This is a genomic window from Thiomicrospira microaerophila, assembly GCF_000934765.1.
Taxonomy (GTDB): domain Bacteria; phylum Pseudomonadota; class Gammaproteobacteria; order Thiomicrospirales; family Thiomicrospiraceae; genus Thiomicrospira; species Thiomicrospira microaerophila.
This window is the reverse complement of sequence record NZ_KN882197.1, coordinates 33640-81887: the sequence shown is the minus strand read 5'-3', so window position 1 is coordinate 81887 and position 48248 is coordinate 33640. Positions and strand designations below refer to the sequence as shown.

Annotated in this window: 43 protein-coding genes and 2 pseudogenes; 30 read left to right on the top strand and 15 right to left on the bottom strand. The window is 47.2% G+C overall.

Annotated elements, in window-relative coordinates:
• The coding region (locus NA59_RS15865; RefSeq protein WP_198401092.1) for an invasion associated locus B family protein at window positions 1-174 on the top strand (174 nt) is incomplete at its 5' end.
• 300 nt (window positions 175-474) lie between these two features.
• Here NA59_RS15865 and NA59_RS13730 read toward each other — a convergent pair.
• Together NA59_RS13730 and NA59_RS13720 are read right to left on the bottom strand one after the other, a co-directional pair.
• Window positions 475-1449, bottom strand: coding sequence for an Rpn family recombination-promoting nuclease/putative transposase (locus tag NA59_RS13730; protein WP_052501714.1), 975 nt, complete (start codon window positions 1447-1449; stop codon window positions 475-477).
• 525 nt (window positions 1450-1974) lie between these two features.
• Window positions 1975-2553, bottom strand: a complete 579-nt coding sequence (locus NA59_RS13720; RefSeq protein ID WP_044414104.1) for a DUF2062 domain-containing protein — start codon at window positions 2551-2553, stop codon at window positions 1975-1977.
• Here NA59_RS13720 and NA59_RS13715 point away from each other — a divergent pair.
• A complete protein-coding gene (locus NA59_RS13715; protein WP_044414102.1) occupies window positions 2552-4918 on the top strand; it encodes a DNA internalization-related competence protein ComEC/Rec2 in 2367 nt (788 codons plus the stop codon). The genes NA59_RS13720 and NA59_RS13715 overlap by 2 nt on opposite strands.
• Before the next feature lie 53 nt (window positions 4919-4971).
• Here NA59_RS13715 and NA59_RS13710 read toward each other — a convergent pair whose 3' ends face one another.
• From NA59_RS13710 to ettA, 3 genes are read right to left on the bottom strand one after another with little or no spacing between them, the layout of a single operon-like run.
• On the bottom strand, window positions 4972-5454 hold the full coding sequence (locus NA59_RS13710) for a DsrE family protein (protein ID WP_096777619.1): 483 nt from the start codon (window positions 5452-5454) through the stop codon (window positions 4972-4974).
• A gap of 20 nt (window positions 5455-5474) precedes the next feature.
• Window positions 5475-6392: a sensor domain-containing diguanylate cyclase gene (locus NA59_RS13705; RefSeq protein ID WP_044414099.1), complete on the bottom strand. Its 918-nt coding sequence runs from the start codon at window positions 6390-6392 to the stop codon at window positions 5475-5477.
• 22 nt (window positions 6393-6414) lie between these two features.
• A complete protein-coding gene (ettA, locus tag NA59_RS13700; RefSeq protein ID WP_044414096.1) occupies window positions 6415-8085 on the bottom strand; it encodes an energy-dependent translational throttle protein EttA in 1671 nt (556 codons plus the stop codon).
• A gap of 201 nt (window positions 8086-8286) precedes the next feature.
• On the opposite strand from ettA, the gene glyA reads away from it, so the two are divergent.
• From glyA to NA59_RS13655, 9 genes are all read left to right on the top strand, one after another.
• Window positions 8287-9558: a serine hydroxymethyltransferase gene (gene glyA, locus NA59_RS13695; protein ID WP_044414093.1), complete on the top strand. Its 1272-nt coding sequence runs from the start codon at window positions 8287-8289 to the stop codon at window positions 9556-9558.
• Between the two features lie 75 nt (window positions 9559-9633).
• A complete protein-coding gene (gene nrdR, locus NA59_RS13690) occupies window positions 9634-10110 on the top strand; it encodes a transcriptional regulator NrdR (protein ID WP_044414091.1) in 477 nt (158 codons plus the stop codon).
• Window positions 10110-11285: a bifunctional diaminohydroxyphosphoribosylaminopyrimidine deaminase/5-amino-6-(5-phosphoribosylamino)uracil reductase RibD gene (gene ribD / locus NA59_RS13685; protein WP_044414088.1), complete on the top strand. Its 1176-nt coding sequence runs from the start codon at window positions 10110-10112 to the stop codon at window positions 11283-11285. The genes nrdR and ribD overlap by 1 nt, the downstream gene beginning before the upstream one ends.
• A gap of 3 nt (window positions 11286-11288) precedes the next feature.
• A complete protein-coding gene (locus NA59_RS13680; protein WP_044414084.1) occupies window positions 11289-11954 on the top strand; it encodes a riboflavin synthase in 666 nt (221 codons plus the stop codon).
• A gap of 36 nt (window positions 11955-11990) precedes the next feature.
• Window positions 11991-13106: a bifunctional 3,4-dihydroxy-2-butanone-4-phosphate synthase/GTP cyclohydrolase II gene (ribBA, locus tag NA59_RS13675; protein ID WP_044414081.1), complete on the top strand. Its 1116-nt coding sequence runs from the start codon at window positions 11991-11993 to the stop codon at window positions 13104-13106.
• A gap of 15 nt (window positions 13107-13121) precedes the next feature.
• Window positions 13122-13583, top strand: a complete 462-nt coding sequence (gene ribH / locus NA59_RS13670; protein ID WP_044414078.1) for a 6,7-dimethyl-8-ribityllumazine synthase — start codon at window positions 13122-13124, stop codon at window positions 13581-13583.
• Window positions 13583-14131 carry a transcription antitermination factor NusB gene (gene nusB / locus NA59_RS13665; protein ID WP_083945112.1) on the top strand — a complete coding sequence of 183 codons (549 nt, stop codon included), beginning with the start codon at window positions 13583-13585 and terminating at the stop codon, window positions 14129-14131. The genes ribH and nusB overlap by 1 nt, the downstream gene beginning before the upstream one ends.
• A gap of 9 nt (window positions 14132-14140) precedes the next feature.
• The gene (thiL, locus tag NA59_RS13660) at window positions 14141-15088 is read left to right on the top strand and encodes a thiamine-phosphate kinase (RefSeq protein WP_044414075.1); all 948 of its coding nucleotides are present in this window, start codon (window positions 14141-14143) and stop codon (window positions 15086-15088) included.
• A gap of 22 nt (window positions 15089-15110) precedes the next feature.
• Window positions 15111-15482 carry a VOC family protein gene (locus NA59_RS13655; RefSeq protein WP_044414072.1) on the top strand — a complete coding sequence of 124 codons (372 nt, stop codon included), beginning with the start codon at window positions 15111-15113 and terminating at the stop codon, window positions 15480-15482.
• 12 nt (window positions 15483-15494) lie between these two features.
• Here the strand turns inward: NA59_RS13655 and NA59_RS13650 are convergent, their stop codons facing one another.
• The 4 genes from NA59_RS13650 to NA59_RS13635 form a co-directional block, all read right to left on the bottom strand.
• Window positions 15495-17315 (bottom strand): M61 family metallopeptidase, encoded by a 1821-nt coding sequence (locus NA59_RS13650; RefSeq protein ID WP_044414069.1) that lies wholly within the window; start codon window positions 17313-17315, stop codon window positions 15495-15497.
• 57 nt (window positions 17316-17372) lie between these two features.
• Window positions 17373-18332, bottom strand: a complete 960-nt coding sequence (locus NA59_RS13645) for an SLAC1 anion channel family protein (protein ID WP_044414066.1) — start codon at window positions 18330-18332, stop codon at window positions 17373-17375.
• A gap of 159 nt (window positions 18333-18491) precedes the next feature.
• Window positions 18492-19067, bottom strand: coding sequence for a DUF302 domain-containing protein (locus NA59_RS13640; RefSeq protein ID WP_044414063.1), 576 nt, complete (start codon window positions 19065-19067; stop codon window positions 18492-18494).
• Between the two features lie 171 nt (window positions 19068-19238).
• The gene (locus NA59_RS13635; protein ID WP_044414060.1) at window positions 19239-20366 is read right to left on the bottom strand and encodes a 4-phosphoerythronate dehydrogenase; all 1128 of its coding nucleotides are present in this window, start codon (window positions 20364-20366) and stop codon (window positions 19239-19241) included.
• Between the two features lie 34 nt (window positions 20367-20400).
• Here NA59_RS13635 and NA59_RS13630 point away from each other — a divergent pair, with 34 nt between their 5' ends.
• A complete protein-coding gene (locus NA59_RS13630; protein WP_044414058.1) occupies window positions 20401-21027 on the top strand; it encodes an alpha/beta hydrolase in 627 nt (208 codons plus the stop codon).
• Between the two features lie 13 nt (window positions 21028-21040).
• Here NA59_RS13630 and NA59_RS13625 read toward each other — a convergent pair whose 3' ends face one another.
• Complete coding sequence (locus NA59_RS13625; RefSeq protein ID WP_232504108.1) at window positions 21041-21763, bottom strand: outer membrane protein assembly factor BamD; 723 nt, start codon at window positions 21761-21763, stop codon at window positions 21041-21043.
• 78 nt (window positions 21764-21841) lie between these two features.
• Between NA59_RS13625 and rluD the strand changes: the two genes are divergently transcribed.
• From rluD to NA59_RS14620, 8 genes are all read left to right on the top strand, one after another.
• On the top strand, window positions 21842-22891 hold the full coding sequence (gene rluD / locus NA59_RS13620; protein WP_083945110.1) for a 23S rRNA pseudouridine(1911/1915/1917) synthase RluD: 1050 nt from the start codon (window positions 21842-21844) through the stop codon (window positions 22889-22891).
• Complete coding sequence (gene pgeF, locus NA59_RS13615) at window positions 22872-23618, top strand: peptidoglycan editing factor PgeF (protein WP_044414053.1); 747 nt, start codon at window positions 22872-22874, stop codon at window positions 23616-23618. The genes rluD and pgeF overlap by 20 nt, the downstream gene beginning before the upstream one ends.
• Window positions 23619-23679: 61 nt before the next feature.
• Entirely contained in the window at window positions 23680-23919 is a 240-nt protein-coding gene (locus NA59_RS13610; protein ID WP_044414050.1) for a CCDC90 family protein, read from the top strand.
• A 363-nt stretch (window positions 23920-24282) separates the two neighbouring features.
• On the top strand, window positions 24283-24936 hold the full coding sequence (gene nadD, locus NA59_RS13605) for a nicotinate-nucleotide adenylyltransferase (protein ID WP_044414045.1): 654 nt from the start codon (window positions 24283-24285) through the stop codon (window positions 24934-24936).
• 39 nt (window positions 24937-24975) lie between these two features.
• Window positions 24976-25341, top strand: coding sequence for a ribosome silencing factor (gene rsfS / locus NA59_RS13600; RefSeq protein ID WP_044414042.1), 366 nt, complete (start codon window positions 24976-24978; stop codon window positions 25339-25341).
• A 71-nt stretch (window positions 25342-25412) separates the two neighbouring features.
• Complete coding sequence (rlmH, locus tag NA59_RS13595) at window positions 25413-25883, top strand: 23S rRNA (pseudouridine(1915)-N(3))-methyltransferase RlmH (RefSeq protein WP_044414040.1); 471 nt, start codon at window positions 25413-25415, stop codon at window positions 25881-25883.
• 158 nt (window positions 25884-26041) lie between these two features.
• A complete protein-coding gene (rpsT, locus tag NA59_RS13590) occupies window positions 26042-26305 on the top strand; it encodes a 30S ribosomal protein S20 (RefSeq protein WP_044414037.1) in 264 nt (87 codons plus the stop codon).
• A gap of 108 nt (window positions 26306-26413) precedes the next feature.
• Window positions 26414-26938, top strand: coding sequence for an ATP-dependent zinc protease family protein (locus NA59_RS14620; RefSeq protein WP_052501713.1), 525 nt, complete (start codon window positions 26414-26416; stop codon window positions 26936-26938).
• A 222-nt stretch (window positions 26939-27160) separates the two neighbouring features.
• On the opposite strand, the gene NA59_RS13580 is transcribed toward NA59_RS14620, so the two are convergent.
• The 4 genes and pseudogenes from NA59_RS13580 to NA59_RS13570 all read right to left on the bottom strand — a co-directional run bounded on the left by NA59_RS13580 (window position 27161) and on the right by NA59_RS13570 (window position 30426).
• Window positions 27161-27583 (bottom strand): type II toxin-antitoxin system VapC family toxin, encoded by a 423-nt coding sequence (locus NA59_RS13580; RefSeq protein ID WP_198401127.1) that lies wholly within the window; start codon window positions 27581-27583, stop codon window positions 27161-27163.
• A complete protein-coding gene (vapB, locus tag NA59_RS13575) occupies window positions 27576-27809 on the bottom strand; it encodes a type II toxin-antitoxin system VapB family antitoxin (protein WP_044414032.1) in 234 nt (77 codons plus the stop codon). Before vapB ends, NA59_RS13580 begins: the two co-directional genes overlap by 8 nt.
• A gap of 96 nt (window positions 27810-27905) precedes the next feature.
• Window positions 27906-28364: pseudogene (locus tag NA59_RS15635) on the bottom strand (DUF1016 N-terminal domain-containing protein).
• Between the two features lie 430 nt (window positions 28365-28794).
• Window positions 28795-30426, bottom strand: a complete 1632-nt coding sequence (locus tag NA59_RS13570; RefSeq protein ID WP_044414029.1) for an acetolactate synthase large subunit — start codon at window positions 30424-30426, stop codon at window positions 28795-28797.
• A gap of 310 nt (window positions 30427-30736) precedes the next feature.
• On the opposite strand from NA59_RS13570, the pseudogene NA59_RS13565 reads away from it, so the two are divergent.
• The 4 genes and pseudogenes from NA59_RS13565 to murJ all read left to right on the top strand — a co-directional run.
• A pseudogene (locus NA59_RS13565) lies at window positions 30737-32206 on the top strand (BCCT family transporter); the annotation flags it as partial.
• Window positions 32207-32435: 229 nt separating this feature from the next.
• Window positions 32436-33668 carry an IS4 family transposase gene (locus tag NA59_RS13560; RefSeq protein WP_232504107.1) on the top strand — a complete coding sequence of 411 codons (1233 nt, stop codon included), beginning with the start codon at window positions 32436-32438 and terminating at the stop codon, window positions 33666-33668.
• Window positions 33669-33700: 32 nt separating this feature from the next.
• Entirely contained in the window at window positions 33701-34288 is a 588-nt protein-coding gene (locus tag NA59_RS13555; protein ID WP_232504106.1) for a BCCT family transporter, read from the top strand.
• Between the two features lie 345 nt (window positions 34289-34633).
• Window positions 34634-36172 (top strand): murein biosynthesis integral membrane protein MurJ, encoded by a 1539-nt coding sequence (gene murJ / locus NA59_RS13550; RefSeq protein WP_083945105.1) that lies wholly within the window; start codon window positions 34634-34636, stop codon window positions 36170-36172.
• A 177-nt stretch (window positions 36173-36349) separates the two neighbouring features.
• Here the strand turns inward: murJ and NA59_RS13545 are convergent, their stop codons facing one another.
• Window positions 36350-37414, bottom strand: a complete 1065-nt coding sequence (locus tag NA59_RS13545) for a 3-deoxy-7-phosphoheptulonate synthase (RefSeq protein WP_044414020.1) — start codon at window positions 37412-37414, stop codon at window positions 36350-36352.
• A gap of 225 nt (window positions 37415-37639) precedes the next feature.
• On the opposite strand from NA59_RS13545, the gene NA59_RS13540 reads away from it, so the two are divergent.
• The 6 genes from NA59_RS13540 to NA59_RS14610 all read left to right on the top strand — a co-directional run bounded on the left by NA59_RS13540 (window position 37640) and on the right by NA59_RS14610 (window position 48119).
• A complete protein-coding gene (locus NA59_RS13540; RefSeq protein WP_096777617.1) occupies window positions 37640-37939 on the top strand; it encodes a DUF3579 domain-containing protein in 300 nt (99 codons plus the stop codon).
• Between the two features lie 453 nt (window positions 37940-38392).
• Window positions 38393-40726 carry a methyl-accepting chemotaxis protein gene (locus tag NA59_RS13535; RefSeq protein ID WP_044414014.1) on the top strand — a complete coding sequence of 778 codons (2334 nt, stop codon included), beginning with the start codon at window positions 38393-38395 and terminating at the stop codon, window positions 40724-40726.
• 90 nt (window positions 40727-40816) lie between these two features.
• Window positions 40817-41728, top strand: a complete 912-nt coding sequence (locus NA59_RS13530; RefSeq protein ID WP_044414011.1) for a chemotaxis protein CheV — start codon at window positions 40817-40819, stop codon at window positions 41726-41728.
• 236 nt (window positions 41729-41964) lie between these two features.
• Window positions 41965-43026 (top strand): response regulator, encoded by a 1062-nt coding sequence (locus NA59_RS13520; RefSeq protein WP_044414005.1) that lies wholly within the window; start codon window positions 41965-41967, stop codon window positions 43024-43026.
• Between the two features lie 6 nt (window positions 43027-43032).
• A complete protein-coding gene (locus tag NA59_RS14615) occupies window positions 43033-45660 on the top strand; it encodes an ATP-binding protein (protein WP_052501711.1) in 2628 nt (875 codons plus the stop codon).
• On the top strand, window positions 45657-48119 hold the full coding sequence (locus NA59_RS14610; protein WP_157792651.1) for a response regulator: 2463 nt from the start codon (window positions 45657-45659) through the stop codon (window positions 48117-48119). The genes NA59_RS14615 and NA59_RS14610 overlap by 4 nt, the downstream gene beginning before the upstream one ends.
• Window positions 48120-48248 lie beyond the last annotated feature (129 nt).

Below are 48248 nucleotides of genomic sequence, written 5' to 3'. Positions count from 1 at the left end.
AACGCCAACGGCTGTGCCGCTGTGATCGCGTTAGATAATAAAGTATGGCGTCAACTCAGAGCAGGGCAGAAGGCTAAGATCGGGATTCGTGGATTAGGGCAGCCTGAAAACACCCTCTTGCAGCTATCGCTAAAAGGTTTTACCGCCGCCAGTAATGCGTTGATCCAAAATTAAGGCGTCTCGTCATCCCGGCGAAGGCAGGAATCTTAAGCCTTGCGGTGTACATCCTCAAGAGATCCCGGCCTTCGCCGGGATGACGGGTTTTTTTATCACGGCCTTCGCCGGGATGCCCGGGTTTATGTTGTCATTGCGAACGGAGTGAAGCAATCCTTTGAACCGGTGCACAGTTAGCTGGATATTGCCGCGTCGCTGCGCTCCTCGCAATGAAGACTGATTTTTTAACTTAATGGCGTTGACGCGGGAGCGTGTAAGCGAGGTTAATTGGTTTTGGAAGGGAGCTCGCTTGGTGGCGTTTTAAACTTCGGGTTTGTCATTTTGACTTAACCGTTCTTTGAGCTCTTTGAGCGATAAATGGCAACGCTCTGCCACTAACTCTACAGATAGATTAAACTCTCTAATCATTTTTATTGCTTGCTCTAGTTGGCCTCGTTGCTCGCCTTCTAGTTTGCCTTCCGCATAAATCTGTCTTGTTAAATTTTCAAAATTCTCAGCTAACATGCCATCACTCCTTGTTAGTGTCATCATGTTTTCAATATTAACCTCTAGCCCGCGTTTGTGCAAGGTGCGTTTGAACCATTGGGTGAGAATGTCGTCAATGCCCTCTTTGTGGGGATGGGCTCGGATGATTTGACCGGCGCGATAAAAGGCTTTTTGATAATCCTCCAGCGTCTTGGCCTGTTCAATATTGATAATACTGGTCACCGGATTGGCAATCGAGGCCAGTTCTTCATCGCTATAACGCCCCTCATCAACTAAAAAATAGTTGAGGCTGGGTTGATAGATCTTTAGAAAGCTCGGTACGGGTTCAATCTGATCGGCGATATTGGTTTTTGCCGTCCATCTTGCTTGGTCGTTATAAATCACTAATGGGAATACGGGTGGATAGGGGCCATATTTACTGAACTTGCCATTTTTAATCAGGGTAGAGTAAAAACCCGCGACATAATGCATAAATCGTAGAGGCATGGCACAATCAACCCCAGATTGAAATTCCATCAGCAAGTATAAAAATATGGGTTGGCGCTGCCCTTCAATATTTACATCAATTGACCAGACCACATCTTCTATTTTTTCATCAAACAGCGGGGTGACATAGTTGCCCGGTTGAGGGGTTAGGCTATCAAAATCCACCAGCTGGGCAATTTCTTCAGGAAAAAAGCCTTCAATCAGCGCTTGCACCATTTCCGGGTAAGAGAATAATTCCTTATAGCCGGTGTCGTGAAATTTTGAGTCGGTGGTTTTGGTCATGGTTATTTTCAGATCATTCATTTTTTAGCTTTATCTTAGCATAACAGAGCTGAGGAAGTGGGCAGGCGTTTTGTTTTATTTAAGGCAATTTTAGATTTTATGCTGCTTGATCGTTTTATAGTGGTCTGCATTTCACGCGCAGCGTGTGAACGAGGTTAAAGTGGTTTAATTACACGGGAGAGGGGGTTAATAAACTGCATTAATATAAGACACTGGTTGATATCTTTAGTGTTTCATATTTAAATGACAGGTTTTTTGCTTTATGCTCGTGAACAGGTGATTGAAATGAGTAAGTTGGCTGAGGATGCATGTTATCCGATTAATGGCAAGGGAGTGCGGGGTAAGTGGATTTATGATTATCGATATACGTGCCCACTGTTCCACATGGACAGCTCTGCTGGGTTTTTATGGGGGATGGTCACACCCCGAAAGGCATACTCTGTGCTGAATTTAATGGGGTATTTGAAATGATAATGCGTTGGATCTATTTAATTGTGTTTGGGTTTTTGTCATCGCTTACGCAAGCAATGAAGGTGATACCTGTTTTTAAGGCTTATGAATCCCATCCTGCTTGGGTTGTATTGTGGGTTTTTTGAAGCGTTTTTTGAATTGCCGATTATGCAAGCGTCGGCGCCAACTTAGGTTGACTTGTACGCGCCATAAAATATGAATCAACAGGTAGCCCATGCTGCCTAGTGCCAAACCTACCACTAAGCTGCCCAGCAATAAGGGTTGCCAAATCGCCACAAAACTATGGCTAATCCAATGCCAGCTCATTTCAAATTGAACATTGTCCTTGGTCGATTCGCCAAGCAATAATCCACCTATTCGGTAGTTAAAGTACCAGATGGGTGCCATTGTAATCGGATTACTTATCCACACAAGTGCGACACTTAATGGTAAATTAGCCTTAAATAACATGGCGCTGATAGCGGAGGTAAGCATTTGCCAAGGCATAGGCATCGCTGACCAAAAAGGGCCAATGAAAAAAGCTTTGGCGACTGAATTGCGGTTTAAGTGCCATAAGTTTGCGTCTTGAAACCAGTGGGCAATCCGACTAAACCCTTTGATGGCATAGAGTTTCTTCGGGTCAGGCATCCATTTTCGAAAGAGTTTTTTAGCCATGTTTAGTCTATTTGCATTAGGGTTTGTCGGTGCTATCTTTGGGTTGTTTCAGCTGGCAAACTGGCCTTCAATCGGCTATTTGTTGCCTTGGTTAGTGCTGGTGCTGATTGGGCTGGTGTGGAATAAAGCCTATTTAACCAACTTCAGTGCAGGCGTTATTATAGGCTGGATTGCGCTCAGCGTGTTTGTGTTTTTTAATCCTCAAATAGCCGAGAAACATACCTACCAAACCCTCTGGGCAGAAGGGCGCGTCGTGAGTCTAGTTGAAGATCAGCCCTCGGCGAAGGGGCAGGTCGCAATGAAGCGCATGGAATTTAGCATTTCAAGATTGCAAAATCATCCAAATATTGAACAAGCCGACTATCACCAGGCCTGGTGGCTCTCTCAACCCAAAATCCGTTTAAGTTGTTATCGTTGTGACTGGCAGCCAAAAGTGGATGAGGTCTGGCGCTTGCCGATTCGGATTAAACTGATTCATGGCTCGATGAATCCGGGCGGCTTCGACTATGAAAGTTGGACCTACCAACAGGGTTTAGTCGCAAGTGGTTATGTCAGAACGAATGAAGCCGAACCGCAACGGATTGAACGCAAATGGTCTTATCAGCGGTTACGGGAGCGCTTTGGCAATAAGCTGGCGGCGATGATGGATCACGCTGAATTTGCCGGTATTTATCGTGCGCTGCTCTATGCGGATCGTCAGGCGATATCGGTTGAAGACTGGGATGTGATGCGCATCACGGGCACGATTCACCTGATGGCGATTTCAGGTTTGCACATGGCACTGGTGGCGTTGATGGGCTTTGGTATCGGCGCATTGGTTTGGCGCTTGCCGATTCGGCGGTTTGAAACCTATCCTGTACAGTGGTTTGGCGCTGGGTTTGCGGTGGTGCTGGTGACCTTGTATGGCTTTTTGGCCGGTTTTACTATTCCCACCCAACGGGCTTGGATTATGGTGATGGTGGGGGTGTTGTTTATTTTGGTGCGGCGAAAATTTCAGCCCTGGCCGGTGTTGCTGCTGGCGGCGTTTTTGGTGGTGCTTTGGCATCCACCGAGTGTGTTGGCTCAAGGCTTTTGGTTGTCGTTTTTGGCGGTTGCGCTGATTTTTAGCTGGATGAAGCAACCTTGGGCCAAAAACATGCCCAACTGGCAACAAGCCGTAATGATTCAGTTGGTTTTGTCGATAGGCTTGATCCCAGGGCTCTGGTGGTTTCATCAGCAGGTTCCGGTTTATAGTGTAGTAGCCAATCTGGTGGCGGTGCCGTTTGTTAGCTTTATTGGTTTGCCCTTGTTGTTTTTAAGCGCATTGATTACGCTGGTTTTTCCGGCGGCGGGGGAAAATTTGGCATGGCTGAATGACCAGGCCTGGTCGTGGTTGTGGGCGTTGTTGCGTGAAATCGCCAGCTGGCCAGCCAGTGAGTGGAGCTTGGCACCAATTAAATTATGGCAAGTTATTTTGCTTTATTTTGGTTTGTTTAGTCTCGCGTTAGCCAGTAAAAGCTGGTGGCGTGCTTTGGGTGTGTTAGCCGTGATTGTGGTTGTCATTTGGCCAAAACAGCCGCCGCCCATTGAGCAGGGTAGCTTCCGGTTCAGTTTGCTGGATGTCGGCCAAGGGCAAGCGCTGGTGATTGAAACCGCGCATCATGTGATGGTGTATGACACAGGGCCGCGCTTTGGCGCTCGGCTTGACGGCAGTTTAATGGCGATTACGCCCTATCTCAAAACCCGGGGTATCGGACAGATTGATTTGTTAATGATTAGTCATGCGGACAATGATCACGCCGGTGGCACGGCCAGATTAATGCGCGATTGGCCGGTTGGTAAAAAATTAAGTGGCGAAGTGGCGCGTTTGCATCAAGTCTATGGTGTTGAAGGGTTTGAGGCCTGTGAAGCCAACCAGGCCTGGTGGTGGGATGGCGTTAAATTTGAAGTCTTGTCACCTGGGCTATTTCCGCTTAGAGAGTCAAATGACTACTCGTGTGTTTTAAAAGTGAGCACGGGTAGCCAAAGCCTGATGATTACCGGTGATGTGCATGGACGGGTTGAGCGCCAGCTGCTGTCGCATTATGGTAAGGATAAATTGCTATCACACGTGCTGGTGGCCGGGCACCACGGCAGTCGCCATTCAAGTTACCCTGAATTTCTTGCTGCACTCAACCCTGAGCTGGTGTTGTTTACCGCTGGATATCGCAATCGATTTAACTTTCCTGCTCAGCAGGTGATTGAGCGGGTCGAGAACCAAGGCTCACAATGGTTGAACACCGCTTGCGAAGGCGCGATTCAAATTGAGTTTAACAAAGACAGTTGGCAAGTTATCAGGCAGGAAAGAAAGGCACAACAACGCTGGTATCATCACCAGTGCGAATAACCCTCATGGCTATCAAGTCATGAGTCATGAGGGTGTAAGGGGATGAGAACCGATTACTGGATTTTTAAATACGCATAGCCTTGGCTTTGGAGGATCGCGATGTCGAATACGCCTGATCCGACAAGCTCAATCCCATCATAAATTTTAGCGGGGTCTAGGTTGATTTCGTTGCGGGTGTGGTCACAAAGTTTGACTTTAACGCCGCGTGAATTCATCAGTGCATCCAAACGTCCTTTGAGTTCGTCACGACGTTCTAACATTGCGGCATCATGCTCATAAGGCGTGCCTTTAAGACCATCATCGGTGGCAAAACGTAAGCCATGCCCGACGAGGACTAGGTGCACATCGGCTTCCATCAGCTCGTTTTCATAGGCGTTCATTATGTTGTTAATCGAGGTGAGGGTAGCGGAATAGCGCGTGACATCGCTAAAGTCAACGTGGTAGACGACCTTAGCACCTTCATCAGCGGCTTTGAGGGGTAGGGCAAATAGGGCTAGGAGCATTAGGCTAAATGCGAGGTAGTTTGTTTTCTTCATGGTAGTATCCTTTTTATTTTTTAGATGAGTTTGGTCATTTCGCGACTATTTCGTAATTGCGCAATGGCGTCATTGACGCGGTTAAATAAAACGCGACTGTCTTCATGGTGATCTCGAAGTTCAGTCACCCCAGCATGACTGGTTAAACAGGTGGTATGCTGTTCGTCCAATCGAATTTTGTGTGCGGCTATTTTGGATTGCGCCAATTTTGCGATACGGAAACCATCTACCGCCTTGACCTCGGGTAATGCAATCATAAACTGGTCACAGCTTAAGCGACCAATGTGTCCTAGTTCGCCGACGGTGGCCTCTATCGCATGGGCCGCACCTAAAATCGCCTTATCACCGAATTCATGACCATAGCCATCGGTAATATTTTTAAAACAATCCAAATCGATTTTAATCAGCGAGAGGGGCTGGTTATTTAATTTGGCTTGGCTGATCAGTTCGTTAACCAGGTCAAGGAAAAAGTCGCGGTTGTAAAAATGGGTGAGCGCATCGTTTTTAGATAAATGCTCAATTTGCTCTTCCATGTGTTTGCGTGAGGTGATATTGATCGCCAGCCAAATCACTGCAGGTTGCCCATAAACATCGGTTTCTAACGGGTAAACGCGGGCTTCGTACCATTGTCCTCCTTTTGAGGTTGCCGATTCAATGCCTTGTACTTCGTCATCCGCTAATTGGTACTCAATGTCTTGAAGTTGTTGGGTTTTAATTGCCTTTTGGACAACATTTAAAAACCGCATTGCCATTTTTTCTGGCAAAACCTGTTGATAGGTTTTGCCAATTAACCCCTGCCCATCGGCATACAAGCTGCGCTCGCGTCCGCCGATCATGTCGAGATAAGTGCCATCCTGACCCATGATGAAAATCGGGTCTGGCATGGCGTTGGCAATCGCTTCAAGCTGCGAGTGGAGCGTTTGATCAGTATGTGCCATGCGTGATCCTTTTTGCGTTAAATTAGTTTTTTGTAATCGGTTTGTATTTAATGCGATGCGGTTGATTGGCATCAGCGCCTTTACGGCGTTTGTAATCGGCTTCATAATCGGAGAAGTTGCCTTCAAACCACTCAACGTGCGAATCACCTTCAAACGCGAGCATATGGGTAGCGATACGGTCTAGGAACCAGCGATCATGCGAGATCACCACCGCACAACCGGCGTATTCAAGCAGGGCTTCTTCTAATGCACGTAAGGTTTCAACGTCCAAGTCGTTGGTGGGTTCGTCAAGTAACAAGACATTGCCGCCCTTGCGCAGTGTTTTTGCCAAGTGGACGCGATTACGCTCGCCCCCTGACAATTCACCAATGCGTTTTTGTTGGTCGCCGCCCTTAAAGTTAAAGCGTGAACAATAGGCGCGTGAATTGACTTCAAAGTTACCGACCATAAAGCTTTCATCACCGCCTGAAATTTCTTCCCAAACCGTTTTGCTGTCATCTAGCGCATCACGGCTTTGATCGACGTAGGATAGGTTAACCGTTTCACCAAAAATAATTTCGCCACTATCGGGCTTTTCTTGACCCGTTAGCATTTTGAAAAGGGTGGATTTACCTGCGCCGTTGGGGCCGATAATGCCGACAATGCCGCCTTGTGGTAAGCGGAAGTTTAAATTATCAATGAGTAGCCGGTCACCAAAGCCTTTTGACATATTATTCACTTCAATAACTTTTTCACCCAAGCGTTCCGCTACAGGGATGAAAATTTCATTGGTTTCATTGCGTTTCTGCGTTTCGACACTGCTGAGTTCATCAAAACGTGCCATACGTGCTTTTGATTTAGCGTGGCGACCTTTTGGATTCGCGCGCACCCATTCAAGCTCGTGTTTAATAGTGCGTAAGCGCGCGGCTTCTTGTTTTGATTCTTGCATTAGGCGCTGTTCTTTTTGCTCTAGCCATGAAGAGTAGTTACCTTCATAAGGAATGCCTTGACCACGATCCAGTTCTAATATCCATTGCGCCGCATTGTCGAGGAAGTAGCGGTCGTGGGTAATCGCGACCACAGTGCCCGGAAATTCGAGCAGGAAGCGCTCTAACCATGCAATCGATTCGGCATCGAGATGGTTAGTGGGTTCGTCCAGCAATAGCATATCGGGCTTCGATAATAATAAACGACACAGGGCTACACGGCGACGCTCACCGCCAGAAAGGGTAGTGACATCCGCATCCCAAGCAGGCAGGCGCAGTGCATCGGCCGCAATCTCTAAGGTGCGTTCTAGGTTGTGGCCGTCCATCGCTTGAATGATATCTTCTATTTGCGCTTGTTTTTGCGCCAGCTTGTCAAAGTCCGCATCCGGTTCGGCATAGGCGGCATAAACGCCATCTAGCTCGGCCAGCGCTTGTTTTACTTCAGCAACCGCTTCTTCAACATTACCCCGTACATCCTTTGTTGGGTCAAGCTGGGGTTCTTGTGGCAAGTAGCCCACCTTAATCCCGGGTTGCGGACGTGCTTCACCCACGATATCGGTATCAATGCCCGCCATAATGCGCAAAAGCGTTGATTTACCAGAACCGTTTAGACCCAGAACGCCGATTTTTGCGCCTGGGAAAAACGATAGTGAAATATCTTTAAGAATGTATTTTGAAGGTGGAACCACTTTTCCAACGCGGTTCATGGTGTAAACAAATTGAGCCATATTTTCTCGCTTGCAAGTTTTATTAGAAATGTAAATTAAAAATTTGGTTACACTTTACCTAAAATTAAGCCGTTAATAAAGAGATTGAGATATTTTAAGATGAAAACAGCGTGGCTATTTTAAAACAGCGTGGTGATTTTGGTGAAGTGCTGTTAAAATTATCAGTCTTTAAAATTTAACCCTTGTAAATGGAGTTTTTGCATGTTTGATAAAACCATGACAATCGCAGGCTATGATGATGATATCGCGAATGCGATGGCGGCGGAAGCGCAGCGCCAAGAAGATCATATTGAGTTGATCGCTTCGGAAAACTATACCAGTCCGCGTGTTATGGCCGCGCAAGGTTCGGTGTTAACCAACAAATATGCGGAAGGCTATCCTTACAAGCGTTATTACGGCGGTTGTGAGCATGTCGATGTGGTTGAAGCCTTGGCGATTGAACGTGCCAAGCAATTGTTTGGCGCGGATTACGCCAACGTGCAACCTCACTCAGGTTCACAAGCGAACGCGCCGGTGTTTATGGCGTTGTTGGAGCCAGGTGATACGGTATTGGGTATGAGTTTGGCACATGGCGGTCACTTAACCCACGGTTCTAAAGTGAACTTCTCTGGCAAAATCTATAATGCGGTGCAATACGGTCTGAAGCCTGAAACCGGCGAAATTGATTATAATGAAGTGCAGCGCTTAGCCACTGAGCATAAGCCTAAATTGGTGATTGCAGGTTTTTCTGCTTATTCGCAAATTGTTGATTGGCAGCGTTTCCGCGACATAGCCGACAGCGTGGGTGCTTATTTATTGGTGGATATGGCGCATGTGGCAGGCCTGGTTGCCGCAGGGCTTTATCCGAACCCGGTGCAAATCGCCGATGTGACCACTACCACCACCCACAAAACTTTGCGTGGTCCGCGTGGTGGCTTGATTTTAGCGAAAGCCAACCCTGAAATTGAAAAGAAATTGAATTCGTTGGTGTTCCCGGGTACACAGGGCGGTCCATTGATGCATGTTATTGCAGCGAAAGCGGTAGCGTTTAAAGAAGCGATGGAGCCAGAATTTAAAACTTATGCGGCGCAAGTGATCAAAAACGCACAAGCCATGGCGCAGGTGTTTATCGAGCGAGGCTTGGATGTGGTTTCGGGTGGTACGCAAAACCATTTGTTCTTGGTGAGCCTGATTGAAAAAGGCTTAACCGGTAAATTGGTGGACGCGGCCTTGGGTGCGGCGCATATTACGATTAACAAAAACTCCGTGCCGAATGATCCTATGTCACCGTTTGTGACGAGTGGTATTCGTATCGGTACCGCCGCCGCCACTACCCGTGGCTTTGGTGAGCAAGAATGCCGTGATTTGGCGGGCTGGATGTGTGATGTGGTGAATGCCTGTGACCAAGCATCTGAAAGCTGGGATGAGGCCGTCATTGCGCAAGTTCGTGATAAAGTCAGCGCGCTGTGTGCCGCGCATCCTGTTTATAAATAAGGTCTTAAAAAAGGTCTAAAGCATGCTAGGCTTGTGTTTTACCACCAGGCCTGGTTAGCTTATGGAATCAAATCTATGTTTTGTCCCTTCTGCAATGCGCCTGATACCAAGGTAATTGACTCGCGTTTGGCCACCGATGGTGCGCAGGTGCGTCGTCGTCGTGAATGCCTTGAATGCGGTGAGCGTTTTACTACCTATGAAAGTGTCGAACTCTCGCTGCCTCGGGTTGTGAAATCCGATGGTAATCGTGAGAAGTTTGATGAACAAAAGCTACGTCGTGGCTTGGTCAAGGCGCTCGAAAAACGTCCGGTGGCGAGCGAGCGCATTGATACGATTGTTAATCAAATTCTTAAAAGCATGATGGCCGATGGCTCACGTGAAGTGCCTTCTTCTCAGTTAGGTGAGTGGATTATGCAGGCTTTGCGTGAGGTCGATCAGGTGGCTTATGTGCGTTTTGCTTCGGTGTATCGTTCGTTTCAGGATGTGAATGCATTTCGTGAAGAAATCGAAAAACTGGTGCAAGCGACAGCGGCCAAAACGGATCGCGGCTAATGGCTGTCCTAGCCCACGCGGCGGAGCAGGATGATGTTTGGATGCAGCAAGCGCTAGCCTTGGCGCAAAAAGGTATCTACAGCACGCGCCCTAATCCAGCCGTTGGGTGTGTGATTGTCCGTGATGGCAAGCGAGTGGGTCAAGGTTGGCATCCGAAAGCGGGCGAACCCCATGCGGAGGTGTTTGCTTTGCGTGAAGCGGGTGAGTTGGCAAGGGGCGCTACTGTCTATGTGACGCTTGAACCCTGTTCGCACTTTGGCAAAACACCGCCTTGTGCCGATGCGTTGGTCGCGGCGGGGGTGGCGCGCGTGGTCATGGCGATGCAAGACCCGAATCCGCAAGTCTGTGGTCGCGGTATGGCACGCTTGGTGTCGGCGGGCATTGAGGTGGTGGATGGGGTGAAGTCGCATGAAGCGGTGGCATTAAATCAAGGATTTATTAAATATATGCAAACTAAAAAACCTTTTGTACGGCTGAAACTGGCTAGCAGTGTCGATGGGCGTACCGCGATGGCATCTGGTGAAAGTATTTGGATTACCGGCGATGCGGCGCGTCAAGAAGTGCATAAATTGCGCGCAAGGCATGGCGCGATTGTTACAGGTATCGGGACCGTGCTTGCGGATGACCCGAGTATGAATGTGCGTTTAGCGGAATCGACAAAGCGTGAGTTGGGATTGACCGATGCCTTGTGTCATCCACTGCGCGTTATTTTAGATCCTAATTTGAGCATGCCATTAGATGCCAAAATGCTGAGTTTGCCAGGTAGAACCTTGTTAATGAGTTCGGCGCACACGGTTCAATCCAATCAGTCCGTCGTGGATAGCTTGTTGGCGGCGGGTGTTGAGATTGTAGCGGTTCAGGCCAAAGAGGATCTTTTGGACTTAGAAAGCGTACTCGATTATCTCGCTCAGGAAGAGCAGATTTATGATGTGATGGTTGAGTCAGGTGCATCGGTAGCGGGGGCGTTTGTTGAGGCAGGCCTGGTGGATGAGTTGCATTGGTTTGTGGCCCCGCATTTAATGGGGCATCGTGGTAAGCCATTATTGGTTTTGCCGCACATTGATGCGATGCAGGATCGGATTCAATTAAAATCTAAATCGGTACAGCAGGTGGGAGATGACTGGCACTTTGTGTTCGGTTTTGAGCCGCCATCGACCACAAATGGAGAAGCCTAAACGATGTTTACTGGAATTATTCAGGCACAGGGTCAGATAAAACGCATTGACGTGCGTAACGGCGATTGGCGATTGACTGTGTTGGTGAGTGAGTTGGATATGTCTGATGTCGGTATCGGTGATAGTATCGCTACCAATGGGGTGTGCTTAACCGCAGTTGAGTTTAGCGCCAAAGAATTTGTGGCGGACGTGTCGGCTGAAACACTGAAGGTCACGACACTCGGGCAGATGAAAGTTGGCAGCAAGGTCAATCTTGAGAAAGCCTTACGTTTACAAGATCGGCTGGGCGGGCATTTGGTGAGCGGTCATGTTGATGGCGTGGGTCGGGTTAAGTCGATTAGCCAAGATGCGCGCTCTTGGCGTTATTGGATTGAAGCCCCTGCCGATATTGCACGTTATATCGCCCACAAAGGCTCGGTGTGTATTAATGGTATTAGTTTAACGGTCAATCAAGTAACGGGTTGTGAGTTTGATGTGAATATTGTGCCTCATACCCGTGCCGAAACCACGATTAGTGAGTGGCAGGTGGGCACAGAAGTAAACTTGGAAGTGGATTTATTAGCGCGCTATTTGGAACGTTTACTGGCTGGCCCGCAAGCAGTTTACGCACCAGAAGCCAACACATCGACGATTACCAAAGAATATTTAGCGCAGTCGGGTTATTTGTAGTCAAAGCGCACAAAAGATCATCATGAAAGGATTAGCATGGAATTAAGCTCAATTGAAGAGATATTAGACGATTACCGTCAGGGTAAGATGGTCATTTTAATGGATGATGAAGACCGTGAAAATGAAGGCGACCTGTTGGTGCCGGCGAGTACGGTGAGCGCGCAGGATATTAATTTTATGGCGCGTTATGGTCGCGGCTTGATTTGTTTAACGCTGACTAAAGAGCGTTGTCAGCAGTTGCGGATTCCCTTGATGGTGCATGACAACCAAGATCCACACGGTACTAATTTTACGGTGTCGATTGAAGCGGCTGAGGGCGTATCTACCGGGATTTCAGCGAGTGATCGTGCGGTGACAGTGCAAGCGGCGGTGAAAGCGGATGCGCAACCTAGTGATATTGTGACCCCAGGGCATATTTTTCCATTAATGGCGCGACCGGGTGGGGTGTTGACCCGCGCAGGCCATACCGAGGCAGGCTGTGATTTGGCGCGTTTAGCTGGTTTTGAGCCCGCATCGGTGATTGTTGAAATCATGAATGAAGACGGCAGTATGGCGCGACGTGATGATCTTGAAGCTTTTGCGCAACAGCATGGTTTGAAACTCGGTACGGTAGCGGATTTAATTCAATATCGTTTGCAAAACGAAAAAACGGTTGAGCGCGTGTCTGAGTGTAAACTCCCCACCGAATTTGGTGAGTTTAAACTGATGGCCTATGAAGATGCGCTAGATCATAAAGCCCATTTTGCATTAGTCTATGGTGAGATTGATCCGGTTGCGCCGACCCTCGTGAGGGTGCATATGCAGGATACCCTGTGCGATATGCTCGGTTCTCAGCGCAAAGAATGTGGCTGGCCGTTGCGTGCCGCGATGCAGCAGATTGTTGAGGCGGGTTCAGGTGTGATTGTGGTGTTGCGTAAACATGAAGGTGCGGCAGATTTGCTCGATCGCATTGCACATTATCAAATGGCAGATCGCGGTGTTAAAATGCCTGAAACACATGTGGAAGATGACACGAAAACCTTTGGTTTAGGGGCGCAAATTTTGGCCGATTTAGGGGTAAAACATCTGCGCGTGATAGGTTCTCACTGGAAACTCAATGCACTAAGTGGGTTTGGCTTAGACATTAGCGAATACATCGATAAACAAAATTAAATAGAGGGAAAAGTTATGAATACGATTGCTGGCGATTTAGTGGCCCAAGATATGAAAATTGGTTTAGTGGTTGGACGTTTTAATAGTTTTATTGTGGATCATTTAGTGAGTGGTGCCCTTGATGCCATAAAGCGTCATGGCGGCTCTGAAGACAATATCGACCAAGTGCTGGTGCCGGGTGCGTTTGAGATTCCATTAGCGGCACAAAGAATGGCTGAAAGCGGTAAGTATGACGCAATAGTTGCGTTAGGCGCGGTTATCCGTGGCGGCACACCGCATTTTGATTATGTGGCGGGTGAGTGCGTTAAGGGCTTAGGCCAGGTGATGTTGAACCAGAGCATGCCCGTAGTCTTTGGTGTATTGACGGTGGATAGCATCGAACAAGCGATTGAACGCGCGGGCACCAAAGCGGGCAACAAGGGCGCAGAAGCCGCCTTATCTGCGATTGAAATGGTTAATGTATTGAAGCAAATTTAATGAACGAACAACACACAAAACAACACACAGAAAAACAAGTTAGCCCTGCGTTAGACGTACCAGCGGATTTGATTAAACAGCCTTCAGAAGAAGTTGTTGAGGTGGCTGAAGTGAAGCTTAGTCCACGTACTCAATCAAGACACTTGGCGTTACAAGCCTTGTATCAATGGATGCTTAATCAACAAGAGTTGTATCTGATTGAAAAACAATTTTCGGAAGAAGGTTGGTTATCAGGCTGTGACCGTGACTGGTTTCGCGAGTTGATTCGTGAGGTAGTGGCGCAATCTGAAGCGCTGGATGAAGTGTATGCCGTGATGCTTGACCGTTCGATTAAAATGGTCAACCCGGTAGAGCGCACCATTTTACGCATCGCGGTGTATGAGTTGCAAACACAAATGCAGATACCTTATAAGGTCGTCATCAACGAAGCGGTTGAGTTGGCTAAAACCTTTGGTGCGGAAGATGCACATAAATACATCAATGGCATCCTCGATAAAATTGCCAAGCAATTACGTCCGCTTGAATTTCAAGCGCCAGCGGCTAGCTAAATTACGCGGATGGAATTTGATGTTATTCGGCAGTTTTTTCTGCCGCTCAGTTCAGTCGCTCAGCTTGCCGAGGGTGATTTAGCTATTGGTGATGATGGTGCGATTATCACGCCGCCAGCGGATTGTCAGTTGGTGGTGGTGACCGATACGTTGGTGGCGGGGGTGCATTTTCCTGTTGATACTGCCGCCTATGATATAGGGTGGAAAGCGCTAGCGGTTAATTTAAGTGATCTCGCCGCGATGGGCGCACAGCCCGCATTTTATTCGTTAGCGCTAACCCTGCCACAGGTTGACCAGGCCTGGTTGAGTTCATTTACCCAAGGTTTGGCCGATTGTGCCCAGCCTTATCATCTGCCTTTGATCGGCGGCGATACCACACGAGGTCCCTTAACCATTAGCGTTACCGCGCAGGGTTGGGTGCCAAAAGGGGCGGCTTTGTTGCGTTCGGGTGCGAAGGTGGGGGATGCGATTTGTGTGTCTGGTTGGATGGGTGAGGCCGGGCTAGGTTTGTCGTTAGCCTTATCCCAGCAAGCGGCAAAAACCTCGGCTGAATCGACAGCCTTAGTGCGCCTTAATCGTCCGCAAGCGCGGGTTGCATTGGGTGTTAAGTTGGTCGGGCTGGCCAATAGCGCGATTGATGTGTCGGATGGCTTGCTAGCCGATTTGAATCATATCCTGCAGGCATCCCATCTTGGGGCGCGTTTAGATTTGGCCGCTATGCCGTTATCGGATGCCGTGCAAGCTTGGGCGGGTGAGGCGCGTTTGAAGCCGCTTTGTGCTGGCGATGATTATGAACTTTGTTTTACTGTTTCGCCTGAAAAACTGCCAGATATCATCAGTCTAGCGCAAGCGCTAGATATTAAAATCTCACACATCGGCCACACCACCGCCCAACCAGGCCTGGTTGTAGATGAACAGCCCGTTCATCTACAAAAACTGGGTTTTAATCATTTTTAAAGTGGGTTGACAAGGAGAAGGTATGGCGCAGGTATTTGGGTTGGATCACGTGAGTGTTATCGTGGCGGATGCAGAAAAAGCACGCGCATTTTATCAATCGGTTTTAGGCTTGGAGGACATTACAAGGCCTGATTTAGGCTTTCCAGGTTTTTGGTTGGCGTTAGGCGGCGGGCAAACTTTGCATTTGATGCAGCTTCCTAACCCTTACCAAAATATCACTCAACCAGATCATGGTGGACGAGATAGACACCTTGCCTTGCGGGTAAAGTTTTTAGATCAAGCTATGCAAAAGCTAGATCAAGCTGGTATAAACTATACCTGCAGCCAATCAGGGCGCCAAGCCCTGTTTTTCAAAGACCTGGACAATAATGTGGTCGAATTGATAGTTAGTTAATCTCCGTTAATCTTAATCAAATGGCCAATGCGTCGCTCCTGATACGCTGATCTCGACTCTGTCTTTTGGCGGTGCATCTAAAACCAATGTGGTTTGCATTAGTTCGTCGCGGCGGAAGAAGTGGGCGTTTAAGTGGTCGCCTAGTTTTGCGCGGCTGAGGATTTTTTCGAGTGTGCTGGTGTTAGGCGTTTTGATGCCGTTGATGGCGATCAGTTCGTCGTTTGCACTTAATCCAGCTTGCTGTGCGGGGCGGTGTTGCCAGACATGGGTGAGTTTAATGGTTTGGTGTTCAGTGTTGGCGAGATTGGCGCCGATATTTAGCCATTCATTTGAGCAGGCCTGGTTGGGTTCCGTGTCGCCGCCAAGTTCGCCACCTAGGTCATTGGCATTGCGCGCTTGACGTAGTTTGAATTCTATCCCAACTTCATTAAACCAATCGGCAAACGGTAGGTCTTCAGTGCCGCGCAGGTAGCGGTTGAAATAATCGCTTAAATCTAGCCCCGCGATCTCCCTTGCTCGTTGTTCGATTTCGCCTTCTTGAAGACCTTTTTGCACTAAACCGTAATCTTGCCAAAGGCTGAGAAGCAGGTCGTCGAGTGTTTTTTTGTTTTGTGTCGCTTTGCGAATTTCAAAGTCTAATCCAAGGGCGATGAGTGCGCCTTTGGTGTAGTAGCTGATAATGGCATTCGGTGCGTTTTCGTCTTGTTGGTAAAACTTGGTCCAGCTGTGAAAACTGGATTCACTAACGCTTTGTTTGAAGCGTCCGGGCATGCGATAGACACGGGTCATTTGTTGGGCGAGGGTGTTGAGGTATTTTTTTTGGTCGATAATGCCCGCGCGTAATAAAAACTGTAGGTCGTAGACCGAAGTCGCGCCTTCAAACCACCAGAGTTGTTCGGTGTAAGCCGGTTGGCTTAAATCTGGGGTTTGAAATTGGGCGGGCATAATGCGTTTGACGTTCCATGAATGGAAATATTCATGCGAACAGAGTTCTAAAAATTCGAGGTAGCTGTCATTGGCTTTCTCCATGCCGACATAGGGCAGTACATCACGCGAGCAGACCAGCGCGGTGGAGGCGCGGTGTTCAAGTCCACCATAGCCTTCGCCGACGACCATCACCATGAACAGGTATTCTTCAAACGGCGCGGGTGAGCCAAAAAATTCAAGCTGGGTGGCGCATATTTTGGTTAGGTCGGCACAGAGCCTGTCTAAGTCACAGTCGTGTTTGCCGGTCAGCACGATGCGATGCTTGATGCCGGCGGCGATAAATTCTGCTTGGGTGAAGCAACCCATTTCTACGGGATGGTCAATCAGTTCGTCATAGTCCTGTGCTTGGTAGAGGCCAAAGCCATTGGCATCCGTTTGCGTCGGTTTAAGCGAGGTGGCGAGTAACCAGGCCTGGTTGCGGGTGTGGTCGGTTTGTTTTATGTCAACTGAAACCGCTTGCTGGCGCTGACCTTCGACCATGACAAAACAGCTGGTGCCATTAAAAAAGCCGTGGGTTTGGTCAAAATGGGCGCCACGCACTGATAAATCCCAGGCATAGACTTGATAATGCAGTTTAATCGGCTGGTTGGTTGGCGCAATGCGCCATTGGGATTTGTTGAGCGAGGTGATATTCAAGCTGTCACCATCTAAAGCTTGTGCGCGAAGCGCAATGATATGCTTGGCGAAGTCACGAATCATGTAGCTGCCGGGAATCCAGTTGGGTAGGCTGATGATTTGCCCAGCCGGATCAGGTCGGGCGATCTCAAGGCATACCTCAAACAGATGACCGAAGGGATCAAGGGGGATTAGGGTGTAGTGGATGGCGTTTTGGTTAGCGTTTGTCATGGTTCGTGTTCTCGTTGTTGAGTGTTTATGTCGTGTTAATGTGGTGTTAATGTCGTGTTAATGCTTGGGTGGCTGACAAATTTCTTTGTTAAACGCGCCAATCAAGGTGCGCAGGGTTAAATGCACAATTAACGCGGTGAGAAACGCGATAAAAAACGAGGCGATATAGCCAAAGGACTTGTTGGCGGTGAGTTCATACATTAAAAAACTGGCGCTGGTGATCGCGGCAATCGGGAAGGAATAGGCCCACCAAGACACCGCAAACGGCACATTAATAAAGCGCTTGCCTTGAGCAAACAGTAGCAGGGTAATAAACAGCGCGGCATAGTAGAGCACATGCGCGAAATTATCGAGCTGGTAGTTGTTCAGCTCCACGTAGGATAAAAAACCAACCGCTGGCGGCGCGATAAAAATAAATAGGGTGGGAATCAGCACAGGTTGTAAAAACGGATGAAATATCAAACGGTACATCACAATCGCCTTTAGCACGAGCCAAAAAGTGATGCCTATACTAAAGAAAAACCAACCCAGTTCAGTGTAACCATAAGCCACCGCACCCAGCGGCGCCACCACATTACCTACCACCGGAATAAACCAAGCTGGCGTCGCATGCACGATTTCCCAAGTGTCATGGTGTATCCAACGATTGATAATCACAATCGTAAAAACCAGCTGCATCGCCGCGCCGATAAACCAAATGGGTTCACCGATTTCTGGGAATAGGTCCTTGAGCATCACGCTGATTAGCAGCAAGCTGATGCTGATGGTCGGGAAGAAGTTAAGGGCAATCGGGTGGTTGAATTCGTTTTTAACCGCTTGAAACTTTAGAAAGAGTTTTGCGGTGTAGGTTAGGGTGAAGAGGGTAAATAACCCAAGGGTGATAAAAAGCATGACTTGATACACCAGGGCGGGCAACATTAAGAGTTCGTGCGCCATTTGATAGCTGATAACCAAACCGCTCCAGCCCATAATTGCGCCGAATAGACCAATAGGAAAAAATTGAATACGACTTAACATGTGTGGTATTTCCGAGTGATGATTGAAAGCCAAAGATTATACCAATAATAGAGAGCGGAGAGGGAAGCGAGGTGGAAAGTGTAGGTGCAAAAAAACCACCGAACCGAAGTTGGGTGGTTTTGGGTATTGCTTGGTTTTGTGACTAAACGCGCTGGGGGATTAGAATACGTCGCCAGTTGCGCCTTTTTCCATCATTTCCCACATAGCTTCACGCACGGCCATGGTCAATTCTTTTAACTCTTCAGGCATTTTTTTACCCATTTTGATCATCATGTCCATGTTCATGGTGTAAAGGTGTAAGCCGTCTTCTTGCTCAACAATCGTTACACGACAAGGTAGGAATGCGCCCATCGCCGGGCTGAAGTCGATCATTTTACGCGCGGTTGCTGGGTTGCAGTAAGAAACAACGTGGATAACCCCCGACTCTACACCGCGTGCATTCAGTTCCTGTGATAGCGGTAGGTGACCTACATCCATTAGCCCAGGTGTATTCATGGCTACGTTGTCTAGTGCGTCAAGGATATCTTGGAGTTCAACACCTTCTTCAACTTTACGGTGCCAAACAACCGCCCAACCAATATCGCCTTCGCTTTCTACCCAGCGATCCCAGATTTCGTTAAACGTGCCCCAAGCACCTTCTTCAAGGTTGCCCGCCGCTTTCATGGTGCCGCAGCCTGACATGAACGCAATAATCCCGGCTAGGAAGCCAACTTTAAGCATAGTAATCGTTTTCATTAGTGACCCTCTTTTGTTTTAGGTTTGTGGTTTAAACAATGCATGTTATGTGCATTAAGTTAGTTCGTGAACTAGATTACTCCTGTATGGATAAAAAGAGAAAATCAAATTTTTTGTTCGCGAATAACAAAATTTTATTAGGATTTGATAATCTTCTAATATTAGCGTTTACTAATATAGCATAAAACCGAGTTTTGTTAAAATATCATTTAGGTGATTATGGGTCGATTTTTCTATTCTATGTTGCGCCCATTCTCGATGTATCGGGTAGTGACGCCGATGGGTTTCAAATTGATTGTGTACTTGGTGGATGTCTGTTGAGCGAATCGCTTGGTCATCGGCGCGCAAATCATAGGTCTGGCGGAAAATTTGATGCAACGCGCTTTGCAGGTTATCGGTATCAGGCTGGGTTAAAGGCGGAGGCGAAGCGGGCAACAAGCTTTTCCAATCCGATTGGGCAGGTACTTGCCAAAACTGGCAAAGCTGTTGGTAAACCATTTCACTGCCTGCGACCTTGGCTTCTAAAGAGTGACCGGCGATATGGGCGGTGGCGATATCGGCTTTGTGATAGAGTGATTCGTTGATTTTGGGTTCGTTCTGCCAGCAGTCAATTATGTTGGCTTTATTGGTTATTTTTAACCAGGCCTGCTCATCAATAATCCCGCCACGCGCGGCATTCACTAGTATCGCATTGGGCTTGAGGTGAGCTAGATTATGGGCGTTAAGCAGGTGATAGCTGGCGTCTTGACCTGTTTTTGTTAGAGGTGTGTGAAGGCTAATAATATCGGATTTTAGCAGTAATTCATCCAGCGAGCAGAAGGCGGCTTCGCCCTCAAGCCTTGCGCGTGGCGGGTCGTTAAGTAGGGTTTTAATCCCTAAAATCTTGGCTTTTTGTTGTAGCAATTTGCCCACATGACCGACACCGACAATGCCGAGTGTGCAATCTTTTAAATCAATCTGCTGTTGTTCGGCGATATCAAATAAGCCGCTGATGACATATTCGGCCACCGAATTGGCGTTGCAACCCTGGGCTGAATAAAACTTAATCTGGTTAGCTTTTAACCAGGCCTGGTCAATATGATCCAAGCCGACGACGGTGCTGCCGACAAATTTGATCTGGCTGTTTTCCAGCAAGGCGGCATTTACTTGGGTGCGTGAGCGCACAATTAAGGCATCAGCCTGTTGAACGGCGTTCGCATCAATATCTCGCCCTGGCATGAGTTTAATCGCGCCTAAGTGACTAAACATCGCTTTGGCATAGGGTATAGCATCATCAATAATAATTGTTTTTTGTGGCATACTAGGCGCTCCTTTTTGCTCAATAGGATAAGCGATGTTACAAAAAACGCAAGTTTGTATGATTAAGGGTGTGGTGGGGGATATTGAGTGTCGGGTTGGGCAGCTTAAGCCTGGGCTGGCGCCGAGGGGGTTGGTGGTGGTTTGTCATCCGCATCCTCTTTACGACGGTTCGATGAATAATAAGGTGGTGACGACTATCGAAAAAGCTTTTAGTCATGCGGGTTGGCAAACGTTGGCTTTTAATTTTCGGGGTGTGGGTCAAAGTGAAGGCTTTTATGACCATGGTGTCGGCGAGCAACTGGATTTGTCGGCGGTGGTGAATTGGGCGCAAGGTCAGTATGGCGATTTACCTTTGGCGCTAGCGGGCTTTTCGTTCGGCAGTTATATTTGTTTGCAGCAGGCAAAAGAACTGGGGGCGCATAAACTCTTGACCGTCGCGCCGCCGGTAAACCTGTATGACTTTTCTGACATTGATTTACCTGTGCGGATGGATTGGAGTTTGATTCAGGGGGGGCAAGATGAGGTGGTGCCCGCTTATAAGGTGGCCAACTGGATGCGCGGGATTAAACCGCGCCCCGATGTGTATTGGCGTGAACCCGCAGGCCATTATTTTCATGGCGAGCTACTTTGGTTGCGAAAAGTGGTATCCCTGACGCTTTAGTGGGAGGGCTGTTTTAGGAGTTGGCCTCAAGCATCACTTTGGCTGCTCTGGCATTTTCTTCCATGCCAAGTTTACTGTAGGCCGACTTCATTAGTCTTAAGGCCGGGATAGCGGACTGGGAGCGTGGATAGTGCTCAACCACGGCGGTAGCACGATTGGCGGCGGCGAGGTAGGCACCGCGTTTGTAATAATAGTTGGCGATATGCATTTCGCGGCGTGCGAGTTGATTGGTGAGAATGATGAGGCGCTCTTGCGAGGCTAGGGCATAGGGGCTGTCAGGGAAGCGCTGAATCACAATTTGGTAAGCGCGATAGGCTTCTAGTGCGGATTTGGCATCCCGTTGCGCGGGGTCGGCGATGTATTTATCGAGCCAGCTGCGATTCAATGAGTCAGAAGCAACCGCTTTTAAATAATGCGCATAAGCCAGTTCAGGGTGACGTGGGTAAATGCGGATAAACTCATCGAGTTCACGGATCGCGGACAAAGGTTCATCATAACGATGATAAGCATAGGCTAATTCTAGGTACGCCTGTTCTGCATGTTCACCATAGGGATAGTTGGCTTTGAGCTTTTCATAGTATTCAATCGCCATTTTCCATTGACCACTGTCAAATTCGCCCTTCGCTTTTTGGTAGAACTCTTCTACAGTCCACTCAGATTCGGGTTTTAATAATAACGACGAACAGCCCGTTAAAAGACTGATAATTAATACAATGGAGAGGCGTTTTAGCATCATTTCTCGCTTACACTCGGTTACAATAGTCAAAAATTTTTTTAATAACCAAAAATAGTAACATAGATTAAGGAATAAGGCTTGAGTAATCAAAGTTTGTCGACAAAAATTTCACATGATCAAATGGGTGCGCGTCTGGACACGGTATTGGCGCAGGCGTTTCCCGACTTTTCACGTAGTCGGTTACAGGCCTGGTTAAAGCAGGGGCAAGTCAAAGTAAACGGTGCGGTGATTACCAAACCGCGTCATACGATTCTCGGTGGTGAGTTAGTCGAGCTTAATCCGCTGCTTGAAGATGAAACCGATATCCCGGCGCAATCGATTGAATTGGATGTGGTGTATGAAGACGACTCGATACTCGTGCTAAATAAACCCGCTGGTCTGGTGGTGCATCCGGGTGCGGGCAATCCTGATGGTACCTTGATGAATGCACTGTTGTTTTATGCGCCTAAGTTGCGTGAAGTGCCGCGTGCGGGGATTGTGCATCGCTTGGATAAGGATACCTCAGGCTTAATGGTGGTGGCGAAAACCTTGCAAGCACAAACCCATCTTGTCGACCAGCTGCAACGCCATGATGTTGAGCGGGTTTATGATGCATTGGTAGTGGGGAATATGATTTCTGGCGGCACGATTAGCAAACCCATCGGGCGTCATATTAATGATCGCAAAAAAATGGCGGTGCGCGTTACTGGCGGTAAGCCAGCCACCAGTCATTATCGTGTGGCTGAGAAATTTCGCGCCCATACGCATGTGAAGGTGAGCTTAGAAACTGGGCGCACGCATCAAATCCGTGTGCATATGGCACATTTAGGCTTTCCATTACTGGGTGATCAGGTTTATGGGCAGCGCTTGCGTATTCCACAAAAAATGATGCCGGAGTTTGTTGAATTGTTGCAAAACTTTAAACGCCAAGCTTTGCATGCGGGGGTGTTGAGTCTGACGCATCCGAAAACCGGAAAAATCATGAAATGGAAGGCACAGATACCGGATGATATGGCGTTGTTGATTGACATTTTGCGCGATGATCAGGTAGATTTTATTGCTAACCGTAACAATGCCTATGATGAAATTGATTATGACTATGATGTTGAAGTTGAATGGGTGACTGACGATGACATTCCCGATTATTAAACCTAATTGGCCCGCTGAGGCTAATGTGCAGGGCTTTACTAGCACTCGCCAAGGCGGAGTGAGTAGCGCCCCTTATGACAGTTTAAACTTGGCGGAACATGTTGGCGATAATCCGCAAGATGTCGCGCAGAACCGTGCCTTGTTAGCCGCGCAATATCCCGCTGAATTAAACTGGGCTTGGTTAGATCAACAACACACCACAAGAGCGGTACATTTCAACCAGGCCTGGTCAGAAAAACAGGTGGCGGATGCAATGTGGACCGATCAGCCCAATCAGGTTTGTACCGTGATGACAGCGGATTGCCTGCCGATTTTACTCACCAATAAATCCGCCACACTGGTTGCGGCAGTGCATGCGGGTTGGCGCGGGTTGGCGGATGGCATTGTTGGCGCTACTATAGCAAGCTTGCCAGAGAAACCGAGTAATATGATGGCATGGATAGGGCCAGCGATTTCACAAGCCAGTTTTGAAGTTGGCGATGAGGTATTGGATGCATTTGTTGAGAGGGATGCGCAAGCGACGCGATTCTTTAGTCCAAGTGCAACGACACCAGGACAGTGGATGGCGGATTTACCCGGTTTAGCTAAACAACAGTTAGCTGGTCTGGGTGTTGAGCAGGTTTTTTTATCCGGCTTGTGTACATTTCGAGACGAAGACAAGTTTTACTCGTTTCGGCGAAACCCGCAAACAGGTAGAATGGTAAGCGCTATTTGGTTAACGTTATAGTTTGTTGCTATAAAGTATATTGCTATAATTTAAACGATATTATTTGGAGTTCTCTTAAATTATGCCCAGGCTTGCACTTGATACGCATCAATACGTTAAACGATTAAAGTCTGTGGGCTTTACTGAAGAGCAGGCCGAAGTCATTGCTGATGAGCAAAAACGTTTAATTGAAGACCAGCTAGCTACAAAAAGTGACTTAAATGAGCTGGAAACAAGGCTTGCCTACTCGTTAACCTATCGTTTTGCCTTGATGCTGACGGCGGCCGTGAGTATTTTAGCGGCGCTTAATTTGTATGGCTAGTATAGTTCTAGGTGGGGCAAGCGCATCATAAGTTAATAATAAACAACAGGTTGCAACTAAGTCGCGCTCCCGCGTTGAACGTGGGAGCGTCTTGGACTTGGGTTGGAGCGTTGCTTCATAGGTTAGATCGGTCTGCATTCCTACGCACAGCGTGGGAACGAGATTAATTCAAGACTAAGTTGCGTCATTGCGAGGCCGAAGGCCGTGGCAATCTCTTGCAGACTGCGCACGCCCTTGAGAGATTGCCGCGTCGCTGCGCTCCTCGCAATGACGGGTTTTAGTTTAACGCAAGGTCAATTTTTTAGAACATAGCACTTGTAGAACATAGCACCTTTAAAACCTAACAATTTAACAAGGAATTGTGTGAGCGTAACCAGGCCTGGTCAGGATTTAAGTAAAAAAATCGGTATCTATGGCGGTACCTTTGATCCGATTCATTATGGACATTTGCGTCCTGCGTTAGATGCGATGCATCAGCTTGGTTTGTCACAGGTTCGGTTTGTGCCTTGTTATCAGCCTGTTCATCGAGATCAACCGCAGGTTTCATCGGAAATGCGTGCGCAGATGTTGCAGGTAGCGATAAAAAACCAGCCCGGCTTCGTGCTAGAGTCTTGTGAAATTGAGCGTCAAGGGCCCTCTTATATGGTGGATACCCTGCGCGAGTTAAGACAGCGGTTCACTAGCGATGACTTGGTGCTGCTAATGGGGATGGATGCCTTTGGCAAGTTTACTGGTTGGCGCGATTGGCAGGGGATTTTAGCCTTGGCCAATATCGCGGTGATGCACCGACCGGGTGAAAGTCTACCGCAAACAGCGCCGATACAAGCTTTGCTTGAGCAGTATCAAGTCACGCGATTGAGTGCCGCAGCGGGGCAGATTATTGAAATAGAAGTCACCCAGCTAGATGTCAGCTCCACGCGTATTCGAGCACTGGTGGAACAAGATGAACCGATTGCCTATCTTACGCCAGATGGTGTGGTAGACATTATTCAGCAACAACAGCTTTATAAACAGTAGTAAATGAATCGTTAAAACAAATCTTAATAAGGGAAGTACATGGATTTAGAACAACTTAAAAACCTCGCCACCAAAACGCTAGAAGATGGCAAAGCACGCGATATTCAAGTGCTGGATGTCGTCGGTTTATCGACCTTTACCGACTGTATGATTGTGGCCACGGGTACATCCAGCACCCATGTGCGAGCGCTTGCCAGTATGGTTGATCAGGCGTTTAAAGAAGCAGGGGATCCGAGTATGAGCAGTGAAACCGGCCCTGAGCCAGATTGGGCATTGATTGATCATGGTAATCTGATTGTTCATGTGATGACCGAAAGTGCCCGCGCTTATTATGCATTAGAAAAGCTATGGGATATGAAATCACGTCCTGCTGAGCCAAAAAATGCCGCTGAAGCGAACGAATAATTAACCCGGATATTTCATAAAGTTCACGCGAATTTATGAAATATCCATGTTAACCAGACCTGGTTGAACAGATGCAGATTTATTTTATTGTTGTGGGTCAAAAAATGCCAAGATGGGTGCAAGATGGCTATGCGGAATATGCAAAGCGCTTGCCAAAATCCTGTGCATTAAACCTTATCGAACTGCCCATGGCGCAGCGTGGCAAAACCAGCTCGGTAGAAAAAAACAAACTTGAAGAAGCCAAGCGGATTCAAGCGGCGATACCCAAAGGCTGTCGGTTAGTGGTGTTAGACGAACACGGTCAGCAGCCCACAACACTAGACCTCTCCAACCGATTAGGTGATTGGCTGGGTGGTGGGCAGGATGTGGCGCTAGTGGTCGGCGGGCCAGATGGTTTGGATGCCAGCCTGATTCAGCAAGCGGATTGGTGTTGGAGTTTGTCAAAGTTGACCTTGCCACACCCGTTGGTGCGGGTGCTGATTGCCGAACAGATTTATCGCGCTTGGTCGGTGTTGCAAAATCATCCGTATCATCGTGAATAATCAATAATTTTTTCAATAAATCCTTGAAGTTGTTAAATAAGCCTGTATAATCCCGCCCATCCTACTCAAACCCTATGGTAATTGACTGGCTGCCTTGTGAATCTGACAAGGTGTAAAACCCAGATTACTTTAGATTTTATAAATTTTGGAGATTTATTGTGGCCAATTCAGTACAAGCACTAAAACGCGCCAAGCAAGCCGAGAAACGTCGTCAACTTAACGCGTCTCAACGTTCTGCTATGCGTACATCAGTTAAAAAAGTATTAGCTGCGATTACATCTGGCGATAAAGAACAAGCGAATGCGGCATTCCGCGTTGCGCAGTCTAAGTTAGATGGTTATGCACGTAAAGGTCTTGTTTCTAAAAACAAGGCGGCACGTTCAAAAAGCCGTATCAACGCACGCATTAAAGCCATGGCTTAATTCTTAGCGATTAAGTACGGTTGTTAGCAAAAAAAGCCCCCGTTTTTAATTTTAAAACGGGGGCTTTTTGTTTTCTAGTCTCCAGTTTCAAAAACACGGTGACCGGTTATGATGTCTTATATCAAGCGTGTAAATTGCATTCAATTAGATGGGTTAAAGTGTGTGTTGGCATTTGTTGCAGGTGCTATGGCTTTGTTAATCGTGCAATACGTGTCTATGACAGAAGCCACTCAGCCAAGCGTTTTATCGGCTGTTGAGGAGGTCGTGCTTAAACCTGCTTCACTAGGATTGCTTGCAAGGGTGGACACAGGGGCGGCAACCTCCTCAATCAGTGCGCAGCAAATTGAGATTTATAAAAAGCAGGGGCAAGACTGGGTTTCTTTTAAGTTGAGCCATTCAACGTTAGATGAAACGCTAGCTCTGCACGCACCGCTAGTGCGCTATGCCCAAGTTCGCCAAGCCAGCCAACCAGAACCTGTTATGCGCCCTGTTGTGATTTTAAGCGTCGAGTTGCAGGGTGAAGTGTTGGAATTAGAATTTAGCCTAACCGATCGAACGCACTTGAACTATCCGCTTTTGCTCGGCAGAAATCTAATCGGGAAGGGATGGTTAGTAGATATTAATCGCCGTTAATTCAAATATTTGGGTTAAAAACCAAAATTAGGACTGTTGTTGACTGATGTTTTTCATGGGGTTAGTCATTATCTTTTATTCCGTATGGAATTTCATTTGAAAGCAGGTTCTTCTTTCATGGGATTGGGCCGTAATTTGGCCTTGATGTGCCTGAACGATGGCGCGAGTGATGGCGGATTCGGCGCAGCCGATTGGCTTTAGTCCGACAGGCTCCTAGATGCGTTAATGAACCCAATCTTCAAACGTTAAACCATCGACTCTGGCAAATTCGCGAAGATTATTTGTGACAAGAATACTCCCAGTTGAAATGGCATGACCTGCAATAGCGGTGTCATTGTGTCCGATCATCTGGCCTACAGCCATAAGCTGTTTTTGAACTAGAACGGTGGCGTCAACGGCCTGTCTATCCCAAGCCAATACCTCATCAATGCGTTTTAAAAATTCGCTAACCAGTAATGCATGTTTAGGTGATGCTTTTTTTCCCAGCAAACCATAATGCATTTCTTGATAAGTGATCGCTGAAATCACCACTCTATGTCCATTTGTCACGACAGCATGTAGTTTCTCAAGTACACAAAGTGGCTGTTCTCTCATAATGAATGAACAGATACAGGTATCCAGCATATAATCAATTTTTTTAGTCAAAATTAAAGCGTCCCTCATCCGCCACCACATCTCGGCGTTCTAGCATAAAGTCATCATCTGCTTTTTCAACTTCAGCAAAGGATAACCAATTAGGGCGCACAGGACGAAGGATAATCTCGTCACCATTCTTGACGATTTCAAGCTGACTAATCCCTTCATATTCCATGTCTTTGGGCAAACGTATGGCCTGATTCTTGGCATTTTTAAATATTGAAACGGTTCTCATAAGACGCTTTCTCATTAGGTATCATGTTTAATGATAGTACCTAAATTAATCAACATATGTCAAGCATATGCTTTTAGCTATTTTCGGACTTTTAAATTAAAAAACGGATGGTAAGGTTGAGAAATTCCATGCTTTACCCATTCGAATAAACGTCGCGCCGATACGGGCATCTAAGGTGCGAGTTGACCAGTGTTCTTGGATGGTCATGGTGATATAAAAATCTCGTTTAATCGAATTGTCAATTCCAGAAAGCAAGATAAAATGGCTCCAACTCAATTGTGCAGACAGTGTCTGCACAATGTGTCTATCTGGAAAAACCGTATAAAAATTAACCATTTGTGTAAGGTTACGCTTACTCCAGCCTCATCCAGATTGAGCTGTTAGAGCCTTTGATAGATTTGCGATAATTTGTTGACCGTAATCTGCGCGTTCGCCTCCAAGTACTTCTTGGTGAATTCGATGCCCAACTTGCCAATAGAGTAGGGTTATTTCACTGTTTACGGATATTGCTGCGCGTTGTTTAGCACTATAAGTGCCATCACTTCTTGGCTCAATGGCGATAACAAATCGTGCTTAGTATTCATTTAAAGGTCTCCAGACTGGATGTACCAAAGCTTTAGCACAAATTTTCCAATCTTCAAAAATTAGTCCATCAACGCTAGCCCGAATATTTCATATGGGCAATCGAAACTCACGTCGTTCTTAGTGAGTGGTCTTACTGTGATTATGTGTTTCAAGAGTACCTCCTTCATAACATTTAGTATAAAGCACTTTCGCCTTGTTATTTTGTATTCAGGACAAACGCATCTTAAAGTAAATAGTAAATCAACAGCTTACAACCAGATATCGCTCCCACATTAAACGTGGGAGCGCCTTGGACTTGGGTTCGAGCGCTGTTTCATAGGTTAAATCGGTCTGCATTCCCACGCACAGCGTGGGAACGAGAAAATTTATGAAAAATCCGGGTTAAAAAAAGGGGTGGCTTCTAGGTTGGGCACACCATTTGACCGAGTTGTTCGGTTAGTTTTAGGTTCTCAGAATAATCAACCGGGCAGTCGATAATCACCACACAGTTATCAGCGATGGCCTGTTGTAATGTTGGCAGCAGTTCATCGGTATGGTTGATTCGATAGCCTTTGGCACCAAAGGATTCAGCAAACTTGATAAAGTCTGGGTTGGCAAATTGGATATGGCTTTCGCGGCCAAATTGATTCATTTGTTTCCATTTAATTAAGCCATATTCCTGGTCATTCCATACCAAAACAATCAGTGCCAGATTGAGGCGAACGGCGGTTTCAATTTCCTGACAGTTCATTAAAAACCCCGCATCGCCGGTGACCGCTACCGCTACCTGATCGGGTTGCGCGAGTTTAGCGGCCATGGCACCCGGAAGGGCAATGCCCATTGACGCAAAGCCATTGGAGATGATACAGGTGTTGGGCGCTTGGGCGTTGTACATCCGCGCCATCCACATTTTATGCGCGCCCACATCGCAAACGACGATATCCTCATCAGCGAGCGCCGAACGCAGGTCATGGATAATTTTTTGGGGTTTGACAGGGAAAGCATGATCTTCGTCATACTGATGAAACTCATACTCAATAATTTGCTTAAGATTGCCAATCCCATTGTCTTCTTGGCGATGCGCCAGCGCCGCGATACCTTCTAAACTGCGACCAATATCGCCCAGAACGCCTGCCTCAAGAATATAGTATTCATCGACTTCAGCAGGCTGGGTGTCGATATGGATAATCTTGCAATTTGGGTTCTTATTCCATAGGTAAGGGTGATACTCGACAATATCATAACCCACACAAATCACCACATCCGCACGATCCACCCCGCAGGCAATATAGTCATGGGCTTGCAAACCAATCGTGCCAATTGATAGTGGATGGCGGCAAGGAATCACCCCTTTGGCCATAAAGGTGGTGGCGACGGGGATATTGAGTTTCGCGGCAAATTCGATGAGCGCTTCGCTTGCGCGGGCACGGATCACGCCATTTCCAGCAATAATCACCGGGTGCTCTGCTTGGGAGATAATATCCGCCGCTTGGCGAAGCTTTTCAGTATTTGGTGCCGGCAGGCTCGGGCTTTGGCGTTTTAGTGGTTTTTTATCAATTTGCATTTCCGCAATGTTTTCTGGAAAATCAATAAAACTACAACCGGGTTTTTCCATTTGCGCGACTTTAAACGCCTTGCGGACGACTTCAGGAATAATGTCGGGGCTGAGGATTTGTGTGCTGTATTTGGTAATCGGCTGGAATAGATTCACTAAATCCAAAACCTGATGGCTTTCTTTGTGCAAGCGCGTGGTGGCGGCTTGGCCTGCAATTGCCACAACTGGCGCACGGTCCATATTTGCATCCGCCACGCCCGTGACTAAATTGGTCGCGCCCGGCCCTAGGGTTGACAGACAAACACCTGCTTTGCCCGTGAGCCGACCATAGACATCCGCCATAAACGCGCCACCTTGCTCATGGCGGGTGAGAATAAACTTAATCGGTGAATCTAACAGCGCATCCATTAAATCCAGATTCTCTTCACCCGGAATACCAAAAATATACTCAACTTCTTCGTTTTCTAAACAACGTACCATTAACTCAGCGGCTTTCATCAGTGCTTCCTCCTTGATTAAGCGATCTTTTTATTCTTTAGCTTGTTTCTTTTCGCTTGTTAAATTAATTATATAGTCACTATAGCTAAGGATACTGACAAACTTCAATGCGAACAATGAGGATTGAATAAGGTTTCCAATTTAAACTGACGGCTGAGAGATTGCCGCGTCGCTGCGCTCCTCGCAATGACAGACACTTTCGATTGCATCCTTTTCAACCTGACAAGCAATTTAAACGCCCTGAAACTGGAAATGGGGCATGGGTTTTTGTTAAGGTAGGGGCTGTTTTGTGAAAAATGGTAAAAAACGGATGTCTGAAGTTATCGCTAAACCCAAACCAAGCCCTGTTGCTAAAACCCTATTGCTCCCGGTCTTCTTACCCGCTGTTACGGTGATTTTTTTGTTAATTGTCGGTACGTTAAGCGATCCACAGCGAGCCGGTGAACTGTTTAGCCAAACCTTGAGTTTGATTACGGTCAATTTCGGTTGGTTTTACATGTTGTCGGTGGCACTGTTTCTGCTTTTTATGGTCAGCTTGGCGTTTACTCGCTGGGGGAATATCAAACTCGGCGATGATCATACGCAGCCGGAGTACAGTTTTTTTGCGTGGTTTGCGATGTTGTTTTCCGCCGGTTACGGGATTGCATTATTGTTTTTTGGCGTGGCAGAGCCGGTCTTGCATTATGCCGCGCCGCCCGTTGGTACCCCGGAAACGGTGGATGCGGCTAAACAGGCGATGGTGATTTCATTTTTTCATTGGGGTTTTCATATTTGGGCGATTTATGGTTTAGTTGGCTTGAGTTTGGCGTATTTTGCGTTTCGTCATCAACTGCCCTTATCCATTCGTTCGACACTCTATCCGCTGATTGGCGAGCGCATTTATGGCCCGATCGGTCATACGGTCGATAGCTTTGCGATACTCGCCACGATTTTTGGTATCGCCACTACGCTAGGCTTGTCGGTATCACAAATTAACGCCGGGATGAACTATCTCTGGCCCGCTGTTCCGGTCAGCACCAGTGCGCAAGTGGTCACGATTGCGGTGATTACCGGTTTGGCGATGCTCTCAGTGGTAGCGGGAATGGAGAAGGGGATTAAACGTCTGTCCTTGCTCAATATCGTATTGGCGATGGCGCTGATGTTGTTTGTGTTTATCGTCGGCCCGACGCTGTTTTTATTGGAAACCTTTTTAGAAAACACGGGCAGCTATTTAAGTTCGATTGTTGAACGCACCTTTAGTTTGCAGGCTTATACATCGAGTGATTGGGTCGGGAACTGGACGCTGTTTATTTTTGCCTGGACGATTGCTTGGGCACCGTTTGTGGGTATGTTTATCGCCAAAATTAGCCGTGGGCGCACGATTCGAGAATTCGTTCTCGGTGTGATGCTGGTGCCAACCTTCTTTACCTTTATGTGGTTTACCGTATTTGGCGATACCGCCTTACACATGATTATGGTGCAGGGGTATGACGAACTGATGCATCAGGTGCAGGCGGACCACACGATTGCCTTGTTTATGCTGTTTGAAAACCTACCCTTAAGTGGTCTCGTGTCCTTTGTCGCGGTGCTGCTGATTATTACCTTTTTTGTCACCTCCGCCGATTCAGGCGCGTTGGTGGTCGATTCCTTGGCGTCAGGCGGACAAGTTAATACACCTGTGTGGCAGCGCGTATTTTGGGCGGGCATGTTGGGCAGTGTGGCAGCGGTGCTGTTAATTGCCGGCGGCTTGGGAGCGTTGCAAACCGCCTCGATTGTCAGTGCCTTGCCGTTTGCGGTGCTAACGTATGCACACTTCTTGCTTTCAAGTGAATAAGGTTATATTCACTTAATTTTGGAGAGCAGGCAATGAAATCAGTTTTAAGCAAGCAAGAGTATGTTGTTGGCCATTTTGGCGATGAGCGTTTAAAAAAACAGGGGCGGTTTTATACGAGAAAATCATCAAAACAAAAAGTGTATGCCTAAGGCAACTGGGAGAAGGTCGTGCGGGCGAAGTGCGTTACGGACGTTTTTTGGCCAATCCAAAAGTGAAGGTAAATGAATTGATTGAATATGCTTGCGCGCCCTTATCACAACGTGTGCAAGGGCGACATCTCTTGTTGATTCAAGATACCACTGAAATTAATCTACAAAAACATCTAAAGCGCGTAGCGGGTTTAGGTGTAGTAGGAAATGGAAAAGATGTTGGCTTTTTTGTTCATCCACTACTGGGTGTCGATGCGCAGGATGGGGCATGCCTAGGGTTGGCACACATCACATTGTGGCAGCGCCAACCTACTGAAACAAAAACCAAAAAATATCAACGCTTACCCATAGAACAAAAAGAAAGCTATCGTTGGATAAAAACGGTTGAGCAAGCTAAAGCGCGAGTTGAAGGTGCACAATTATGCACGGTGGTGGCGGATCGTGAAGCCGATATTTATGAACTTTTTGATCGACTGCCCGATGAGCACACCCACTTATTGATACGAGCCAGTCACAATCGTCTACTGATAAATGAAGGCAAAAAGCTGTTTGAGTGGCTTGATGAGCAGCCTATAAAACACAGCTACAAACTTCATCTTAATAAAACAGCAAAGCGCAGTCCACATCAAGCCTTGATGCATGTTCGCTTTGGCGAAGTAAGCTTAAAAAAATCGACAAAATGTATAAAAGCCGATGTCTCCAATACGATCAAGGTCAATGTAGTCGATGTGCGTGAAGATGCCAGCACAGTAAAAGAAGGTGAAGCGCCGATTCACTGGCGTTTAATTACAACCCATCAGGTGGTTAGCCCAGAGCAAGCTTGTCAGTGTATTGAGTGGTATCGTCAACGCTGGCATATCGAACAAGTGTTTAGAACCGTCAAAAAACAGGGATTAAACATGGAATCAAGCTTGCTCGAAAAAGCAGATCGACTTGAAAAAATGGCTGTACTTGCATTGAGTTCAGCGGTACATGTCATGCAGTTAATTATGGCGCGTGATGGAAGCTCAAGATCGATGTATGATACCTTTGAGCGCGAAGACAAGGCGCTTGTTAAGCAATTATCAAAAAAATTAGAAGGCAAGACACAAAAGCAAAAAAATCCTCATCCAATAGAAAGTTTAGCCTGGGCGAGTTGGGTTGTTGCACGCCTTGGCGGATGGAAAGGTTATGCGAGTGAGCGTAAGCCAGGGCCGATAACCATGCTGAATGGACTCACGCGATACCATGATATAAAAGAAGGTTGGATGTTATTACAAGATCAGCTCAACAGTATTTGAAGATGTGTGCATACGTTAGGTTTGCGGTGATTATGTTGATTGGAATGTTGGGTATGTGGCGTGCCTTAATGCTAGAAACAAAACGTGAGCTAAGTTTAGTCAATGCGATGCAGTCCTCCAAACCTGCCCATCCGCGGACCTGGAAAAAACGCCTAGCGCAGTTGATTAAATACCCATCGCGTGAAGAAGTCGAAACCTTTGTCCAACAGGTGGTGCATCCGAGTATGACACAGGTGGAAAAAGAGCTAAATCAACAAGGCTGGCCAGCGGAGGTTTATTTTGATAATCGCGAATTTAAGTCACGCATTGAAGTATTCAAAGCGAATGAAGTTGAGTTTATCTACGAAGTGCGTATCCGCGATTATGTGATGCCAGGCTTTGCCTATCCAGAAATGGCGCAGGATGAAGATAAGGATCAAAGTCATTACTACCGAGCCGATGTGTTCTTGCGCCGCGGCGACCAGTCTTATGATGTTTATGGTTATGAAAAAGAAGAACTGATTAGCGACATCCTCGACCATTTCGAGCGCTATTTGCAATACCTGCACCACACCCCCGATTTAATGCCCTGGAAAACCGAACAACAACTAGACCAAACCCTGGGTTCAAAAAATGACTAACAACCAGGTCTCGCTCCCAGGTTGAACGTCACGGCCATTAAGTTAAGGACTTTGGGGCAATACGGAGCGAACCAACTTGTGTCATTGCGAGGCCGAAGGCCGTGGCAATCTCTTACAGACGGTGCACGCCCTTGAAAGATTGCCGCGTCGCTGCGCTTCTCGCAATGACCGTTTTTTTCTTAACTTAATGGCAGTGACGACAGCGTGGGAACGAGGTTATACGGTTTTAGTAGATAACTGGATCAGTGGACTCAAAAATTAACGCATTATATTTTCAAGCAATTACAACCAGGCCTGGTTGTTTGTTAAAATTTGCATTCTTTTGGTTTATTTAATTGAGTCGGTTTGAAAAAAATAATTAAAGCCACCGCGACGGTCGGTGGGATGACGATGATTTCGCGTGTGCTGGGTTTTGTGCGCGATATGGTGATTGCGCGGTTTTTTGGCGCGTCTGCGGGAGCGGATGCGTTTTTTGTTGCGTTTAAAATCCCTAACTTTTTTCGCCGTTTGTTTGCCGAAGGCGCGTTTTCTCAAGCTTTTGTGCCGGTGTTAGCCGAAACCAAAGAGAAGCGGGGGATTGAGGCGGTTCGCCATTTGGTGGGGGCGATCGCGTTTCGACTCGGTTTGATTCTGTTCTTTTTAACGCTGTTTGGCGTGTTTGGTGCCTCGCTTTGGATGAGTGTGTTTGCGCCAGGTTTCCGCAGTGACCCTGAAAAATTTGAACTCGCCACCGCGATGTTGCAAATCACCTTTCCTTATCTGATGTTAATTTCGTTGGTGGCCTTGTCGTCGGCCTTAATGAATACCTATAACAAATTCGCTGTGCCGGCTTTTACGCCGGTTTGGTTAAATTTGGTGATGATCGGTTGTGCGATTTGGTTGGCGCCGCATCTTGAGCAGCCGGTGATGGCGTTGGCTTGGGGGGTGTTGTTGGCGGGTGTGGTGCAGTTGATGTTCCATTTACCGTTTTTATGGCAAATGGGTTTGTTGCCTTCTCCGACCGCCAAATCTGACCCTGGGGTCAGTGAGGTTAAGCGTCTAATGTTGCCGGCGTTATTTGGCGTATCGGTGGCGCAAATTAATCTTCTGGTGGATACGATTCTGGCGTCGTTTTTGGTCACGGGCAGTGTGTCTTGGTTATATTATTCTGACCGTTTGATGGAGTTTCCATTGGGCGTGTTTGGGGTGGCGTTGGCGACGGTAGTGTTGCCGGGTTTGTCGAAAAAAGCGGCGAATGCGGATTGGGAAGGCTTTAAGCAGGATTTGGATTTTGCCTTAAAGTTGGTGATGTTGATTTCGGTTCCGGCAATGGTGGGTTTGTTGTTGTTGGCGCAGCCGTTATTGGTTACGCTGTTTTATTATGGTGAGTTCACCGCGTTTGATGTGCTGATGTCGAGCCAGAGTTTGATGGCGTATTCGCTGGGCTTGTTGGGTTTTATTTTGGTGAAGGTGCTTGCGCCTGCGTTTTATGCACGTAAGGAAATGAAAACGCCGGTTAAAATCGCGGTGGTCGCGCTGGTGAGTAATATTATTTTAAATTTGATTTTGATTGGCCCGCTCGCGCATGTCGGCTTGGCGTTGGCGACGTCGATTTCGGCGATGTTGAATGCGGGGCTGTTGTATTATTTTTTACTTAAGCAGCAGGTATTTAGTTTGCAGTCGCCTTGGCGCGGTTTTAGTTTACAGGTTTTGGCGGCTGTGGGTGTGATGGCGTTGGTGTTGATTTTTGCTAGCCCTGATAACCAGGCCTGGTTGGATTTTAGCGCTTGGCAGCGGGTGATTTGGTTGTTGGGTTTGATTGTTATTGCGATGTTGGCGTATGTGGTTACCTTGTTGGCGCTGGGCTTTAGACCGCGAAAATTTGCAGGGCGCTTGGGCAAGTAAGTAGGGATCAATTGTGATGGGGGCGTTTACGCATGGTGCGTTGCATAAATTGTTTTTTGGTAGCTTTACATTGAAGATGCTCATGAACAGCAGTAAGCCTGTGTTATTGTTGCGTTAGTTTTACGATTCATTAAAACAAAAACCGGCATCAAGCCGGTTTTTGTTTTAACTGAAGGTTTAGCTTTTTGCGCGGCGTTGTCGCACGCCTTCAGCGAGGGTTTCCAGCAGGGTTAAGCTGTTATCCCAGTCGATACACGCATCAGTGATGCTTTGGCCATAGGTGAGTGGTTGACCTGCGACCACATCTTGACGACCTGCGACCAAGTGACTTTCTACCATGGCGCCCATAATTGAATTTGAGCCTGAGGCGAGTTGTTCAGAAATCGATTGCGCAACTTGCATTTGGCGGTTGTGGTCTTTGCTGCTGTTGGCGTGTGAACAGTCTACCATCAAGCGGGTTTGAACTTTGGCAGCGCGTAACTCATTCACGGCTTGCTCAACGAACTCCGCTTCATAGTTAGGGCCGCCATTGCCGCCACGTAAAATAACATGGCAATCTTCATTGCCGGTGGTTGAGAAGATCGCAGAGTGCCCCGATTTGGTTAGGGACATGAAAATGTGAGGTTTGTTCGCGGCGCGAATCGCATCCACTGCAATGCGGAAACTGCCATCCGTACCATTCTTAAAGCCCACCGGACAGGATAGGCCAGAAGAGAGTTCACGATGCCCTTGACTCTCTGTGGTGCGTGCGCCAATGGCTCCCCAGCTTACGAGGTCTGAAATATACTGTGGCGAAATCAAATCTAAAAACTCAGTAGCCGCCGGTACGCCCATGTGGTTAACGTCTAACAGGAATCCACGCGCTAATTCTAGCCCCTTGTTGATGTGGAAGGTTTCGTTGAGGTCTGGATCGTTTATCAAGCCTTTCCAACCTACGGTAGTGCGTGGTTTTTCAAAGTACACACGCATGACAATAAGCAGGTCTTCTTGGTGTTGATCAATTTGCTGTTTTAAGCGTTGCGCATACTCGCGTCCAGCTTCGGTGTCATGAATAGAGCAGGGGCCAATGACAACCAGTAAGCGATCGTCTTTACCATTTAAAATCTCATGGATTTGGCGACGTGTTTCAAATACGGTTTTGGCGGCTTGCTCGGTAATCGGTTGCTTTTCGTGGAGTTCGCAAGGCGGAAGCACTTCGGTGATGTGATTGATGCGAAGGTCGTCTGTTTGATATTGCGTCATGTTGGTCAGCTATCCTGCTAGATTCTTGAAATTAACTCGCTATTATAAGCGAAGTTGACGGCGTCTTTTATTAAAAGTTCAAGGGTTTTTTTGGTTAATTAAGCGAGATGATCGTTAATCGCAATCGACTTTTTACTATTTTTAATCTGTCTTTGGCAATAAAAAATAATGATCTATGCTAAAATTTATAACAATCTTTATAAAACTAAATAGAATGGTGAGATTTTGGCTGTACATTGCAAATATATTATTGAAGGGGTGACCGAAGACGGTCGCAAATTTAGACCTAGCGACTGGATTGATCGCGTTGCCTCGATGATGGCCTCTTACGGTAAGTCGCATCGTTTAGTGTATTCAGACTTGTTGCATCCTGAGTTGTATCAAGGTCAAAAGTGTTTAATTATTGATACGGAACTTGAGATCAAAAATCCAGGCATGTTTGAATATGTGATGCATTTTGCCAAGAGCAATAACTTGAAAACCTCAAAGGTCTGTGAGCTGGTTGAGTCGCAATTGGGTGCCTAAACGTTCGCCCCCGTGTTTGCTTACCGCCATGAAGTACCTAACCCGGTATTTCGCTTCGCTTTCTTCGACTCATAAATTTCACGCGCCCTCGCTGGCCTATTGATTCCCTCGTCGTCGGTATGAAAAATTACAGCGCTATTGCACCGGGTAGTACCTTGGGCTTGAGTTCGAGCGCTGTTTGATAGGTTAAACCGGTTTGCCTTCTCACGCACAGCATCGGCGCGAGAGAAGAAGTGTTCAAATTATTCCAATAGCCAGTTCAAAAAGATTCTTTATTGCCTGTCCGCTAAAAAAACAGCATTTTTTCAAAAAAAAGTGAAAAAATTTTTCAAAAATAGTGCGTAAAATGCATTAATTCTGTTAGCTTCTGCAAGGTTTCTCAAAACCGATCTGCTATTATTATAACCGTATAAAAATATTACATTGAGTAGACGGTCAAGAGGAGTCTTGCAAATGCGTAACAACCAACCCATAAATCAAAATGAATACAAAGTCCTTGAAGGACAAACCCTAGTTTCCAAAACTGATCTTACAGGCACTATCCTAGAATGCAACGATGCGTTTGAAGCGGCGAGTGGTTACACGCGTGCCGAATTGATCGGTCAGCCACACAATATGATTCGCCATCCTGATGTGCCGCCGGCGGTGTTTGCCGATATGTGGGCGGATTTAAAAAATGGCATCCCCTGGACACAATGTGTTAAAAACCGCCGCAAAGACGGGGGTTACTACTGGGTGCGCGCCAATGCCACGCCGATCTACAAAAATGGCGAGATTACCGGCTACATGTCGGTAAGAACCAGCATCACCGAAGCCGAAAAACAAGCCACCGCCCAAGCCTACCAAGACATTAACGCCGGGCGTGCAAAAATTAAACACGGGCGCGTATATACTGGCACAAACCTGCAAGAACTTAACCTGTTTGCGCATTTACCGCCGCCTGTTCAGCTTGCTTTGTCTACCGGCTTGCTTGCGGTTATTCCCTTGGCGATCAATCTGATGATGCCTCAGTTAATGCCCGCTTGGTTACTGATGAGTTTGGTGCTGCTACTGCTGGTAAGCCTAGTGATTTATGGTGTAAAACTGCAAGCAACAAACGAACTCACCATACGCTCATTAAGAAAAGTGGCGGGGGGTGAACCCTTGCGGGATCTTGTTTACGACCCTTGTTCCTATTCAGGCAAGATGCGCAATGTGGTATTAGCCTCGAATATTTCATCAAGAGCCGCCGCTGAAGAAAGTGCTTATCAACTTGACCAGTCTGGCCAACTTAAGCTGGCACTCGACAAGGTTAATAGTAATGTGATGATGGCGGATGCTAACTTTAACATCAGCTACATGAACGACAATGTCAAAAAATTTCTTAAAGATCGTGAAGCCAAACTCAAACAAGTTCTGCCTAATTTCAATGCCAGTAAGCTAATCGGTCAGAACATTGATATATTCCATAAAAACCCAGCCCACCAGCGTCAGATGCTTAAAGGTTTAAATCAGACGATGACGGCCAGAATCGAAGTCGCCGGTTACCATTTTGAGCTGGTGGTGATGCCGATTAAAAATCGTAATGGCAGTCAAGTAGCGACAATGGTGGAGTGGATAGACCGTACCCAAGAGGTTCAGCTGCTCGACAATGTTGGCAAAACCGTAGCCAAAGCCAAGGAAGGTTATTTAGGTGCGCGAATTGATGCGAGCCAGCTCGAAGGCATCGCCGCAGACCTGAGTAAATCGCTGAATGAGTTGCTAGACGGTATTCAAGGCGCGATGAATGATGTTGTCCGTGTAACAAGCGGCATGGCTGAAGGGGATTTAACTCAAACCATCAACAATGATTTTGAAGGTGAACTTGGTGAGCTCAAAGAGGCGATCAACGCCTCAGTGGAGCGCCTAGCGAAAGTGATTGATGTGTCAGTCTATGCGGCACAAGTTGTGGATGGCGCGGCGCGTGAAGTATCGCAAGGCTCGCATGACCTCAGTGATCGTGTTCAGCAACAAGCAGCAGCGCTAGAGCAGACCTCGGCCACTATGGATCAAATGAACTCAACCATTCAGCATAATACCGCCAATACGCAGCACGCCTCAGAAATTGCCAAAGGTGTGCAGGTCAAGGCGCAACAAGGCTCAAAGGTCATGAGCCAAACTATCCAAGCCATGCAATCCATTCAAGAGTCTAGCCATAAGATTGCTGATATTGTTAGCTTGATAGACGGTATTGCCTTCCAAACTAACCTACTCGCGCTGAATGCGGCGGTCGAAGCTGCCCGCGCCGGTGAGCATGGTCGAGGCTTTGCGGTGGTTGCGGGTGAAGTGCGCGCCTTAGCCCAAAAATCTGCCGATGCCGCCAAAGACATCAAAAAACTCATTACCGAAAGTGTTGATCGAATTGATCAAGGCACCAAGTTAGCCGATGAGTCAGGCAGTGTGTTAAAAGAAATCACTGGCTCGATTGATGAAGTGTCTAGCATGATTCAGCAGGTAGCCAAAGCCACAGAAGAACAAGCGGCCGGCATACATCAGGTGCATCAAGCTGTAACCGACATTGACCGGGTAACCCAGCAAAATGCCGCGTTAGTAGAAGAAACGGCGGCGGCTTCAGAAAGCATGCGCGATCAAGCTAACAATCTCAGCCGTGAGATGGGTTTTTTCAAAACGAATTCACAGCGCGGAGCAGGGCAACGCAGCCTAGCCAACCCAAAACCCAGTCCAGCGAAGAAATCCGCCGCTAAAGCCCCCGCCTTGCCAAGCAAAGCAAGCAAGTCAGGCACGAGTGATGAATGGGCGGAGTTTTGATTAGGTGCAATATTCCTGGTCAATAAACGTGTTAAATTCGATAAAACGGCACCAGTGGTGCCGTTTAGTGTTCAAAGAATAGGAAGAAAAATGGATCTAAATACAATCGACAAAACAGCGAATTTAAGTAAAAACAATTCAATGAGTTTAATGGTATTTAAGCTGGTTGGGCAGCAGGATGCGCAGTTTGGATACAACCCATTTTATGCGATGAATATTTTTAAAATTAAAGAGGTGTTGAATGCCTCTGAGTACCGGATTACCAAAACGACCATGAACATGGCGGACTTTTACAAGGGCGTGATTGAAGTGCGGGGTGACTATATCAATGTTTACGATACCGCCCAATGGTTTGGTCATGAGGTGTTGCATACCAATGATCGCAGTGTGATTGTGATCTGTGAGGTGAATAACCAAACGATTGGTCTGCTTGTGGCCTATATTCATGGTGTGACAGAAAAAGACTGGAAAGAGCTGCAAAGCTCAGGTGAGAATACGCAGAAAATTGTATCGCAAACACGGGTCGAAGATGAGCTCTGTTTGATCATGGATATCGAACAAATGATTGCTGAAATAACGGGTACAGACCTTGAAAAAGAAGCCAAGGTGGAATCGCTGGGCGAACAGTATGACAAAATTATCTTGTTCGCTGATGACCAAGGTAGTATTCGAGGTTATGTCAAAGCGGTATTAGAGAACCTGGGCTTTCAACATCAAATTTATAACGACGGCTCCGGTATTATCGAGTTCCTTGAAACCAAAGAAAACCGTAAAAAAGTCGGCTTAATTATTACCGATCTTGAAATGCCGAATGTATCCGGCCATACGGTTATTCGAACCGTCAAGGAAATCATGGGGCTTGATATACCGGTGGTGGTGCATTCCTCCATGACGGTAGGGGACTCTGTGCGCCAAGCTAATCAACTCGGCGCGGACGGGTTTATTGGCAAAATCGATACCGAAGAGCTGGTAAAAACCATCAAAAAATACTTTAGAGCCTAAGGCAGGTACTTTTCAGTGAAGATAGACAGTCATAACGAACCTAATATTATTGAAACATCCACATACTACTATCTACACATCCGTTACAGTATGGCTGAGAAAGCGTCTAAGCTGGGCGCCGTGTGGTGTGTGTATGAACGTAAATGGCGCATTAAAAAAGATCATCCTAATGCACCTATCGTGCTCAGTTTAGCTGGGCATACACTTTTATTTAACAGACAGACTGGAGGGAATATATGACAAGTGTAAAGCTAACAGAACTGGCGATTTTGGTGGTCGATGACAACCAAACCAACATTGATGTCATTGAGGCTACTCTAGAAAGCGCCGACTACTCGCAGGTGACCAGCGTGACTCAACCGCTGGATCTGATGCAACTGCTGGCGGAAAAACCGTTTGACTTAGTGTTGCTTGATATCAATATGCCGATTATGGACGGATTTGCGGTCTTGTCGTTGATAGAGCAAATGCTCGAACCCGCCAAGCGTCCGCCGGTGATTATGCTCACCGCGCAAGCCGATGAAAACAGCCGTGTTAAAGCGCTTGAAGGCGGTGCATCTGACTACATCACCAAACCCTTTAACCGAGTTGAACTGCTCAAGCGAGTGGAAATTCACTTACAAAATCATCAGGCTAAGCGCATGCTGGCCACAGAAAACCAACTTCTAGAGCAACGGGTTAAAGAACGCACTCAAGCCCTTGAAGACGCCAAGATGGAAATGATTTATCGGCTAGGGCGCGCGGCAGAATACCGTGACAATGAAACCGGAAATCATGTCAAACGCGTGAGCTTGATTGCCGAGTTGATAGCACAACATATCGGCCAAGACCCCAGCTATTGTCATCTCATCAAGATTGCCTCACCGATGCATGACATCGGCAAAATCGGTGTATCCGACACCATTTTGCTCAAACCCGGTAAGCTGACCGACGAAGAATTTAGCCTGATGCAAGACCACGTAAAAATAGGGGCGGAAATACTCTCTAACAGTGATTCACCACTACTCGCATTGGCCTATGAAATCGCGCTCACACACCATGAAAAATTCAATGGCAAAGGCTATCCGCATGGTCTAGCGGGTGAAGCGATTCCATTAAGTGGACGCATTGTCGCGGTGGCCGATGTGTTTGATGCGCTCACCTCAACCCGCCCCTATAAGCAGGCCTGGCCGATTGAAAAGGCCGTTAGCTTAATTGAAAGCGAAAAAGGTCAGCATTTTGACCCCAAGATTGTCGATGCGTTTTTAGCGGTACTGCCCGAAATCAGTGCGATTGCCAGCCAATATCACGACGAGTAATTTAGCATGAAAAATTCTCACTCTTCATCGGGTTTGCTGGCGCTCAACACACGGCTGTTTGCACTAGGCATGGCGGTGTTTGTTCTGTTTGCTGGCGTGTCCTTGTTGTTTGTGCATCACTATTTTCTAGAGCAAACCCAACAGCGTCATTTTGCCAAACAAACGCTACTACTAGATGAGCGGATAGACAAGAAAGTGAAAATTTTGCACGCGGTCGGCGTGATGCTGGCGAATAACTCGACAATTCAACAAGCGCTGACTTACGAAGATCGAGAACTGATTATGGCTGAAATGGCAGATTTAGACCAACAGTTTGCCTATTGGACTGGGTTTTTAAACTACTCTTTTCATATTGCCACCTTTGATGCGCGCTCGTTTTATCGAAGCTACGCGCCTGACTCCCATGGGCAGAATTTAACGGACCATCCCTTAATAAGAAAAGCGATTAACAACCCGCGCAAAGCGCATGAAGGCATAGAGCCTGGAGGGTTTAACCTCACCCAGCGCATGCTTAATATCCAACCTGTTTATGCACGAGAAAATCCCGAGGAGTTGGTCGGGTTTGCGGCGGTATCGCAAGGTTTAAGAACTGTAGTGCATGAATTTGCTCAAGAAGAGCTGGAGTACTACATTTTTGAACTAGATGCGCAAGATCCCACCCAGCAACGCTTTGTGGTCGATAGCGCGCCTTACTTTGCCAATCGCCTGATGAGCGACTGGGTATTTCGCCAATCGCACCTAGACCACAATAAGCTCCAACTGCGCAATAATTGGTATTACCAAACCCATCCCATTTATGATGAGCAACAACAGCTCAAAGCCTTTCATTTAGTATTAACGCCAAAACAGCAAATTCACGACCAGGCCTGGTTGCAAACCCAGCAGGTTTTATGGATTTGGTTATTTGTATTTGTCGCGTTGTTTTTTGGCGGGTTAACGCAGTTAGGTCTGCTCAAACGCAACGTCATCAAACCGATGCAAGCGGTATCCCAGACCTTAAATAACATTATTCGTACCGAGCGTTATGACCAGCCCCTCGTGATTCATACCCAGGATGAAATCGGTCAAGTGAGCGAACTGTTTAACCAGATGCTCAACAAAACCGACAAGCTTATTTTTGATTTGAATTACCAAAAAATGGCGATTGATAAAACCCTCATTTTATCCAAAGCCAACCCGCGAGGCACCATTGTTGAGGTGAACGACAATTTTTGCACCATAAGCGGCTACAGCCGAGAAGAGCTAATCGGTCAACCGCATAATATCGTGCGCCATCCTGATATGGATAGCGCGGTGTTCAAGCAACTATGGCAAACCATTCAAGCCAAACAAATCTGGCAAGGCGAAGTACAAAACCGACGCAAAGATGGCACCAGCTATTATGTGATGTCCTATATCATTCCAATTTTAAATCGCAAAGGTGATATTCAGGAATACCTATCGATTCGAGAAGACATTACGCTTATCGTGGAGTTACGTGAAGGTTTGCAACAAGCCCTAGCCGGCGCACAGCAAGACAAGCTAAAGGCCGAGCGTGCTAACCAAGCGAAATCCGATTTTTTGTCCTCGATGAGCCATGAGCTGCGTACACCGCTAAATGCGATTATCGGCTACGCCCAGCTTCTTGAAATCGCACAGCTTGAACCCAAACACCTAAAGCAAGTCAATACCATTTTGTCGAGCAGCAAACACCTATTAGCGCTGATTAACGATATTCTGGATTTTGCTAAACTAGAAAGCGGCAAAATCCAATTTGACCTTAAACCCTATGTGGTGGCTGATTTGGTCAATGAAGCGTTAACACTGATCAAGCCTATGGCTCAGCAACAAGGGATTCAACTCAAGGTCGAGCCGCTAGCCACAAACCTGTTTATTCAGGTTGATCGTTTGCGAATCAAGCAAGTAATGGTCAATATCCTTTCTAATGCAATCAAATACAACAAAGCGGCGGGTAGCGTTTGTGTTGGTTGTCAGCAAATAAGTAAACATAAAATCGATTACTGGATGCTAACCATTAGCGATAGCGGAGTGGGGATCGCCGAAAAAGACCTGGAAAAACTGTTTGAACCCTTCAATCGACTAGGCCATGAAGGCTCAACGATTCAAGGCACTGGCATCGGCTTAAGCATCACCAAAGACCTAGTGGAGCAAATGCACGGCTGGCTAGAAGTAGACAGTGTGGAAGGTGAGGGCACCAGTGTTCATCTGTTCTTCCCGATTGTTAAATCCCTAGAAAATCCGCAACCAGACTTGGATTTAGCCACCAAGGTTCAGGTGCAGGGAGACGATGCTGGGGTGAAAACGGAAATACCAGCTCAAAAACCAGCTCAAAACACTACTAGTGAATTTAAACTGCTGTATATCGGTAGCGACCTGGCCTCCTTACAAGCACTTTCGCGGATTGTCAGTGCGCAGCCGCAACTGATGTTTAAAGTCGCCCCCAATCCACAAAACGCGCTAGCCCAGCTTAACGAACTTACACCTGACTTGGTACTGATCGATAGCGCCTTAGCTGAGCAGATTGATCTATCGGCTTATGCGTCGAGGCAACTGGATTCAAACAACATTGCATCGCTAGAAAGCATCATTAATACGCACTTAGATCAGCATCGGCTGATAGGCATTAACTCGTGAGTCAACGAACAACCATGTTTAAAAAACCCAAACTCTTTTTACTTGATTTGCACTCGCAAACCGATTGCGCACCCTTTGATACCCTAGACCTCGCCCAGCGTTTGTTAGAACAAGGGATTGAGGTTGCTCTGTTCGATGACTTAAGTGTCTTTGCCGAACAACTAAAGCAGGATCAATCCCAAATGGCCGCATCGGCTGCGCAGTCAACCTCAACCAGGCCTGGTTATGTCGTGGCTTGGGTGGATAAGGGCGAACAAACCGACACACAACACAAAACCCAGCTTGCAGCGTTACAAAACCTGATGGCGGATCTTCAGCAGCCCATGCCTTGGGTGGTGCTATCGACGCAAGAAGACATGAGTAAACAAATAGCCGCGTTGCAAGCGGGTGCCAGCCATTATTGGGTGCAACCTAAAGACGCCCGTGAGCTGGTCGAAAAACTAGCCCAGCTTACTGGGTTAATTGAACATCAGCCCTATCGCGTGGTGATGGTGGACGACAGTGAAATCGTGCTAGAGGTTCAAACCGCCTTGCTACGTCATGCTGGCATTGAAGTCTGGCCGACTGAAAATCCGCTGGAACTCCCTGAGTTGCTTAAGTTGGTTAAGCCTGATGTGTTAGTATTGGATTTACACATGCCACAAGCCTGTGGCTCGCAGGTCGCTTGGGCGGTGCGCCAATCACAATCCGAAGCGGAGCTACCGATTATCTTTGTATCCGGTGAAGACGATTTAGCCCATCAGTTGTTAGCTTTAAAACAAGGTGGCGATGACTTTTTGGTTAAGCCGATTAAGCCCAAGCAGTTTATAGAAACCGTCAAAATGCGCGCCCAACGCGCGCGCCAACACAATCGGCTACAAGACCAGCTCAAACACAAGCTCTACGAACAATCCAGAGAGCACCAAGCACTCAACCAACACGCGATTGTCAGTGTCGCCGATCGCGCGGGTAATATTGTGCTGGTGAATGACAAGTTTTGTGAAATTAGTGGTTATGCGCGTGAAGACTTAATTGGCAAAAACCATCGACTCGTCAAATCCAACCGGCATCTCCCTAGGTTTTATCAAGAGCTCTGGCGCACCATCGCTAGCGGTGAGGTTTGGCAAGGCGAAATTTGTAACCTCAGCAAGCAAGGGCAGGAATACTGGGTCAAATCCACCATTACCCCTTTTTTAAATGAAGCCGGACAGGTCTATCAATATGTGTCGATTCGTACTGACATCAGTCAAATCAAAAAACTAGAATTTGAACAGCAGCAACGGCTCAATGAACTCGAACAAGCACGCCAAGAAGCCGAACGCGCTAACCGCGCCAAGTCCGACTTCCTCGCCTCGATGAGCCATGAATTGCGCACGCCACTAAACTCGATTATTGGCTTTTCCCAGTTACTCGAACTCTCGGATTTGTCCGACAAGCAGAAAAAACAACTTCACACCATTGGCGCCAGCGGCAAACACCTGTTGTCGTTGATTAACGATGTGCTCGAATTCGCCAAACTTGAAAGCGGCAAACTGGCATTGAATATCGAAACCGTCGATGTGCGCCCGATTATAGAACAGGTTATCGCGCTCAGCGAATCCCATGCCTATGCGAATAATATCAAAATAAACCTCAGCCCCGACACCCACAAATGGCAAATCAAAGCCGACCCACTGCGTTTTAAACAAGTGCTGCTCAACCTCACCAGCAACGGCATTAAATACAACCGCCCTAACGGAAAGCTTGATATTAACTGGCATAAGCTAGAGCAGGACAACCAGGCCTGGTGGGAGCTTCAAGTTAAAGACACCGGGTTAGGGATTGCCGAGCAGGATTTACCCGGACTGTTTGAGCCGTTTAACCGTTTGGGTCACGAAGGTTCAACGATTGAAGGCACTGGTATCGGTCTAAGCATTACCCAAGATCTGGTTGAACAAATGGGCGGTCAGATAACCGTCGAAAGCGAAGTGAATGTGGGCACCACCTTTAAGGTGCGTTTTCCGCTAGATCAGCAGGCAACCAACTCAGCGAGTTCAGATAGCGCGGCGTCAACGCAAGCCGAGCTCGATGCTGGCGCGCAAAATGTTACAAGCGCAGCCCGCTCGCTCAAAGTGCTGTATGTCGAAGACAATCCGGCCAATATGAAATTGATGGCCGAAATCGCTCAGCTGATGGAAGGCATTGAACTGCGCATTGCACCCAGTGCCGAAAACGGACTACAACAAGCCCAGGCCTGGTTGCCCAGCGTAATATTATTGGACATTAATTTACCCGGCATGAACGGCGATGAAGCGATAGCTCACTTTAGAGCGATACCGGGTTATAGCCGTCAACCGACCATTTATGCCGTGACCGCCAATGTACTAGAAGAGCAGGTGGCGCACTACAACGACTGCGGTTTTGACGAGGTGATTGCCAAACCCTTTGACATCGCCCAAATAATGCAACGCCTAGAGGCAGTGCGCAACAACCAAACTTGACCATTACAACCAACGGTCATTGCGAGGAGCGCAGCAAAACCAGTGTCATTGCGAGGAGCGCAGCGACGCGGCAATCTCTTGAGGGCGTGCACTGGTTTGGGAGATTGCTTCGCTTCGCTCGCAATGACG

Excerpts from the sequence above, each read along its gene's own strand:
- nusB (WP_083945112.1), top strand. The coding sequence starts at position 13,583 with ATGAACGAACAACACACAAAACAACACACAGAAAAACAAGTTAGCCCT.
- NA59_RS13650 (WP_044414069.1), bottom strand. The coding sequence starts at position 17,315 with ATGACAAACGCTAACCAAAACGCCATCCACTACACCCTAATCCCCCTT.
- NA59_RS13680 (WP_044414084.1), top strand. The coding sequence starts at position 11,289 with ATGTTTACTGGAATTATTCAGGCACAGGGTCAGATAAAACGCATTGAC.
- NA59_RS13610 (WP_044414050.1), top strand. The coding sequence starts at position 23,680 with ATGCCCAGGCTTGCACTTGATACGCATCAATACGTTAAACGATTAAAG.
- NA59_RS13630 (WP_044414058.1), top strand. The coding sequence starts at position 20,401 with ATGTTACAAAAAACGCAAGTTTGTATGATTAAGGGTGTGGTGGGGGAT.
- NA59_RS13520 (WP_044414005.1), top strand. The coding sequence starts at position 41,965 with ATGACAAGTGTAAAGCTAACAGAACTGGCGATTTTGGTGGTCGATGAC.
- nrdR (WP_044414091.1), top strand. The coding sequence starts at position 9,634 with ATGTTTTGTCCCTTCTGCAATGCGCCTGATACCAAGGTAATTGACTCG.
- NA59_RS13715 (WP_044414102.1), top strand. The coding sequence starts at position 2,552 with ATGTTTAGTCTATTTGCATTAGGGTTTGTCGGTGCTATCTTTGGGTTG.
- pgeF (WP_044414053.1), top strand. The coding sequence starts at position 22,872 with ATGACATTCCCGATTATTAAACCTAATTGGCCCGCTGAGGCTAATGTG.
- NA59_RS13635 (WP_044414060.1), bottom strand. The coding sequence starts at position 20,366 with ATGCCACAAAAAACAATTATTATTGATGATGCTATACCCTATGCCAAA.
- glyA (WP_044414093.1), top strand. The coding sequence starts at position 8,287 with ATGTTTGATAAAACCATGACAATCGCAGGCTATGATGATGATATCGCG.
- NA59_RS13535 (WP_044414014.1), top strand. The coding sequence starts at position 38,393 with ATGCGTAACAACCAACCCATAAATCAAAATGAATACAAAGTCCTTGAA.
- thiL (WP_044414075.1), top strand. The coding sequence starts at position 14,141 with ATGGAATTTGATGTTATTCGGCAGTTTTTTCTGCCGCTCAGTTCAGTC.
- NA59_RS14620 (WP_052501713.1), top strand. The coding sequence starts at position 26,414 with ATGATGTCTTATATCAAGCGTGTAAATTGCATTCAATTAGATGGGTTA.
- NA59_RS13645 (WP_044414066.1), bottom strand. The coding sequence starts at position 18,332 with ATGTTAAGTCGTATTCAATTTTTTCCTATTGGTCTATTCGGCGCAATT.
- ribD (WP_044414088.1), top strand. The coding sequence starts at position 10,110 with ATGGCTGTCCTAGCCCACGCGGCGGAGCAGGATGATGTTTGGATGCAG.
- NA59_RS13730 (WP_052501714.1), bottom strand. The coding sequence starts at position 1,449 with ATGAATGATCTGAAAATAACCATGACCAAAACCACCGACTCAAAATTT.
- rsfS (WP_044414042.1), top strand. The coding sequence starts at position 24,976 with ATGGATTTAGAACAACTTAAAAACCTCGCCACCAAAACGCTAGAAGAT.
- ribBA (WP_044414081.1), top strand. The coding sequence starts at position 11,991 with ATGGAATTAAGCTCAATTGAAGAGATATTAGACGATTACCGTCAGGGT.
- NA59_RS13625 (WP_232504108.1), bottom strand. The coding sequence starts at position 21,763 with ATGATGCTAAAACGCCTCTCCATTGTATTAATTATCAGTCTTTTAACG.
- NA59_RS13530 (WP_044414011.1), top strand. The coding sequence starts at position 40,817 with ATGGATCTAAATACAATCGACAAAACAGCGAATTTAAGTAAAAACAAT.
- ribH (WP_044414078.1), top strand. The coding sequence starts at position 13,122 with ATGAATACGATTGCTGGCGATTTAGTGGCCCAAGATATGAAAATTGGT.
- vapB (WP_044414032.1), bottom strand. The coding sequence starts at position 27,809 with ATGAGAACCGTTTCAATATTTAAAAATGCCAAGAATCAGGCCATACGT.
- NA59_RS14615 (WP_052501711.1), top strand. The coding sequence starts at position 43,033 with ATGAAAAATTCTCACTCTTCATCGGGTTTGCTGGCGCTCAACACACGG.
- NA59_RS13655 (WP_044414072.1), top strand. The coding sequence starts at position 15,111 with ATGGCGCAGGTATTTGGGTTGGATCACGTGAGTGTTATCGTGGCGGAT.
- NA59_RS13705 (WP_044414099.1), bottom strand. The coding sequence starts at position 6,392 with ATGGCACATACTGATCAAACGCTCCACTCGCAGCTTGAAGCGATTGCC.
- NA59_RS13720 (WP_044414104.1), bottom strand. The coding sequence starts at position 2,553 with ATGGCTAAAAAACTCTTTCGAAAATGGATGCCTGACCCGAAGAAACTC.
- NA59_RS13640 (WP_044414063.1), bottom strand. The coding sequence starts at position 19,067 with ATGAAAACGATTACTATGCTTAAAGTTGGCTTCCTAGCCGGGATTATT.
- NA59_RS13570 (WP_044414029.1), bottom strand. The coding sequence starts at position 30,426 with ATGAAAGCCGCTGAGTTAATGGTACGTTGTTTAGAAAACGAAGAAGTT.
- NA59_RS13710 (WP_096777619.1), bottom strand. The coding sequence starts at position 5,454 with ATGAAGAAAACAAACTACCTCGCATTTAGCCTAATGCTCCTAGCCCTA.
- NA59_RS13555 (WP_232504106.1), top strand. The coding sequence starts at position 33,701 with ATGTTGATTGGAATGTTGGGTATGTGGCGTGCCTTAATGCTAGAAACA.
- rlmH (WP_044414040.1), top strand. The coding sequence starts at position 25,413 with ATGCAGATTTATTTTATTGTTGTGGGTCAAAAAATGCCAAGATGGGTG.
- ettA (WP_044414096.1), bottom strand. The coding sequence starts at position 8,085 with ATGGCTCAATTTGTTTACACCATGAACCGCGTTGGAAAAGTGGTTCCA.
- NA59_RS13545 (WP_044414020.1), bottom strand. The coding sequence starts at position 37,414 with ATGACGCAATATCAAACAGACGACCTTCGCATCAATCACATCACCGAA.